This is a genomic window from uncultured Veillonella sp. (genome assembly GCF_900545795.1).
Taxonomy (GTDB): Bacteria; Bacillota; Negativicutes; order Veillonellales; family Veillonellaceae; genus Veillonella_A.
Genome location: NZ_URAR01000008.1, coordinates 1 through 57,671 on the forward strand (window position 1 = coordinate 1; position 57,671 = coordinate 57,671).

Sequence of the window (57,671 nt, forward strand, 5' to 3'; positions counted from 1 at the left end):
TTGGCACCTCGATGTCGGCTCATCACATCCTGGGGCTGAAGTAGGTCCCAAGGGTTCGGCTGTTCGCCGATTAAAGTGGTACGTGAGCTGGGTTCAGAACGTCGTGAGACAGTTCGGTCCCTATCCATCGCGGGCGCAAGAAACTTGAAGGGGGCTGCTCCTAGTACGAGAGGACCGGAGTGGACGAACCGCTGGTGTACCAATTATCCTGCCAAGGGTACAGTTGGGTAGCTACGTTCGGGACGGATAAACGCTGAAAGCATCTAAGCGTGAAACCAGCCTTGAGATGAGGTTTCTCATAACAAAAGTTAGTAAGATCCCATGTAGACGACATGGTTGATAGGCCAGGTGTGGAAGAGCCGTGAGGTTTGGAGCTGACTGGTACTAATAGATCGAGGGCTTTACTTAATAAAGTCCGTTAGTGAAAACTAACAGAACAAACTGAAAGCAACTTACTTGAAACAAAGAATTGCTAATGTGCAACAAACAATTAAAACATCTACACTTCTATGTGGTTTTCAGAGTACAAGCTCTGACGAATTCAGTGGCGATAGCTACGAGGCTCCACCTGTTCCCATCTCGAACACAGTAGTTAAGCTCGTAAACGCCGAAAGTACTTGGCTGGAAGCGGCCTGGGAGGATAGGAAGTCGCTGATTGACTAAAAGAAAAAGGTCATACCAAATGGTATGGCCTTTTTCTTTTATATATATGATACTTCGTATTGCACCAAGCTAGCTTCCAGCCAACATGGCAAAAGTATCTCTATGGACTAGGCACAATAGAAGCGGCGTGGTAAGCAGGGCACATGATTTAAAGGAGTGCAACGACGCTTAAATCATAGTGCATCGCTTAGTTCGGGACGTACGATTCTTCGAAGAAGAATAGACAGCATCCGAACAGGACGTATTTAAAATATACTAAGGCGCGGTAGCGACGAATAAATTAGAGTGAATCGCGTAGTTCGGGGCGTACGATTCTTCGGAGAAGAATAGCCAGCATCCGAACAGGAAGTCGCAAAGTAACCACCTACTTGCCGATTCCGGGCAAGGAAGTAGGCTTATCTCTATGTTCTAGGAACAATAGAAGCGGCGTTGGGATAAATAGTGAGGCTCATTTGAAGGAGCGATAGCGACAAATAAGAAAGTTTTCTAGTTTATTATGTGAATTTTTCTCTATTTAAAAAGCTTATATAGCGGTGATAAATAAAAAAGCCAGGCTTCAAATATTATGAAGCTTGGCTTTTTATTATTATAATGAATTGGGGGATGTGTGTTTTTGTTCAGCCATATAAGGTACTTACCAACCTCTACCAGCGCCACCGCCGCCGCCAGAGCCACCACCAAATCCGCCTCCGCCACGGCCTCCAAATCCACCGCCTCCGCGTCCTGATCCACCACCGCGACCAAATGATACGCGAGTGAGGATGAAGCGCGTTATAGCGCCGCTAAAGAAGAAAAAGTCTATAATGAGGAAGAGGATAATACCTCCGCCTATATACATGACTTCTTCGTCACTTAACTCATCTGAAGAAGTAGTCTGGCGTGGAACTGAATTGGCTAAATCTTTCTGATTCTTTATGTCTGGATATATTATACTAGTGGTTTGCCATACTGTATTGACTATGCCTTCACCATATTGTCCTTGACGAAAGCTAGGCAGTGCGTAGGTATCTAAAATTTGCCCAATTTTAGCATCATTTAAAACGCCTTCTAAGCCATAACCTACAGTGAGAAATACTTTCTTGTCTTCAATGGCTACGGCCAGGACGAAACCATCATCTTTGCCACTATGGCCTACACCCCACGTACGGAGTACATTTAAGGCATAGTCTGATGGAGCTACATCGCCGAATGTAGGAACGATAACCACTGCAAGCTGTCCTTTCCCAGATTTATTTAACTCTGTAGCAATGGCGTTAATATTTTGCTTTTCCTGGGAAGATAAGATTTGTGCCTGATCGACCACATATTGACCAGCAGGTGGCTTTGTTGGAATAGCTGCAAAGGATATAGAATGCAATGTGAGTAAGAGCATAAAGACGAGGCTGAGAAGGTGCCATACGCCCTTAGAAGGCATTCTTTGGCTTGTTCTACTACATCTACTATATAATTGAGTCATGCTCATCTCCTGCGTTAATTATTACAAATTAAAAGGATACTTTAGGTGCTGTTTGTGCATTGTCATCTGCTTGGAAATATGCTTTTTGATCAAACCCAAACATGCCAGCGTAAATAGAAGTAGGGAAGGTGCGAATTTTAGAATTATAGGCACGCACAGCTCCATTATAATCTTTACGAGCTACGGCAATACGATTTTCAGTACCTGCTAATTCATCTTGTAAAGCGCGGAAATTTTGGTCTGCTTTTAAATCAGGATAGTTTTCAGTAATCATAAGTAAACGACTTAAAGCATTAGATAATTCGCCATCAGCTTTAGACATATCCTCTACAGTTTGAGCACCACCTAGCTTAGCTCGTGCATCAGATACGGCTTGAATGGCAGCTTGCTCGTGAGACGCGTAACCCTTTACAGTACTCACTAGATTAGGAATTAAATCGCTTCGTCTCTGTAATTGAGTTTGTACTTGAGCTAGCTGATTATTAGTAGTCTCATCGAGTTGAACCAATCCATTATAACCGCTGACTAGCCAAATCGCTAAGCCAGCAACAACTGCAATAACAATTAACCATGTTTTTTTCATTTGAATCCTCCTAAATAACACAATATGTTTGAACTTATTCTATTTTATTCGATGAATATAATTATATTATACTATAAAATGGGGAGCCGTGAAGAATATATAGTTAACTTAGATGAGGAGTGAAGCTCTATAGCTTAATTATAAATGAGAATACACCGTAAAAAACTTCATTAAAAATTTTTACCTGTTGTCAAAATGTTGTTAAGGTGCACCAGATAAAATGTTGTCACGCCTAAAAATGTTATGAGCAAAAAAATATAGCCTAGCGAAAAACCGCTAGGCTATTAGTGTTTTGTCCGTAAAATAAAAATGGTGCGGGAGAAGGGACTTGAACCCCCACGCCCGAAGGCGCCAGATCCTAAGTCTGGTGCGTCTGCCAATTCCGCCACTCCCGCAACAACATAGTTATAATATCATACTGAACGGATTGAGTCAATACTAATTTTGTAAATTGTAGCAATTAATTTATTGTGTTAGAATTTGATTATATAGATTAAAATAAAATGAATATTTGTAAAAGAAAGAGCAAGTTAATATCTTGATAATATTGGCATATAAAATAGATTGTATCTTTATGTATTCTATAAGAATTTTTTGGTAGAAGGAATTAAGAGAGGTGGCAGTGTACGTGAAAAAGAAGATAAATATTGGGATTAGCTTTTTTTGGGGAGAATCCTATCAGCATATTTGGTCAAATGGGGCCGGTCAAAATATGTTCTTTTTAAAAGACTGTTTAGAGCAAATTGATTTCGTTAATGAAGTCTATTTTGTATATTGGGGCAATAAATTAGATAATTTGCCAGACCAGTTTAAAGAATTTAATGTTTCCTATTATGAAGTGAACGAAGTATTAGATAAGACTGATGTGTTAATTGAAGGGACTTTGGCTGTAGAGCCTGGGTTAGAGCAAGCGTTTAGAGCACATAATACTAAGATTGTATCCTATCGTATGGGCAATGATTTTATTATGGATATGGAAAAGTTTGTTCATGCGCAGACTAATGGCCGTGCTTTTAATGGCACGCGCTATGATGCAGTTTGGATTACGCCTCATTTGATGAAGACGAATAAACCCTATGTTGAAATTATCACAGGCGCTCCTGTCTCTGAAGTGCCACATTTGTGGGATCCTTTATTTATTGATAAGAAGGTGGAGGAGCTGGGCTTAAAACGTATATTTGGTTATAAACCTGTTCATCCTGTAAAGCGTCGTATAGCTGTTATGGAGCCTAATATTTCTGTTCTTAAGAACTGTATGACGCCTGTCCTCATTGTAGAAGAAACGTATAAGCGCAATAAAGAATTATTAGACCATGTGTATCTTTGTGGCACTATAGATAAAAAGGATGTGCATGTATTTTTTAACTTTATAGGATTTACTGAATTGGTGCGTCAAAATATTATGACAGTAGAAGCACGCTTTATGACGCCAGAATTTTTAGGAAAATATGCAGATATTGTTTTGGCATTCCAATGGGAATGTGGTTTGAACTATCTCTACTATGAAGCTCTATATGGTGGGTATCCATTAGTTCATAATTCAGAATATTTGAAAAAAGAAAATGTTGGTTACTATTATGACCAATTTGATGCATATGCTGGAGCTGATGCTTTAATGAATGCTATATACGCGTATGATAGAGAACGGGCGCATCACAATAAACACAATGAAGCATATTTAAAAACACTCTCTCCATTTAATTCGCAAAATATTGCAAGACATCAGTACTTATTGGAATCATTATTTTCGACTGAAGAGTAGTGTGGACCTTTTTGTAGACTTAGTTAGTATGCTAATTATGCAATTCGTTAAAGTAAATATTAAAAAAATTAACTAAAGTTATCAGAATTTATTAAAAGACTATAGCTTGGAAATGTAGATGGTATCTACAGGACTGAGACTATAGTCTTTTTTTGCACCGGTTTTTAGGTTTAATTTACATATATAAAAGTGATGAAATGATGATGAATAAGCATAAATGAATCTCTTGTATTTATTTTATGTGATATGTTATGATTTTTCTGTAATGTACTAATATAGGGATATTTTGCCTTGTTATCGTATTTTGTTTAAAATTATCTTTTAAAAACTTGTGATTTTAAAATGAAATATATATATTACGTGTAATGATTATATATTTTTATATAAATCTAAAGTGAATGAAGGGATACTCTTAGTCAATATAGGGTAATAGGGTGGAATAACTCCACAAAGTAATTGAATTGATGTAAATATGTTTTGGTATTTTGAGTGCTTGAGTGAAAAGTGCTTGCTTAAGGGACAGCTTAGAAATGCAATACATGGAATACAAAGTACGTATGAGACGTGACTTTAAAGCGGCATTAATAGGCTGTTTCATTAAGTGATGACACGAAGAAGGGATGGAATTGTGTGAATAAAATCTATAAGATTATTTGGAGTCGCACTAAAAATTGTTATGTAGTTGCCTCTGAGTTAGCTAAGGGCCATACAAAAGCAACAAGTACAGGTAAAGTTAAGGAAGGTAAATTATCCTCGGCTATTGGTCTTGCGATGGTGAATTCTTTAATTATACCGACTATTTTATTTGGTACGGCCTTTTTAGGTGGTGTAGGTTCTGTAGATGCAGTTGGAGCTATAGATACTAATCAAAAAGGTATAGCTATCAAAGTTGCTGGTACATCAAGTGCTACTACAACAGGTGGCTATTCAGATATTGCGATTGGATCTGGAGCTACGGCTGCAACAGCAGCTCCTCCAGCATCGGGTGGTGGTAATGGTACAGTAGCAATCGGTTATACTGCAGGTGCTACTGGAGCACAGGCGACAGCTATAGGTTATGAGGCGAAGGCATCTGGCACTTCATCAGAAGCTATTGGTCAAAATGCTAGCGCGGAGGGTGTTGATGCGATTGCTATTGGTCGAGCGGCTAGTACGGCTGCAGTGCAAGGCATTGTGTTAGGCGCTGATACAAAAGCTACTGGAACAGGTGCTGTGGCAGTCGGTGCTGGTAGCGTAGCTGGAACTAAAAATACTGATTATAATGGGGTTGCTATAGGTGGCTCGGCTGCAGGTACAATAAATATTGAAAATAAGAACTATGACTATACTATTAAAACTACCACAGGTGGTGGCTCGTTTGCTACTGCACTTGGTGTAGGGGCGACAGCGAATGGGCAAAGCTCATTATCTATTGGTTCAGGCTATGTAGCGCCAAATAGTGAAAATGGTTATACAGCGCCTTGAGTAACTAATGCTACTGGTTACAATGCAGTGGCCATTGGTACTGGAGCTACAGCGGATGGCACACATAATCTAGCTATTGGTATTGGTAGTGAGGCACAGACTACAAGTGATACAAAGTTTGATGGTAAAACTTTGTTTAGTGATGGTACTGCTGTAAAAAGTCACTATGCTACAGCAGTGGGTCCTTATGCAAAATCAAATGGACAATACACTATAGCTGTAGGCTATAAAGCGAGTGCCAATGAAATGGCAGCTGTAGCGATTGGTCGTAACACCGAAGCAAGTGGCTTCCAAAGTATAGCCATCGGTGGTGGCGAGCAAAATATGCATGGCACGACGCAGAAAACTATAGCCTCTGGACGTGGTGCTACAGCACTTGGTACAGGCGCACAGAGTATGAGCCGTGGTACGATTGCCATCGGTGCTGGTTATTTAGATTTTGATGATACAAGCAAAGTACGTGTAGCACAAGCTAGTGGTCAAGGGGCTGTTTCCATTGGCACTAGTTCCTATACGAGCGGCTTTGGTAATACTGCATTAGGCTTATATAGCTTTGCTGGTAATACTGACACATCTGTAAAAGACTCTGATGGTAAAATTGGCGATGTAGAAGCAGATGCAGCTAAATATAAGCGATTTGCTACAGCTGTTGGTAGTTATACAACTGCTACTGAAACTGGAACTTTTGCTGGTGGTTATAGATCCAATGCAAGTGCAGAATATGCAACTGCTATTGGTACAAAAGCTACGGCGTCAGGTAAAAATAGTGTATCGATTGGTTTATCTACAGTAGCATCAAAGGATGATGCCGTAGCCATAGGGAGCCAGGCGGCTGCTAGTGAATCTAGTAGTGTTGCATTAGGGAGTCTTGCTAATGCTTCAGCTAACTCGGCAGTAGCTATAGGTAAGCGTGCTCAAGCACAATCTCTCAGATCTATTGCAGTGGGGGTTAGTGCCTCTACCACTGGTGAGGATTCATTAGCGCTTGGTTCTAATGCGCAGGCAAGTAAGAATCGTGCCATTGCTTTGGGGGCTGTAGCTCAAGCAACCGGTGAATCGGCGATTAGTATTGGGGATACGTCGACTGCATCAAATAAATATTCTGTTGCTTTAGGCCTTTTAGCAAAAGCTACTAATGAATTTAGTGTAGCCTTGGGGTCGCATTCAGTGACAGCGGATCCACAGGAGACAAGAAGTTATACAGTTGATGGTAAAACGTATAATTTTGCTGGAAGTCCTTTTGGAACTGTTAGTATAGGTGGTCCAAATAGTGATGGAAATACATATTATAGGACAATCACCAATGTAGCAGCGGGGCGAATTAGCGAAACCTCTACTGATGCTATTAATGGTTCTCAATTATTTGCAGCAATGGAAGCAATTGAATCGACGGCTAACATTGCGAAAACTAATGTGAGTGCAGCTCAAGCTAGCAAGGTAGCAGCTGGTAAGAATGTGACTGTAACAAGCACAGCAGCTACAGCTACGGCACCATTGACTTATACCGTTAATGCTGATGCAGCTAAAGTGGCAGGCGAAGGTTCAGTTTCGGTTGTGTCTTCTGCAAAAGATGCTGACGGTGTAACTACATATACAGTAAAATTATCTGATACTGCACAAACAGCCATTACTAATTCAGGCAATGCTGCTAATAAAGATTTAAGCAATATCACTCCAGCAGGCCAAAGCACAGTAAAAGCATTGGCTAATGATGCTGTTAAAGTAGAAAAAGCAGAGGGCAGTGGCATTACTGTTCAAGCTGATTCTACAACAAAGCCAGGCACTACTACATATAAAGTTGGCTTAGATGCTGATACTCAAGCACAATTAGCAAAAGCTAGTTTTGAAGAAACAGTAACGCAAGGATCTAATGTGACTGTTAAGAAAACAGATTCCACAGCAACAAAAGGTGCCGAGTATACAGTATCACTTAACAACAACTTAAACCTTGGTAATGCAGCTAAAGCAGCAAGTACGAAAGTAGCGGCTGGTAATAACACAGCTGTAACTAGTACGGCTGATGGCGCAACTGGTGCTGTTACGTATACAGTCAATGCTGATGCAGCTAAAGTGGCAGGCGAAGGTTCAGTTTCTGTTGTGTCTTCTGCAAAAGATGCTGATGGTGTAACTACGTATACAGTAAAATTAGCTGAAGATGCTCAAACAGCGATTAACAATGCTGGCAATGCAGCGAATAAAGATTTAAGCAATATTACTCCAGCAGGCCAGAGCACAGTAAAAGCACTGGCTAATGATGCTGTTAAAGTAGCCAAAGCAGAAAACAGTGGCATTACTGTTGAGGCTGATTCCAGTACAGTACAAGGTACAACGACTTACAAAGTTGGTTTAGATGCTGATACTAAAGAAAAACTAGCAAAAGCGAGCTTAGAAGAATCAGTAGCAGCAGGTGCTAATATTTCTGTTACTAAAAAAGAGGCGACTGAGATAGCTGGTGCCGAGTATACAGTATCACTTAATAATACTTTAAATCTTGGTAATGCAGGATCTGTAACTATTGGCGATACTAAAGTAGAAGCTGGTGGTTTAACTATCACTGATGGTCCATCTGTAACTAAAGAGGGTGGCATTAATGCTGGTGGTAAGGCTATTACTAATGTAGCAGCTGGTACAAATGCAGGTGATGCAGTAAATTATGGTCAATTAACGTCTACGAAAGCTGATTTAGAAAAAGCTATTTCTGATGTTAAGACAGTAGTGTCCGCAGGTAAAACTGTAGTAGCTGATGGTATTAATACAGCAGTTACAACTGAACCATCTGAAAGTACAGGTGTTACTACTTATAAAGTAAATGCAGATAAAACAACTGTAAGTACACCAACTGCTGCTGAAGGGGCCACAGCATATCTAACGGTAACAGCAAGTGCAAGTACAGCTGAAAATCGTACTACAGATTATGCTATTGATTTATCTGAAAGTGCTAAGGCATCTCTTGCTAATGCAGATAATGCAGCCAATAAAGATTTAGGCAACTTATCTGATGCTGGTACTAACAAGATCAAAGAAGTAGCACAAACGGCTGTTAAAGTAGAAAAAGCAGAAAACAGTGGTATTACTGTACAAGCTGACTCTACAACAGTGCCAGGCACTACTACTTATAAAGTTGGTTTAGATGCTGCTACTCAAGCACAATTAGAAAAAGCTGGTTTAGAAGAATCAGTAACAGCAGGCTCTAATGTGACTGTTACGAAAACAGAGGCTACAGCAGAAGCTGGTACAGATTACAAAGTATCCCTTAACAATAACTTAGACCTTGGTACTACAGGTTCTGTACAATTTGGTCCAAGTGCTGAAGGGGCTACACCAAGTAAGTTAGATGCGTCTGGATTAACTCTATCTGGTGGCAACAAGCTTACCAATGATGGTTTAACTGTAGGTGGTACTACTATTACCAATGCTGATGGCGTAACAACGAATAAAGTATCTGTAACTGGTGGTCCGACCATTTCCAATACAGGTATTGCTATGGGGGCTGGTCAGAAGATTACTGGTCTTGCTGCTGGTAGTGAAGATGCCGATGCAGTTAACTACAAACAGTTAAAAGACTTGACTGGACGTGTAGATACATTAACTCAAAATAGTACTTTAGGATCATTAGGCTTCCGAGGCGATAAAGCTGGTGAAGGTGCTACAAGCGACACCTTAACACGCAATAATGGTGCTGTTGTTGATATCGTTGGTGGCAGTGGTGATAAGGCATTAAGTGATGGTAATATTGGGGTTGTAGTAGAAAATGACAAGCTCAATGTGAAATTAGCTAATGACATTACACTAGATAAAGGCAGCGTTACAACTACTGATGATAAGGGCAATACTACCGTTGTTAAAGGCGATAGCATTTCCTCTTCTAATAGCACTATAGGACAAGGTACAACTTTGACTTCTACAGGCGTTACAGCGAGCGATGAAAAAGCTGGTACCACTACTAACATGACATCTGGTGGTTTGACTGCTTCTAAAGCAGACGGTCCTACAACTTCTGTAACTAATACTGGTATTACAATTACGCCAGCTAATCCAAGTGATGGCTCTGCAGTACCAGCAGAAAAGGTTGTAACATTAACCGATGCTGGCTTAAATAATGGCGGCAATAGAATTACTAATATTGCAGCTGGTAAAGACGCTGGCGATGCTGTCAACATGGGTCAAGTAGAAGGCTTGATTAAAGGATCCATTGATAAAGCAGGTTTAGCTACCACTGATGAGCTTAATAAAGCAAAAGCAAGTGGCTTAAACTTTGTCGGCAATGACGGTCAAGTGATTCATAAAGACCTTGGTGCTACACTTTCCGTTGTAGGTGATTACAATGCTGCTGATACTCAACTTGTATCTGGCAATGTGGGCGTAGTAAACCAAGATGGCAAATTAGTTGTTCAAACAGCTAAAGATATTAATCTTACAGAAGCTGGTAGTATCTCTGTTGGTGGTATGACTATTAGTAATGAAGGCATTAATAATGGTGGTCGCGCGGTTACTATGAATGATGGCTTCGCTGTTGAAGGGGCTTTAGTAGTTCGTCCTGAAACCGTGGATGCTAATGGCAATACATATGCACCTATCATTGATGCACAGGGCAACCAAATTACCTCTGTAGCTCCTGGCTATATTGGTGAAGGGTCTACTGATGCAGTGAATGGTGGTCAGTTGTACGAAACTAACAAAGCGGTTAACGCTATTGGCGGTTCTGTAGCTAAATTAGGAAACCGTATTAATCGTGTAGGTGCTGCATCAGCTGCACTGGCGGCATTACATCCATTAGATTTCAATCCAGATGATAAATGGGATTTTGCAGCAGGCTACGGTAACTACCGTGGTGCAAATGCAGCGGCTGTAGGTGCTTACTATCGCCCTAATGAAGACACTATGTTTAGCGTAGGCGGTACCTTTGGCGGTGGCGAAAATATGGTTAATGCTGGTGTAAGCTTTAAGTTAGGTCAAAGCAGTGGCGTTAATAACTCTAAAGTAGCCTTGGCTAAAGATGTACAGGCACTCAAAGAAATTGTTAAAGCACAAAGCGAACAAATTCAAGCACAAAGTGCAGAAATTGAACAGCTTAAACGCGGTGGTAATATGGGTGTGGCTGTACCTAGTGCAGGCACTGAAGCAAACTTCTCTGATTTACCTCAAAACCATTGGGCATATAGCTATGTGAAATCTTTAGCTGATAAAGGTTTATTAACAGGTTATCCTGATGGAGAATTTAAAGGTGATCGCACATTAACTCGTTATGAATTTGCAGCGGCTTTATACCGTGCAATTCAAAATGGGGCTCCTATGGATCGTGATATGCTTAAAGGCATTCAAGAGTTTAACTCTGAAATTACCTTATTAAGCAATTTAGACCATAGTCGTGTAGATCGTGTATCAGGCGAAGATGGAGATCGTCATAAAGTAGAACGTGTACGCATTAACAATGAAGATGATAAAGTTAATGAAGTATTCCGTGATGTTTATGGTGGTAAAATCCAAAAAGAACAATAATTTAAATAGATTATTGTAAAAAAGACCCCCTAATGTTAGAGTAATCTAGCATTAGGGGGTTTTTAATTTGCATATAATATTTAAAGTGTAAATAAATCTAAAGTGTAAATAAATCTAAAGTGTAGACAAATTGTTAATAGCCAGTAACTACAGCTGTAGTTACTGGCTATTTTATAATTGGTTATTCTAAAGATGATATTCTTATTTAAAGAATTTACCTGCCATATCAGAAAGCCCACCCATAAGACCTTGAGCCGCTTCTGTATCGCCAAAAGCATTAGTTAAGCTTTCTACTAGTGTAGTAAGTTGAGCTTGGTCGAGATTTTTAATATCTTCAATGCTCTTTACATCAAGGCTTTCAATATTATTTACAACATTTAAAAATTTTTCTTCATCTACTTTAAAATAAGAGCTTGCCATTTCTACTAATTTTTCTTTAATCATAATGACCTCCATAAAAAATAATCTAAATATAGTGTCTTAGCTTTACTCAATTTAAGCATTGGTGCAAGTAGTTTAGCACTAGTGAAAATCTAACAAACACCTAACCTTAGAGTAAACCCTAATCCTAAACTTAGAGTAAAATAAAATTAGAGTAAACAAATTAGAGTAAACTAAGATGTATATATTATATCATGACAGTAGGAGATATTGCATGCTTCTAGGGAGTATGGTACACTTAATTCATACGTACATCGGGGCTTTGGCATTGCTAAAGCCCGTTTTGTCGTTCCCTAAGCTTGGTAAGAAAAATGGAGTTATTCATGGAATCATTACAAGATTTGTTATATAAATATCCTGCCTATGAAGAAGCAGAGCAGGTCTTTGAGACGAAGGGCAAACATATTGTATATGGCCTGGGCGGTTCTCAAAAATCGTTTATTTTTAGTCAGGCTCTACGGCGCATTGGGGCAAAGCCGACGATCATTATAGTGCACGATAAAGAGCATAAGGAGCGCTGGGAGCGTGATTTAGCTTTTTTATTGCCTCAAGTAGAGGTTGTGCCCTTTCCCATTACAGAAAAGGTAGCCTTTATAACAGCGGCACGCAGTTTAGAAAATCAAGCGCTTCAGATGGGGGCGTTAGGTAAATTACTTACTGGCAAGCCAGTGGTAGTGGTAGCCACAATTGAAGAGGCGACACAATATATTGTAAGTCCTGAAGTTCTTAAAGAATACATTATTAACTTTGACTTACATGCCGAAGTAAATCGTGAGATTTTATTAGAAAAATTAGTAGCTAGCGGCTATGAACGAACAGACCAGGTGGAACAACGTGGTCATTTTAGTGTGCGCGGCGATATTTTAGATATTTTCCCTGTCAACAGTGACAATCCTTATCGTATTGAATTCTTTGATGATGAAATTGACACAATACGTATTTTCTCGCGCGATACACAGCGTTCTATTGAAGTCGTGGAGGACTGTACGATTATGCCATTTAATATTCATGGCGACAATCAAATTAGCAGTGCCGAAAATAATGACGTTAATGAAACGGATTCGCTTCTTTCCTATGCCCATAAGGGGATTATCATCTATGATGAGCCAAACCGCCTACAAGAGGCTTTAAAGGGCTTTTTAAAGGAAGATGCAACGCATCGTGCGCAGCATATGACCTGGTCTGAGCTACTTAATACAGCAGAGGCGCATAGCGAAGTCGGTTTTAACTTCTTACAACAGCGCATTGCCTCTTTTGGCACAAGTCATACGGTAGGCCTTCAAGGCAAGTCGATGATATCCTTCGAACGGCAAATTCCCCTTTTAACTGATGAGATTAAAGCTTGGCAAGAACGTGGGCGACAGATTATTTTAGTCATGAATAATCGCCAGCGCTGTGAAGGCATTGAACGGGCCTTAACTGAGGCACATATAGACTATGTAAAGGGCTCTGAGCTAGCTTTAACACCTCAGCAGGTATTAATTGTAGAGGGCTTATTAACGGATGGCTTTGAATTGCCTCATTGTGATCTCGTTGTAGTAACTGAAGGTAATATTTTTGGACAGCAAAAGAAAAAGCTGCGTAAAAAAGCACCTAAAGGGCAGGAAATTACCTATTTTAGTGATTTAACTGTAGGCGATTATGTAGTTCATTCCATCCATGGTATTGGTAAGTATGTAGGCTTGAAGACGATTGAAACAGAAGGCATTCATAAGGATTATATTGAAATTGCGTATGCCGGGACTGATCGTCTATACTTGCCGGCTGATAATTTAGATCAATTGCAAAAGTATATTGGCAATGAAGGCGATGTACCTAAGATTCATAAAATGGGCGGCCGTGAATGGGGCAAGGTACGCCAGAAAGCACAGAAGTCTATTGATGATTTAGCTGAAAAGTTAGTACAACTTTATGCGGAACGCGAAGTTGTGCAGGGGTACGCTTTTTTACCAGACCAACCGTGGCAACAAGAGTTTGAGGAAGCCTTTCCCTATGAGGAGACGGAGGATCAATTACAAGCCACTCGTGAAATCAAAGAGTCCATGGAAAAACCAACTCCTATGGACCGTTTGCTTTGCGGTGATGTAGGTTTTGGTAAAACAGAAGTGGCTATGCGCGCTATTTTTAAGGCGGTAATGAGTGGCAAACAAGTGGCTGTCTTAGTGCCTACAACTGTACTGGCACAGCAACATTATCAAACTTTCTTAGACCGCATAGGCTCCTTTGGGGTGCGCGTGGACGTACTCAATCGTTTCCGCAGTGCTAAGGAAAAGAAGGAGATTATTAAGCGCGCCAGTGAAGGCGAATTAGACGTATTAATTGGTACCCACGCGTTATTAAATAAAAAAGTACAATTTAAAAATTTAGGCCTCTTAGTTGTAGACGAAGAGCAGCGCTTTGGGGTAGCACAAAAGGAAAAATGGAAGAGTTGGGCCAATTCTATCGATGTGCTTACCTTGAGTGCTACACCGATTCCACGAACCTTGCATATGAGCTTGGTGGGCGTGCGTGAAATGAGTGTAATCAATACGCCACCAGAGGACCGTTTGCCAGTGCAAACCTATGTAGTAGAGTATGATATGAAGTTAATTGTAGATGCCATTCGCCGTGAAATTCAGCGCGGTGGCCAGGTTTATTTTGTTTATAATCGCGTGGCATCGATTACTCATATGGCTGAATTGTTGGAGCAAGCTATGCCTGATTTACGCTTTGCCATCGCTCATGGGCAAATGACAGGTACGCAGATGGAAAGCATTATGGTGGACTTCTATGAAGGGCAATATGATTTATTGCTCTGTACGAGCATTATCGAAACAGGTCTTGATATTCCTAATGCTAATACTATCATTGTGTATGATGCGGATCACTTAGGCCTGTCTCAACTCTATCAGATGCGTGGTCGCGTCGGCCGTTCACGTCGTCGCGCCTATGCGTATTTTATGTACCGTCCAGATAAAATGCTCAGTGAAACAGCAGAAAAGCGTTTAAAAGCGATTGAGGAATTTACTGAGTTAGGTGCAGGCTTTAAATTGGCCATGCGCGATTTAGAAATTCGCGGTGCAGGTAATTTACTAGGTTCTCAGCAGCATGGCAATATTGCATCAGTGGGCTTTGCTTTATATTGCTCGATGTTAGAAGAAGCGATTGCTAAAGCACAACATAAGGAAGTAAAACCAAAAGAACTAGCCTCTCCAAGCATTGATTTAGGGGTTGATGCCTTTATTGATGATGCGTATATTAAGGATAGTGCAAGAAAGATTCAGATTTACCAACGCTTATTACAAATTCATAGTTTAGGTGATTTGCGCGATTTTACAGATGAGTTAATTGACCGATTTGGTACACCTACAGAACCAGTCAATCGCTTGTTGCAATTGGCCATGTTAAAAGAAAAGGCCAGAGAAATTGGCATTAAGAGCATCGCTGTGCGCAATCATATGATTACGGTGGTGTGGGCTGATGATTCTAAAATGAGTGAATGGGATATGGCATCTGTGCCAGCTAAAGAATGGGACCGCATGAGAGTGCTGGATACGAAGCCAGCTAGTCTTACCTATCAATTAGGAGGCTTAACGGCACCGATTATGGTGATTTGCGACAATTTACTCAATGAATTGAGTAAGCGCGATACCGCTGGTAGCTCAGAGTCTATTGTGTTGAGTAAACCGTTACCCACTGCAGGTTCTAGTAGTGGGACAGGTCAGACGAGTGATAAAGTAGGTCATTAAGGAGGAACCGATGAATCGATTTTTAAAGGGTGCCATGATTTTAACGATAGCAGGTATTATCGTTAAAATTATTGGAGCTTTTAGCAAAGTGCTCATCGCCCGCATTCTAGGGGGCGAGGGCATTGGCCTCTATCAAATGGCCTACTTGTTGTACCAAATTATTGTCAGTTTAGCTACAGCCGGTTTACCAGTAGCTATTTCGATTATGATTGCTGATAAATTAGCGCATAAGGACATGCGCGGAGCTCATAAGATTTTTAAAGTATCTGGCTTAGTTTTGTTCCTATTGGGCTCATTTTTTAGCTTAGCTCTATTTCTCAGCATCCCCTGGCTTATTGAAGAACAATGGTTAGCGGATCCGCGCAGTAGTTATGCTTTGATGACCTTGACGCCAGCCATCATTGTAGTGACCTTGTTGGGCGCATTACGAGGCTATTTTCAAGGCTTTCAAGACATGTTGCCAACCGGTGTATCACAAGTAGTAGAGCAAACTTTGCGCGTTACTTGTATGGTAGGTTTTGCCCTTTTCTTGCTCCCTCATGGTCTTCCCATGGCAGCAGCCGGCGCCACATTAGCTACTTTTCCAGGCGTTACTGGGGGCTTATTAGTACTCGTCTATTTTTATTATCGACAACGCCATCTGAGAGCCTCTTTAGTAGCTCTTCAAGATGAGTCACAAATTAGTGAATCTGCTTGGCAGATTATGAAGCGTTTATTTGTGTTAGCTATTCCTGTATCTATGGCCAATATTATGATGCCCATCGTATCAGGGATTGACTTAAAAGTAGTGCCAGGGCGCCTTATTGAAGTAGGGTATACTATGCGTGAGGCAACCACTTTATTTGGTTATTTAACGGGGATGGCCACTTCATTAGTGAATTTGCCTATCATTTTGACGACCTCTTTGGCAGCCAGCTTGGTACCAGCTATTTCAGAGGCCTATGCGAAAAAGGATATGCAGGAGATTCAAAATCGCAGCCATGTAGCATTAAAGATAACTAGTTTGATTACAGTCCCTGCCTTTGTAGGCCTTTGCGTGTTGGCGACGCCTATTTCTGATATGCTATACGCTACGCCTAATGCAGGGGGTCCTATTGCGGTGATGAGCTTAAGCATTTTCTTGTTGGGCATGCAACAGGTGACAACAGGGATTTTACAAGGGTTAGGGCATACGTCTATACCGATGTTGAATCTACTGATTAGTACGATTATTAAAATTCCGCTTAGCTGGTATCTTACTGGTCTTCCCGAATGGGGCATTAATGGTGCGGCTTGGTCTACGAATATTGACTTTGGCTTAGCTGCCTTATTGAATATGATTTTTGTAAAACGCTATATTCAGTATTCCATACCATGGGTAGAGACGATTAAAATATTCTTCTCTGCACTGGCCATGGGTGGTGCGACTGTGGTGACATATTATTTCTTAAGCTCCTTAACAGGCAATGCAGTAGGTGTTTTAGGCTCTATTATTATCGCTGTTATCGTGTATAGTGCAGGTCTTCTCATAACTAAGACCATAAAAGCCGATGAATGGGCTTCTATGCCTATTATAGGAAAGCGGATGGCGGCCTTACGAGCGAAGAAAGAACTAGATGATGAGTAAAGTTTAAATGAATGATAAATTGTTATAGAAGGTGAAAGAATGGATAAAAAAGACTTTGCGTCTTTAGAGCCGCTTCGCAAGGTAGTGGCCGCATTGCGCGATCCTCAGGACGGCTGCCCTTGGGACTTAATGCAAACCCATAGTAGCTTGCGACGGTATTTACTTGAAGAAGTATATGAAGTATTAGACGCCATTGATAATAAAGATGCCAATAATTTGCGTGAAGAATTAGGCGATGTATTATTACAAATTGTGTTTCATGCTCAGCTGGCTGAAGAAAATGGATTATTTTCTCTGCAAGATGTAATTGATGATATATCTAACAAAATGATTCGTCGTCATCCCCATGTGTTTGGCAAAGATAAAGAACAGGCTACATTGTCCTGGGATGAGCTTAAAGGGCAGGAAAAGGGCCATCAAAGGGATAGTATCCTAGACTCTGTGTCTCAGGGCTTACCGGCCTTATTAGGGGCTCAGAAACTACAAGAGAAAGCTGCTAAGGTAGGTTTTGACTGGGATACAGAGCCACCAGTTTGGGCAAAGTTTCAAGAAGAAATTGATGAATTTAAGGCCGCTGTAGGTGAAAAAGACAAAGAAAATATGGAATTAGAGGCCGGAGATGTACTTTTCTCCTTGATTAATCTTTTAAGATGGTATAAAATAGGCGGTGAAAATGCACTAAACCGCACTAACAACAAGTTTAGACGTCGCTTTTTATATGTTGAAAAATGTGTAAAAGAGAGTGGGAAGTCTTGGGACGATTTTTCACTGGATGAACTAGACGCGTTTTGGGACGCGGCGAAGGTGTTAGAAAAAGAGCATTCATTGTAATGGGGCATTGTGTCACATTGTATCTGAATGAAATACATTCTATTTTTTAAGGAGGTTCTGTCATGAATAAAACAGAATTAATCACAGTTGTTGCACAAAAAACTGAACTTAGTAAGAAAGACGCTGAAAAAGCAGTAAAAGCTGTATTTGAAACCGTTGCTGATGAATTAGCAAAAGGCGAAAAAGTACAAGTAATTGGCTTTGGTACTTTCGAAGTTCGCGAACGTGCAGCTCGTGAAGGCCGCAATCCATTATCTGGCGAAGTTATTAAGATTGCTGCTTCCAAATCCCCTGCTTTCAAAGCTGGTAAACAATTAAAAGAATTAGTTAACGCAGCTAAAAAAGAAGCAAAAGTTAAGCCTCGTAAAAAATAATTACGATGTGGCATTAAAAGAGACCATTAGGTATATGCAGACTTGACTTGCTCAAGTCTGGCCTAAGCGGTCTCTTTTTTCTTTTACAATAAACTAAAGTATCCTTTACTAAAGGGCACTAAAATTCCCTAGAAAATATGTTATAATACTCTCTAGGGAAGGAGACAGTGAATGGACGATCAAAAGCAAGAACGCATACTTATCGTATCCGCTTCGATTGGCACAGGCCATACGCAAGCAGCGCGAGCTATCGAAGAGTACTGGGCAGAAAAAAATCCACAAGCTCATATTACTCATGTCGATTTTTTAGATACAGATACCTTTTCTTTTGATAATTTATTAAAAGAAACTTACATAAAGATGATTGACGTATTTCCTATGCTATATGATGTAATATATCGTCTATCGCAAGGAGATCGCAAAGGCAGTGCTGTGCAGACCGCACTGGCATGGATGCTCAAACGGCGCATGTTAAAATTAATCAAACGGGAGCAGCCAGATGTAGTAATTTTCACTCATCCATTTCCCTGTGGAGCCGCTTGTATTTTAAAGCGTCAAAATTTAATTGACGTCCCTCTAGTGGCCGTGATTACTGATTTTGAAGTGCATCAATTTTGGGTGTATAAGCAAATTGATGCGTATTTTGTAGGCCATGAACGAATGGTGCAAGAGCTTTGTGAGGCAGGCATTTCAGCTCATAAAATAACTGTTACGGGGATTCCTGTACGACGCAGTTTTTTTGCACCTCGTGAAACAGCCTATGATACGAATGGCCTTGTAACGGTCCTCATTATGGGCGGCGGTTTAGGTTTAGGCTGCTTAGAAACGGCATTACGCCGTTTAGATGAAGTGAAAGGCATTGATCAACTCATTGTTGTAACAGGCCGCAATTCTGATTTATATGAAGGCTTAGTAGCTATGCAAAAGCATATGCATAAGCCTACTACTATTTATGGATATACCTTAGATATTGCTAAATTGATGCAGGACGCCACGTTACTCGTCACTAAGCCAGGTGGCTTAACCTGTATGGAGGCGATTACTGTAGGCCTTCCTATGGTGTTTTTCAGCGCTATTCCAGGACAGGAAGAGAGCAATGCAGCATTTTTAGAAAAACAAGGCTATGCTCGTTGGGCACGAGACATTCACAATTTAGAAGATGTAGTGACTGCACTCCTTAATAATCCAGAGCGCCTTCATAAGATGGCAGAGCTTGAAGCGCAGTGGAAGATTGATGGTGCTAGCAATATTGTAGTGGCAGCTCAAGAGCTCTTAACGCGTGAGAAGCCAAAGGAGCTTAAGTAATACCTAAGGAGTATTTGCATTACTTGAGATTTTTTTGTAAAATAAATGTAATTTAAGTATAAATAGTGTATAAGAGGAGGATTCATATGGACAGTGACACGTTAGAGTCATTTTATGAAAATTTAGGGTTTGAGCTAGTTGAAATTGATGATCGCGATACTTTGTTTTATCAAATTAGTGATGATGGTGAATATGCGACCATTACCGATGATAATGGCAATGTTCCAGGCAGTTTAGAAGAGCCAATTATTTTTACCCTTTATGATGAAAATGATTCATTTCAGTGGAGTGTAACTATTGAAGACTCTCATTATTTTGGCGAATTATTTACGCGCGTAGAAGATACTGACGAATTACTGTCCCATTTACAGGGCATTCGACAAGAAAATATTGCTCGTTACGATGAAGAAGTGTAAGGGGCTCAGGTAAGTGTATAAGAAAAGTCCACCTTTCCTAAGGCGGACTTTTTTTGACAATTAATCTCTTATCGCAGTGATAGTTGTTTTTAGTGATTAGAAAGGATGAATTTGTATGAGAAAGATTCGCGTATATTTTGATTTTTGTTGCCCTTATTGCTACAATGAGCACGAATTTTTAAAAGTTATTAAGAAAGAAACTAAGGAGCCTATTGAAGTTGAATATTTCAGTTGGGAAATTCATCCTGATACTGCATTGGAAGGCATTGATTTTAATCTAAGCGATCCTTATGAGCATCAAAAGAAACTCAATGATCTTGGCAAGCCAGTAGGGGCTACACCAGGGGATATGTTTAAGATTTACAATACTAAAAAGTCCTTGCAAATTTTAGAAGAAGCTATTAAACAAGGTGTTCAAGAAGCATATGTAGATCTTGTATTTCACGCTTATTTCGTAGAGCAAGTAAATATTGCTGATGATGCGGTTATTTTAAAGATTGCAGAAAAAGCAGGCGTTAACGGTGCTAAAGAAGTATTGGCTGAAGGTCGTTATTTAGATACGATTTTAGCCCATGATGATCACTGCATGAAGTTAGGCTTAGAATATGTGCCTACGATTGAAGAAGATGGCAAAATTATCTTAACTGGCGCCTTAACCTTTGATGATATGAAAAAGGAATTTTTGAAATAATCCATGAATATATTAACTTTACAAGATGTAGGCCATTCATATGGAACACGTCGTTTATTTGATGGCGCTAATATGACTTTTACAGATTCCAAGCGCATTGGTTTAATCGGTGTGAATGGAACGGGCAAGTCAAGCTTTTTGAAGCTCTTAGCGGGGCTTCAAGAGCCTGAGAAGGGCAGTATTTTACGCAATGGCAAAGCGTCTATTTATTATTTGCCTCAAGCGCCTGAATTCGATGAAGAGGCGTCTATTTTAGAGAATATTTTTTTAGCTCATCATCCTGTATTAGGTTTAGTTCGCCAATATGAAAAAGTGGCTAAAGAAGCACCTGGTAGTGAGGCTCACTTACGCCTTTTACAGCGCATGGATACAGATGGCGGCTGGGATGTAGAGCAACAGGGACAGACAATCTTGTCTAAACTCGGTTTTACTGATTTAACGCGGCCTGTTAAGCTCTTGTCTGGCGGACAGCGTCGTCGCCTCGCGTTGGGGCAGGCCCTCTTATATCCATCAGACCTATTGCTCTTAGATGAGCCTACCAATCATTTGGATGAGGCGAGCATTGATTGGCTAGAGAAATATTTGCTAGCTCGCAAAGGCGGTTTAGTAATTAGTACACATGACCGCTATTTTCTTGATGCCTTAAGTGATGAAATTTTAGAATTATCTAATCATCATTTTTATACTTATGAAGGTAATTATGAGAAGTTTTTAGCGCTAAAGGCAGACCGTGAAGAGCGTGAAGCAGCGTCGGCAGAGAAGCGGCGTCAATTTCTAAAGCGCGAGCTCGCATGGGTTCGCCGTGGCGCACAAGCACGCTCTACTAAGCAAAAGGCTCGTTTGCAGCGCTTTGAGAACTTAAAGAAACAAGACGTAGCTCGTCGCGCCGATACGATGGATCCTATAGCCTTAAAGAGTCGCTTAGGTAAAACTGTATTTGATATTGAAAACTTACATTTTGCCTTCGATGATCGAGTGATTGTGAAGGATTTTACATATCACATGGGGCGTCATGACCGCATCGGCATTGTAGGGCCTAATGGGATTGGTAAATCTTCTTTTATGGGTTTACTCGATGGCACCTATACGCCTATGGAGGGAACAGTTGGTCGCGGAGAAACTGTGCGCATAGCACATTTTAAGCAGGAATTACCTGCTTTTGATGAGGACCAACGGGTATTAGATTATATTCGTGAAGACTATCGCTATATTGTGCTTGCTGATGGCAGTCATTTGAGCGCTGGTCAGGCCTTAGAACGCTTTTTATTTACCCCAGAGCTACATGGTGTGCCTATTCGCAAGCTGTCTGGCGGGGAGAAGCGTCGTCTATACCTTTTAAAATTGCTTATGAGCGCTCCTAATGTGCTTCTTTTAGATGAGCCGACTAATGACTTAGATATACCGACTTTAGAGGTCTTAGAAGACTTTTTAGACACTTTTAGCGGCGTTGTTATTACAGTATGCCATGATCGCTACTTTTTAGACCGCGTTGTGGATAAAGTATTTATTTTCACGGGGCAGGGCGAGATAGAAGTTATTCATGGAGCCTACTCCGAGTATAAAGAGGCTATTGAAGCTGGTCGTATTACGTTGCATTTGGGCGATTTAGAGGGCCCTGGCAAGAGTGGACGCCATGATCGTCAGTCTAGCAAGGTAGCAGAAAGCAATACTCGCACGGACACTGTAGAGGAAGGAAATCCAGCAGGGCATCCAGTAGCACATCCAGCAGAAAATCCAATAGAGAATTTAAAGCCACCTGTTTCAACATCTAAACCATTGACTAAGGCTGAACAAGATGAGCTAGTTCAGTTAGAATCAGAGATAGCTGAACTAGAGGGTTTATTAAAGGCTTATGATGCTATGTTAAATCAAGCTAGTGGCGATTACGAAGCCTTGCAAACAACCATGAAAGAACGAGCAGACATTGAAGCAAAATGGGAAGCAAAAACGGAGCGTTGGATGGAATTATCTGACCGTTTATAACTGTTTTATTCAAGATGTGCATAAAAATATAAGCCCATGAGGGCTTAGGTAGTAAAAGTCAATATTAGGTGAATTTTACTTAAATCTAGCAAATTAATAGGAAATTAAGAAATTTTTATAGCAGTTCGTAATTGGTCATATGACTTTTTACTTACTGCTATAATTTTTTCTACTTTACTGTAGTAAAATCTTTATAAAATCTTGATAGATTATGTTTAAAAACAAGATAAATGTTGCAAAATTTTGAAAAATAAAGTAATTATACAAAAAAATGCAATTTTATTGCCGATTCTAGAAATAAAAAGTTGAATTTGCCTATTTATATAGTATATACTGTAGTTAGACCAAAGTAAGTGATTTTGTTTTAGAAAGACAGAGGTACTCTTTTCCCAAGATGGAGGGATGTTATGAAAAATAACAAATGGGGAGGAAAGCGTGTGGGAGCCGGCCGTAAGAAATCATTATTTGATAGAAAAGGACGGACCTTTCGTTTGACTGATGCAGAATTCTTAGAAGTAAAACCTCTTATTGATGCAATTCGTAAGAGAACTGAAGCTGCCGCTTTAGCAGCCAAGGAAAAAAGTAAGTGAATGTTAATCTTACTTAAAGGGATTAACTTGTGGTACAATGAAGTCGATAGTCTGATTAGACTATCGACTTTTTCCATTTTATAATTACTCATAGGCTTCATGCGTACCGAGTTTGTAGGTCTAAGCACTTATATACATAGTAAGTGTTACGGCACCAATACTATGACAGTGTTAGCACGTTTATAGAACTGTAAAGAGTACTCATGTTAGCCGCTAAATAATGTATTATATAAGGAGTTTATTATGAGCACAAATAAAGATGATATGTTAGTATCTAAGGTTTCCTTGGAAGATAATGTAAAAGACGCGGTTATGGATGTATCAGGCCGTTTACGAGATATTGAGTATAATCCAATGATTCTTCATGGAAAAGCAGCTCATACAGCACAATTTTTGAAAGAATTAGCTACTTATGAAGCAGATTTCACCGCTAATTGGAACATCATGGAAATTACAGGGGAACAATTAGCTAAGGATTACACAGATAGTGTTACATATGGACATGTAGCTGATTTCATGGAGCGCTTTGTAAAATTAGATCGCATCATCGTTACGAACTTTGATTTCGTATTAGAATCAGCTGATGAATTAGAGCAGCGTGCTATTGTACGCATTATTCAAGGCCTTAAAGGGCAAATGCGCCAAGTAGTGCTTACTATTGAAGCAGAAGTACTAGCGTATGAGGCCAATATTATACCAGAGATGGTAACACTGTTGGCAAATGCTAGTGAAGTGGGCATAAAATAATATAGAAAGTAGATATAAAAAGTAGATATAAAACAATCTATAAATATGCATACGATTATATATTAGGTAAAAAATAATATACAATATAAAACAACTCCCTCAAAGTATTCTGAGGGAGTTGTTTTTGTATTAGGTGTGTAGAGTGTAATATTAGTAAATAGAGCTTAATAAGCTGTTGATGCGTCTTTGTAATACATAGAGTGGAATTAAACTAGCCAATAAGCCTACCAGTATGATGAGTCCTAATAGTGGATATGGCAATAAGGTAATACTACTAGGCACATGGATAGCAGAAGTGCTAGTTACGTAATTAGCAATGGTAGCATAGACGCTAAAGCCTGCAATGGAGCCGAGTACTACGCCTAAAATAAGGATGGTCGTAGACTGGCAACATAAAATAGCATAAAGCTGTTTAGAGGATGCGCCTAAGGTCTTTAAAATAGCATAATCACGAATTCGACTCATGGTAGATAAATAAATGGTAACTATCATTACAAGCAAGGATAGACCAATGATTAAATAGCCAATAGGTTGCCAAATTTGTTCGCCTCGGCCCATTAAATTGAAGAGTTGTACGATAGTTTGGGCAGGGAAGACGATTTGCACATCTTTACGATTAGTATAGGAGCTAGCTAATTGATACGCTTGGCTATACCCCATAGGCTCTACTAGAATTGTAGTGACTGGACCTTTTACATTGGTTTCTGCTGAAGTCTTCATGCCATGTAAGTCCCAAATGCTTTGAATATCAGTTAATACAGCCTGGTCATAGGGGCCTTTAGTAGTATCTAAAATGCCTACGACTGTAAAGGGATGTTCTTCATGAGACTTGCCCTTAGCTAAATGGCCATGAGTGGAGTAGAATGTATCGCCTACTTTGAGACCTGTACGTGCAGCTACGTCAACACCGATAACAGCTTCAAATGGCTTTTTGAAGACATCGCCCTTGTCAATCCGAAGCCATTCGGGGGCTTTAGGCTTAGGACGGAGGGTGAAGATGTCTGCTTCTGTACCGATGAGTCTAAATCCTTCCACACTATCGCCCATGGCGATTGGCACAGCAGTTAAGACTAGTTTGGGTTGATTGCGAAGCTTTTCTACTTCACTATAGGGAATATTACTCAATGGTCGATCCTGTAAAAAGACTGTATTCATAACCATTTGTTGACTACTACCATTGGCGCCAATGAGTAAGGTAAAGGGCTCGGTGGCAGTTGTTAAGCCTTGTTGAAAGCCTAATCCTAAAGTCCCTACTAATACGCTAAGGCCAATAGACGTGGCCATGACTAGGAGGAGTAGAAGTGTTGTCAATGGTTTAGACCATAGTTGTTTCCAAGCAATGCGATAAATCATAGGTCACCTGACTTTCTAGCCTCTAGGGGGATGCCGGTAGATTTCTCTAGATGAAGCTGATTGGTAAAGGCTGTCATAATCGATGCATCGTGAGTAGCGATTATGAGGGTCGCTTCTTTAGTTTCACAATAGGATTTGAGCAAATTAAGCACAATTTCACTATTTTTGGCATCTAAATTGGCTGTTGGCTCATCGGCTAAGATAAGGCTAGGGCTTTTAATTAAGGCTCTAGCAATGGCTACGCGCTGTTGTTCCCCTTTACTGAGTTGGGCTGGCTTTTTGTGGGCAAATCCAATAATATCCATGGATACCATGAGTTGCTCTAGCTCATTCTTATACATCAATTTGTCAGTTAAGTGGCTAAAATAAGCACCGGTAGAAATATTATCTTGAGCAGATAAGAAGTTCAGGAGATTAAAGTCTTGGAAAATGTAGCCCACATGTTGCCGGCGCCAATTGGTAAGGCTAGCTAAGGGGCTATCAGTTATATTCATATCGTCAATTTGGATTGTACCTTCACTCGGCTTAAGGAGGCCTGCTAGGCAGTGTAGCAAGGTAGACTTGCCACTTCCGCTGACGCCGGTAAGACACCATTGGCTACCGGTCTCAGCTTTAAAGTGAGGTAGGCGAAGGGCTTCAATAAATTGCTCCCCATCCTTATAACGATGAACTAAATTGTTAATTTCAATCATAAAATCACTCCAGTATATAGCGGAGATTGTCTGTAGAGCAGGGCTATAAATATAGTTTATTCAACAGTAGCATTTTTTATGCGAACGAGGCTAACAAAGCCTGTTTCGCCATCTACATAACTACCTAATTCTAATTGGCCTGTTACAGTAATGTCCTGGTCATATGGCAAAGCAGTAACTGCATCATCTAAATAGACAACCACAATATTGCTTGGCCAGTCAGCATCAGTCGAACAGAAAGGGCAAATGGACATAGGCACTTCGGTGAGCACAAAGAAATTGATACTTGGCTTTAAAGGTGGTGCCATATAGCCTTGCATAGTCACGGTATTGCCGTTGAGGGACTGCAAGGTGTCCGATAAAATAAGCCCTTGAGAGGTGGCTCCAGCGTACATTTCACCAAAGGAAAGCCACTGGGCGCCTACAGTAGGAGTGGCCAAGGCCACTCCTTGTAGGACACAGAAGAGAAGTAAAAAACGAACGGCGGATTTGATTAATTTCATTTCTTATCCACACCCTTAGTAGCATCTACGCCTAAGGCACGCATAATACCAAAGAAGACTTCTGTATTATCCATAACGCCGTGGAAGTATTCAGAACCAGGACCTTGGGCCATGAGTACTACATCGTCAGCGGAGTGAACTTCGCTAGTTTCGCCAGTTGTAGTTGGCAATGAACCAGCTACAAGGCGAGCGCCTTGCGGTGCACGATTTGGGTTAGCGATGACTTGGCCATCTTTGCCAGCTCGTGCTGGATCATTTGGTGTTGGCTGGAAGCGGTAGTTTTCATAATGATCTGGGGAGTTAGCATATTGAACAGCTAAGGTCACATCGGCATCAGGATTGTCAGGGAATCCATCTTGGTTAGCATCTACGAAGGTTGGCCATTTAGCATCTGCATAGACACGTACGCCTTCACGACCTACTTTGCCATCATTTTCGCTGTATGTACCAGTAATGCTGATGCCATGTGCATGGTCAGCTACTACGATAATTAATGTATTATCGCCATGAGCTTTAGAGTAGTCTTGAGCGTATTTGATAGCTTGGTCAAATTCGATAGTGTCATAGGCAGCACGTTGCCAATCCATAGTGTGTAATTGCTTGTCGATAGAACCAGCTTCAGACATGAGGAAGAAACCATTTGGATTCTTTTCTAATACTTCAATAGCTTTTTTAGTCATATCAACTAGACCTGGTTGGTCAGTGAAACCTTTTAATACTTTTTCATTTGGTGCTAAGAAGGCGCGATCCATGTAAACATTCATAGTGTTTAAGGTAAAGAGACCTAAGATTGGTTTGTCACTGCCTAGGGCATTGAGTTCTGTTTTAGTGCCTGCAAACTCATAGCCTTTATCTTTAAACTCTTGAATTACATTTACATTGTCTTTACGTTTGGAACCTGGTACATCTAGAGGTAAGAAGAATTGGGAACCGCCACCAAGCACAACTGCTGGAGGATGTTTGCGGTTAATGAAATCGCTGGCAATGAAGTTTTGCTCGCCCCGGCGACGCGTATGGGCCGTTACGGCGGCAGGCGTAGCGTCCGTAACAGCGGCAGTGGAGACCATGCCATAAGACATGCCTTTTGAACGGGACACAATTTCAGCAATCGTTTCAACTTTTGGATCATCTAGTGGGTCAGGTGTGCTGTTTTCATAGACACCCATGGCATTTACTACAGATTTATGGCCTGTATTATAGGCTGAGGCACTATTGGCAGAGTCCGTTACAATGGAGTCATAGCCAGAAGTAGTAATTAAGGCTAGATTAGGCATTTTCTCCATGTTTAATACATCATTGTATTTACCTTCGGAGAGGCCTTTAGATAAAATGCGCGCCACTTCTTTAGCTTGCATGCTCATGCCGTCACCTACGAAGAGAATAACATTTTTAGCTTTTTTCTTAGCTTGTTCGTTCACTACTTCATAATTAGCTGTTTTAGTTACGCTACTAGCACCATTGGATGCTACAACTTTTACAACTTGAGCACCTGTATTGGTGAAATGAACTTGATTTAAGCGATAAGAAAGATGTGTGCTTTGGTCCGTAATTTCGGCTGTTTGATTTAGCACTTTCGCTGCATCTTCGCCATTAATAGTGACCGCCACCTCTTTAGTATTAGCTGGTAATTCGACTTCAAAATCAAATTGTTGGCCTTTTAAAAGTTTCGCGCGATTAATAGGTAAAATTTTAATATCGTCGCTTAATTGTGGCATTTGATTAGCGGTTAAGTCTTGAGTAGCAACAACTTTTACTGGTGCTGCTTGTGCACTAGCTTCAGTAGCAGCTTCACCAATCATAGGGGAGAAAGCTAAGGTACTAGCTAAACTTAACATAATAGTCATACGAAGACGCTGTTTTTGATTCATAATGAAATCCTCCTGTAAAATAATAGAATCTTCTTGCCCTAATCCTAACAAAGATACCCTAAAAGATACAGAAAAAAGACTGTAAAGTGTTTGTAATGGTTTTGTAATCTCTTAATCGAAAAAATTAAATCTATTATTACTTATACTCAAAATTAATAATCAATATACAAAATTGTAATAATTGTATCTATACGAAGTTTTATCTGCTATAATGAGAATACAAACTATACTATAGAATGTTAATTTACAATTAATAGATAGTGTAGTGCTAAATGGACTCCTAGAGTCCGTATTAGGGATTGTTGTAACAACATGGTAAAACTAGGTACAGAAACTATATGTAGCCGAACTGTTTATCGACCAAGAAGACCCAAAGAATGCCGTTGTTATAGCTGAATACGCAGAGCGTAAAGAGATCTTAAGTAAGAATGAAAATGATTAGTAAGAAGGAATCTTAAAGGGGGATACGTGTATGCAAGTACCAATGTTATTGAAACCTATCGAAACAACAGCGGCAGCGATTTTGATTGGGGCTAGGAGAACGCAGTTGCCGATTGGACGAATGTTGATTCTCAGTTTTTTAGCCGGTGCGTATATAGCGTTTGCGGCGCAGGCATCTAATATGGGGGCTTATAATTTACTATCTATGCCAGAGACCTTTGGCCTAGGGCGTACAGTGGCAGGACTTATTTTTGGTAGCGGGCTCGTATTCGTTGTTCTTACTGGCTGTGAATTATTTACAGGAAATGTGCTTATCACAGCAAGTTTGGCAGCTAATGAAGTAACGGCAGCGCGTATGTTGCGCAATTGGTTCTGGGTGTATTTAGGGAACTTTTTAGGCTCTGTATTTATTGCTTGGAGTCTCTGTCAATCAGGACTTTGGGGAAGTAGTGGACATTTATTAGGCGCTATGACCCTAAAAATAGCCTTAGGAAAGATTAGTTTATCTTTTGGTTCCGCTTTAGTGCTTGGCATCCTTTGTAACTGGTTGGTATGTTTAGCTGTATGGCTTAGTTTTTCCACCATGTCCATGCCGGCTAAGGTGATGGGGATTTTCTTGCCAATCTTTATGTTCGTGCTATCTGGTTTTGAACATAGTATTGCCAATATGTACTATATTCCAGCTGGTATTATGACGGCTCAAGACCCAGCTATTGCAGCAAAGGCTATGGCTATTGGTGTAAGTCCAGAAGGGATTGCCTCCTTGACTTGGGGCAATTTCGTTTTGAAAAATCTAATCCCAGTTACTTTGGGAAATATGATTGGTGGCATTCTCTTTATCGCGATGGCGTATTTCTATGGTCATGGCAAACCTAGCAAAGAAATTTTAGAGTCCGTAAAAGAGGGGATTTTTAAATAAAAATATAGTACTACAGAAGTAAAGTACAGCGCAGTAAATGCGAAGTAGAACAAAGTAAAATGCAGTAAAATCAAAGTGCAGTGCAATAAAAGCGAAGTACAACAAAAGCAAAGTTCAGTGCAATAAAAGCGAAGTAGAATAAAAGTCCAGTGAAGTAAGGGCTGGGAAGGCTGTAGAAAATAAGATTTTTCTAGATAATTAAAACAATTTGGAATATATACAAAATTATATTGTAATACATAATGAGGTCGCGTTCTTGGGGACGTCTTGATATTTAAGTAGAAGTATTAAATTTGCTATGCTAATGGCATAAAATTAAGCGCTACTTGATGTATTGAAGGCGTACAGCGAACGTGACCTTTGTTATTCGCCCTTTTCAATATCGATAAAATTCGGTATACTAGAAACAAAGAGAGATACATATCATACGTATTAAGTTTACGGAAGGAATTAAATTCCGCAGATTAGAAATGGAGTTATTAATGGACTATACTAATATTTTGTATTCAGTAGAAAATAAAATTGCCACAATTACCTTTAATCGCCCAGAAGTACAAAATGGGTTTAATATTCCTATGTGTAATGAGATTTTAGATGCTATTGAGCGCACAGAAGCAAATCCAGAAGCGCGCGTACTCTTATTTAATGCCGTGGGTAAAGTTTTTTCCGTAGGTGGCGACTTATCTGAAATGAAACGTGCCGTTGAAGAGGATGATCAACAATCTTTAGTGGCTATAGCAGAATTAGTTATGCAAATTTCTTTTGCTATGAAAAAGATGAGTAAGCCTGTTGTTATGAGTACTGATGGTGCTGTAGCTGGGGCGGCTTTTAACATGGTATTAGCCGCTGATATGTGTATTGCCTCTACGAATAGCCGTTTTATTCAAGCCTTTGTAAATGTAGGTTTGGCGCCTGATGCGGGTGGTATGTTCTTGTTAACTCGCGCGATTGGTATGAATCGTGCTATGCATCTTGCTATGACTGGTGAAGCTGTAACTGCTGAAAAAGCAAAAGAATATGGCTTTGTATATAAAATCTGTGAACCAGAATTACTCGTTAAAACTACTGATCGCCTTTGTACACGATTAGCTAAAGGACCTGAACTTTCCTTTAAAGCTATGAAAGAACAAATGTGGGCGGCCTTCTTCAGTGGTTGGGATGAATATGCTAAACTTGAAGTAGAATTACAAACGTATTTAGGCTTCTCAGAAGATTTTAAAGAAGGCGTAAGAGCCTTTGCTGAACGACGGAGACCGAACTTCCAAGGGAAGTAAGGTGTATCTGTATCCAAACAATTAAATAAAGCCCCCTATATATGCTCGCTCCCGTCGAGACAAGCTCGAATGGTCGCTGCACATATATAGGGGGCTTTTATATTGTCCGCCGTACAGATACGGAGGTAGAGAAGCTGTCATATGTACGGCTTGAGTCAAGCTAAATGTTCGCTCCGTATATGTGACATCTTTTTTATTATGAATGTAGTGTATATGTTTTTTACAAAGTTATAGCCCATCGCCCATACAATGCCTAGGGGGAAGGGCTCGAATGGTTGATACACATATATAGGGGGCTTTTTATATTGTCCGGCGTACAACTGTTTATCATTTTATTTTTATGAAGTTTTGTATATGTTAAAGACTATGGAAATACAGCGATAAAATTAGGGATAAGGAATGTAGTTCTAAGTAATTGTGAGTAATAATCATTTGACATTTTATTTAAATTTATTATAATTTTATATAAATGATATAATTATAATTTGTGTGTTGTGTTATGTGTATGTAAAGAGGTGTTAGTATGAAATCTTGGAAAAAGTATGTAGCTGTTTTAGGTCTAGTTGGTGCTTTAGGTGTAGGTTTTAATGCTGTTGATGCAGCTGACTGGTATTATGTTGGGGAAAGCTCAGTGGGGGATCAAATTTCGATTGATAATAGTTCGGTGCAAAAGAATTCTGAATGGGCTGTTCTCTGGGTTCGTATTAATGAGCCAAGTGGAGAATATTACTATGAGCGTATGCGCTTAGACCGTGAAAATTACACAATTCAAACCTTAGAATTGCAGCCATATTATTCTGATGGCACGCCGTATGCTGAGGATGAGTATGAATACGATACAACTGTAGACACAATTGTGCCAGATAGTGTTGGGGAAGAAGTATACAATTTAGTGTGGGGTTCTCGCTAGGTTTAAAGCGTTATTATATCACTAGATTAAATCATTATAATAGAAAAAGAGGCATCCTGAGGATGCCTCTTTTTTGTATCACATTTTATAATAAAATATAAAGAATGCGAAGATTTTTATTAGTTAATTAGTCAGTTTGTTACTTTTTAGTAAACGCTGTTTACGTAAAAATTAACGATCACCATTGAAAATGGAGTTTTTAACGATTACATAGTCAACTTTGCGAATGGAGTTTAGATTGTTGCCACCAGCGTAAGAGATGGAAGATTGAAGGTCTTGCTCCATTTCAGTTAATGTATCAAATAGGCTGCCTTTAGAAGGAATATACATTTTCTTACCTTCTACATTTTTCTTTTCGCCTTTTTGAGATTCAGATGCACTGCCGAAGTATTCTTTATATGGCTTGCCTTCGATTTCTACAGTTTTACCAGGAGATTCAACATGACCAGCAAATAAAGAACCAATCATAACCATAGTAGCGCCAAAGCGAATAGATTTGGCAATATCGCCATGGTCGCGGATACCGCCATCAGCAATAACAGGTTTAGTAGCGGCTTTGCTGCACCAACGAACAGCGGATAGTTGCCAGCCACCTGTACCAAAGCCAGTTTTTAATTTAGTAATACAAACTTTACCAGGTCCAATACCAACTTTAGTTGCATCAGCACCAGCATTTTCAAGTTCACGAACAGCTTCAGGAGTACCAACATTACCAGCAATAACAAAGCTTTCAGGTAATACTTTTTTAATGTGCTGGATCATTTTAATAACAGAGTTAGAATGACCATGAGCAATGTCGATAGTAATGAATTCTGGGCAAAGACCAGCTGCTTTGATTTCATCTACAAAAGCAAATTCTTCATCTTTAACACCAATACTGATGGAAGCATAAAGACCTTGTTCTTTCATGCGTTTAATGAAATCTAAACGAGTATGTGGTGCAAAGCGGTGCATAATATAGAAATAGTTTTCACGAGCTAATTTTTCAGCCAATTCTTCATCAATAATAGTTTGCATATTAGCTGGTACAACTGGTAAGCGGAAGGTATGAGAACCTAATTTTACAGTTGTATCGCATTCACTACGGCTGTTAACGATACATTTATTTGGAATCAATTGAATATCTTCATAATCAAAAATGTTTGTTGTATTAATCATGGAAATCCTCCTATTCTCATGGTTATCACATAATAATCCATTAAATATTATATAGAAAATTATACGAATAAGCAAGATGTAGTTGAATAAATTAGCTGAACTATACTATATATTGTAAAATTTATTTTCTACTCATTTTGTCTACTTAGATACTACATTTGTTTAATAAATATGCTATAATGAAGTTACTATTACTAGTATTAATTACTAGATAGTATTGGGTAAATAGTGCATAAGGAAGTGAATAGTGGATTAGCATTGATTGCGTTGAATTGAGGAGGCTTTATTTATGAAACAGACACAGCGCACACGGATGTTAGTGGAAGCTGGATTGTGCATCGCTATTGCTTATGTACTTCATTTTATTGTTTTATTTCAAATGCCACAAGGTGGGTCAGTAAATGCGGCCAATTTAGTGCCTTTAGTTATTTTCTCTATGCGCTGGGGCGGCAAGAATGGTGTTTTTGCTTGTACTATGTATGGAGTTATTGCCTTTTTATTAGGTGCTAAATTTTCATTACATTATTTAAGTATTTTACTAGATTATTTGGTGGCCTATGGCGTAATTGGCATTACTGGCTTTTTCCGAGATAGTCGTGCTGGTGTAAGTATAGGCTTTGTTATTAGCGCTATATTTCGTTGGATGGCATCTGTCATCTCGGGAGCTGTTGTATTTGCTGCTTATGCGCCACCGGGACAAAATCCTGTGGCCTACTCTGTGATTTACAATGCCACATATATGGTGCCAGAGTTTTGCATTAATTTAATTGTTATTTTGTTGTTTTATGAGCGAATTATGCGAGGTATTAAGACGTCCACTCGTTAAGTGACGGTGCTTGCATAAGCTGGTATACTCATATTAATTATATAAGACGTAAGAAGGTGATGCTGTGAAACGACTCGTTCTAGAGAGAACTGATAGTCATCACGCATATAGACGTGGGGTATTGATTTTAAGTGGTGGTAAGAGCTCACGCATGGGACAAAGCAAGGCTGATTTACCTTGGAAACAAGGCACTATGCTAACGGATTTGTTAGAGCGTGCTCGCTTGGCTGAGCCATCCGATATAGTTGTTTCCACCAATACACCATTAGATTTAAGAACTTTGCAAGGTGATTTATTTGAGTCACATCCCTTAAGTGATCGCAAAGGCCATAAAAAGCTTTGTGAACGTGAGCTAGCCTCTATAGAGCCGGATACGACGCATTGCTTGCAGTGGGTGCCACCTGAAGGAGAGGCTGTTACTATCTTTGTGGTTACTGATAAAGGTGGCAGTCATGGTCCTTTAAGTGGCATAGTTAGTGGCTTAGAAGAAGGACGCAGTGAAGTATATCTAGCCGTATCGATTGATATGCCATTTTTCGAGAATTTTGATTTTGCCACGACTAGCCATATGCTTGCTCGCTTAGGTGAAGCTCCTTTTGATTGTGTAGTGCCTACCTTGCATGGTCGGATTGAACCTATGGGGGCTTTGTATAGCAAGCGTTGTATTGAGCCTATAAAAGCCTTGCTTAAGGCAGAAGAATACCACGTGAGAGCTTTATTTGAGAGAGTAAAGACTGAATATATAGCTGTTGATGAACTCGCTCTAGATTATAAGAATATAAATACTCCCTTAGATTATAAAGTAGCACAAGCTAAAGAGTTGAATAGAGGGCGGAAAGTTCCGTTGATTTCAGTGTGTGCTAAAGAATCTAAGACAGGGAAAACAACCATTTCGGCAGCTCTTATCAAAGCATTGACTGATAAAGGCTTTGAAATGGGCTATGTGAAAAGTGATGGCCATGGATTTACCATGGACAGGGAAGGAAGTGATACCTTTCAAGCTAGCCAGGCTGGCGCAAAGGCTGTTGCAATTAGTGGGCCACATAGTTATGCTATGATTGTAAAGCATAATAAAAAGAAGGATATTGCAAGCTTGGCGGAGAATTTATCAGTAGACCTGGTTGTATTAGAAACACGCAGTCGAGGTGTATTGCCTATTATTGAGGTGGTTCCTAATTTTAAAACCATTACAAATAGTACTGCTGGTAAGGGGGAAAGCCCTATAGCAGCTGAAAAAATTACCGTATCTGAAAGCGCTATTACATCCGAGAGACATGTAGTTTCCGAAAGTCCTATCAATGAGCATGACGTTATCGCTGTTATATCTATGAGCGATGAGCCTTTGCCAGTAGAGAAAGGCTTGCGGACAACGCGCTACTTTACAAAGTCTCAAGTCACCGAGTTAGCGAATTGGCTTTGTGAGGACGTGTTGTAAAAGCTGTACTAAAGTTTTTTCGTAGCTAATAACATTTAGTAGGCTATGTGTAATGATTTTTCGGTGCTTTATGCAAGATAAGCTTGTGAAAGGGAATAGACAAGCTATCTCTGTTTTGGCGTAGACGAATAATAAATGAGAGAACCCGCATAATAGGATTAGGTATATAGTGAAAGCGATTCAAGTGAATGAGAGGATGCCATATGCAAACTAACTATGAGAAAATTGTGTCTGTTTGTTCGTACTGTGGTTCAGGTTGTCAGATAGAGTTTACTGTCGACAAAAAAGCCAATCGCATTATTGAAGCGAAGGGAGCTCCTGGGCGAACAAATGAAGGCCGCTTATGTTTAAAAGGTTTTTATGGTTGGGATTATTTAAATGATCCTAAGATTTTAACTCGTCGTATTACACAGCCAATGATTCGCAAGGTCGGTAAGGGTAGTGAATTAGAACCAGTAAGCTGGGATGAAGCAATTAAGTATACAGCGGATCGACTCAAAGCAGTTATTAAAGAGTATGGTCCAGATTGTGTTATGGCAGCTGGTTCTGCTCGAGGTCCTGGTAATGAAGCAGGTTATATTACTCAAAAGTTTATGCGTGCTGTAGTGGGCACTAATAATGTGGACCACTGTGCCCGCATTTGTCATGCTGCATCTGTGGCAGGTTTGAAACAGACTATTGGGGAAGGGGCCATGTCTGTTAGTGTGCCAGAAATTGAAGATGCGGAAGTAATTTTGAATATTGGTTACAATGGTGCTACATCACATCCAATCGTAGCGCGCCGTATTGTAAAAGCTAAGGCTAAAGGGGCTAAGATTATTTGTGCAGACCCTCAGATTTCAGAAACAGCCCGTATTGCCGATATTCATTTACAACAAAAGGGTGGTACTAATTTATTATTGTTAAATGCACTAGCATATACAATTATTGATGAACATTTATATGACGAAGAGTTTATCAAAGAACATGTAAATGGTTTTGAAGAATATGTACCTAAGTTAAAAGGCTATGCACCGGAAGAGGTAGCTCATTTAGTGGGCGTTACAGCACAGCAAATTCGCGAAGCAGCTCGAATCTATGCCTCCTCTAAGCATTCTATTATTCTTTGGGGCATGGGCATTACCCAGTTCTTCCAAGGTGTAGATAGCGTAGCCGCTTGTTCTAATTTAGCTATGCTAACTGGTAACTATGGTCATTATGCAACTGGCGTAGGTCCTGTACGTGGTCAGAATAACGTACAAGGCACTTGTGATATGGGCATTTTACCTGATGTATATCCTGGTTATCAATCTGTAACTGATGATGCAGTACGTGAAAAATTTGAAGAAGCTTGGGGCGTTAAACTATCACCTAATGTAGGGATGAAATTAACTCAAGTGCCAGAATATGTATTGGAAGAAACAGACCCTAAGAAACAGATTCATGCATACTATATTATTGGTGAAGACCCTGCGCAATCAGATCCTAACTTAGACGAAATACGTGAGGCTTTACAGAAAATAGACTTTGTTATTGTACAAGATATTTTCATGAACCGTACTGCTGAATATGCAGATGTAATTTTACCAGCCACTGCTTGGGGTGAACATGATGCTATCTTCACTTGTTGTGACCGTGGTTTCCAACGAGTGCGCAAAGTAATTGAACCACCGGAAGGCGTAAAAACTGACTGGGAAATTCTCTGTCTTATTGCTACAGCTATGGGCTATCCAATGCACTACAATAATACAGAAGAAATTTGGGATGAAATGCGTAAATTAGCACCTAAATTTACTGGTGCCACCTATGCTAAAATTGAGGCGCTTGGTGGGGTACAATGGCCTTGCTATGATGAAAGTATGGAGGATAAAGGGACTATGTTCCTCCATGAAGGTGGCCAATTTGCCACTAAAGATGGGCGTGGTAATTTAGTCTTTACTGATTATCAACCAGTTAAGGAAGATGTAGATGAAGAATATCCATTGTCCTTCTGTACAGTACGTGAAGTAGGTCACTACTCAGCTCGTACTATGACTGGTAACTGTCGCATGCTTCGCCAATTAGAAGATGAGCCTGGCTGGATTGCTATGAATCCAAAAGATTGTGAAGCTTTAGGCGTTGAACAAGGTGATTTGGTTCGCGTTCGCTCTCGTCGTGGCAGCTTAATTACCCGTTGCTTACCAACTGAGCGCGCTAAAGAAGGGGCTACTTACATGACCTATCAATGGTGGATTGGTGCATGTAATGAACTAACTTTAGGCGAGCTTGACCCTAAGAGTAAGACACCAGAATATAAATACTGTGCATGCCGTGTTGAAAAATTAGAAGATCAAGCGGAAGCAGAAGAATATGTGAAGTCACAATATGCTTTAATTAGAGCGAAAAATGGTATAGTAAAGGCAGGTGCCGGTGCATGAATCGATTTGTAAAAGGAAATCCCCTACTTTGTATTGGCTGCCGTACATGTATGGTAGCTTGTGTGGTAGCTCATCGCGGTAATGGTATTTTTACCACAGACCCAGATAGTGAAGACTTTTTCCCACGCATTCACGTTATTAAAACTAAAACTAAGACTATGACAGTGCAATGTCATCATTGTGAAAACGCACCTTGTGTTACAGTATGCCCTGTAGGCGCTCTAGAAAAAGGGGCAGATAGCATTTTACTTCATGAAGAGCGCTGCATTGGTTGCCAACAATGTACTATGGCTTGCCCATTTGGTGCTATTCAAATGAAAACTGTAGACGAAGCAGAGGGCGTTCGCGTAGTAGCTAATAAATGCGACCTTTGTGCTCATACAGAAGAAGGCACACCAGCTTGTGTATCTCATTGTCCAACAGAAGCCTTGACCTATTATGTTGATGATGCGATTCAAAACATTGTAAGTCAGAAGAACCTTCAAACGGCTCGTAAAGCTTGGGCTGCAAAGGAGGGACAAGTATGAACCAATTTGTATTTTGTGACGTAGACCTCTGCATTGGTTGTGGTATGTGTGAACGACAATGTATTATGGCTCATCATGGTCTGAAAATGACAGAAGTTAAATTAGATGATCCATTACAACGAGCTCGCTGTAAAGCATATCGCTTGCCTGATATGAAGATTGCTGTACATTGTCGCCATTGTGAAAATGCACCTTGTATGAAAGCTTGTCCAGTAAATGCTATTTCTAAGCGCAATGACAATATGATTTTTGTAGACGAAGATGTTTGCATTGGTTGCCGTGAATGTGTATTAGCTTGTCCTTTTGGGGCCGTGCGCATGGCGCCACTTGAAAATGGGCGCACTGTAGCAACTAAATGTGACCTTTGCATTGATACAGAAGCGGGTACGCCAGCTTGCATTACTGGTTGTCCTAAAAAAGCATTAACCTTAGTTACTGAAGATACTATAAAAGCATTGATTCAACATAAGCGAGAAACCTTTGCCTAAGAGTTTCAAATAATTAGATTTTTGATTAACTTTTGTTACAATGGCAACGATTGAGTCAAATGGAGTATGGTATATTGTAAATAACATTGTACTTAGTGGCGTAGTGCTATGGCGCTACGCCACTCTGATTTGTAAGGATGGAGACTATATGAAGGCCATAACAGTAGATGAATGCCAACAGATTTGGCGCGAAAAACTAAGTCATAGACAATTACAAGCTGTGGAGTATATTCCTATAAGTGAGGCCTTAGGTCGCGTACTAGGGGAAGATATTGTTGCAAAAACTGATATGCCACCTTTTAGAAAGTCTCCTTATGATGGTTATGTGATTGCCTATAGTGAAGGTCAACAGCGATTTAAGGTAGTAGGGCTTATCGGTGCTGGTGAAACGTATGATGCACCAGTAAAATCTGATGAAGCTGTACGCATTATGACCGGCGCTCCCATTCCGGAGGGCTGTGACACCATGATTATGCAGGAACGCTGTGACGTAGAGGGGGGCTACATAGTCGTTCGTGGTGAAATTAAGCAGGGTGATAATATCGTGCCACAAGGCGAAGAATGTGCCACCGGAGATGTGATTATAAAAGCGGGAGCACCATTGGATGCAGGTGCTATAGCTGTAGCGGCAGGACTGGGATATGCCACCATTGCAGTGTATAAGCCATTGACTGTATTAGTACTCACTTCAGGACGTGAAGTGGTAGCACTTGATAAACCACTAGGGGCTGGTCAAATTTATAATTCGAATCAGTTTATGCTGACTAATTTATTGGCCTCCTATGGTTTTTCCATAGTAAAGACCTACCATGTGAGTGATGATCCGGCGCTCTTAGATTCTGAAATTGAAACCGTTCGCTCTCTTAGTGAAGATGTGGATGTCATCATGAGTACTGGAGGAGTATCGGTAGGTTTATTTGACTCCATGCCGGCTATTTACAAAGCCTTAGGGGCCGAAGAGTTATATACAAGAATGTTGATGCGGCCAGGAGCGGCTTCTTTTGGAGGACTTATTCAAAAGGATACCCATTATACTTTGTGTTTTGGTTTGTCTGGAAATCCAACTGCTGCTTATAATGGATTTCACCTGTTAGCTTTGCCTATATTAAAGCTGTGCCAAGGCTATAGTGTATGTGACACTCTTATTGTGCCGATTCGCTTGGGGAGTACTATACATAAGAAAAATCCTTTTGATCGCTATGTGCAAGGTGTGATAACCTATGATGAAAAGGGGGCGCAGTTTACGCCTAATAGAGTGTTTACTTCCAGTGCTTTGTTAGGTTTGGCACAGGCTAATGGCTTGGCTAAACTTGATCAAGGAAAACACAGCTATGAGGCGGGGGAAACTGTACCTGTGATGATTTTAAAAAATAAATAAAACAAAGGCTCTATGTTACTGCCAATCTCTTAGGAGAGAGGCAAGTAGTACATAGAGCCTTCGTTTTTATTTGATGTATTTTTTCTTGTTTTTTATTTAATGAGTTTTTGCTTGTTTTTAATTTAATGTGTTTTGCCTTATTTGCTATTGAATACATTTAGTTTTACAGACCATGACTATGCTTTTAGTGTCATACAATATATGCTTTTAATATCATATAATATATGTGTTTAGTGTCATAGATATATGTTTTTAGTGTTATGTTATTAGTATCTTATAAGCCGGTAATGCGTTCTTTGTGAGTCATGCATTTAAATGAATCAGGGCGGAGCACATTGACTAAGGTAATATTGTACTTTTCTGCTAAACTGATGCCTAGCGCTGTAGGCATAGCACGGGAGCACATAATAGGAACACCGATGCGATTCACTTTGTAAATTACCGATTGTGGCACGCGGCCGCTGAAAATTAAAATCTTATCCGATGTATCAATATTTTGTGTTACGACAATGCCAAGGAGACGATCGAGCACATTGTGACGACCTACATCTTCTGCATAGGCAATAACTTTACCATCTTTTACAATGGCGCCTTCATGGACGCCATGAGATGTATGATGAGCTTTAGTAATGGAGTCTAAGAGACCACCATAACTACAGATTTCATCAGCGCTGACTTTAAAATCCATGTTTTTAGGGGCTCTAGGTTTAGGTGCCGCATCTTGGTAATAACTTACATCATGAGTGAGGCTTACATCGATACGATGGGTGTCTCTATCCATGACAATATTGGCAATATCCTCAGGGCCCTCAACATGGCCTTCGACGATACAATAGCCAATGATTAAATCTTTGAAATCATGAGGAGAAGCAATGAGTGTACTAATCGATTTATTTTCAATATATAGCTTGTAAGCTACTTCTTGTGAAATATCAAGGACTTGCTCTTCTGGGCCATTTTGCTTAGAGTACGAGGTGCAGGTGTAATGATTGATGTCCGATAAAGAATACATAGCAATACCTCCTTAGGTAAAAGTTATAGACATAACTTCATATCCTACGGTTTAATCGTAGGGGTATCCTAGCATTTTAAAATGTATGAATATGTGACTTTTTTTATGCTAGTCATTGACACGATGTAAATCTACTAAATTTATAGGATATAATAATATATATAAATAATATCATGTTTCGTGGATACAAACAATTGTTAAAAACTCATACTTGAAAAGACGCAAAAGTAAGCAATAAATGGTGATTGAGAAGGTGTATAAAAATTGTAAAAAAATGAATATAAAAATTTAATCTTGCGGAAAAATTATAATTATCATGTATTATTTATACATAAAATTTTCTATAGATTGTTTGTCAGGAGCATTAAATTTTGATAAAATAAATCATAAAATTTTTGCAAGAAGTTTGAGAAAGAAGTGAGTTAATTGGCAATTTTTAAGAAACTGAGTTTAGCTGCTTGGATTGGCATTGGTTTGGTCCTAGGTGTTGTTGTGGGGACAGTGGCACCAGATATAGCAGTTCAACTTAAGCCATTAGGGGACGTTTTTATTCGCATGATTAAAATGATCGTAGTGCCCTTGATTTTTAGCTCCCTTGTCATGGGGATTGCAGGCACTGGTGATTTTAAGAAATTAGGCCGCCTAGGGGGCAAATCCATTTTATGGTTTGAAGTGGCTACTACCTTAGCTTTAATCGTCGGTTTAGTAGCTGTTAATCTAATGGAGCCCGGTGTAGGCGTTACGATGACTCATGTAGGGAGTAATGAGGCGGTTACTAAAGCGGCATCCAGTCATGGATTAGATCATGTGCAGATGTTAGTCAATATTGTGCCAACTAATATTATTGATGCCATGGGGCGTGGCGATATGCTGCAGATTATATTCTTTAGTTGCTTGTTCGCCATTGCTGCTGCAGGAAGTGGTAAAGAAGGTCTTCACATTATTGACCTCTCTAAAAGTGTCGCACATATTATGTTTAAAGTAACACATTATGTTATGTATGTGTCTCCTATCGGTATTTTTGGTGCCATTGCATATACAATTGGTGAATATGGCATTGAGATGCTCATGCCACTTATTAAATTAGTCGTTTGCCTTTATATTGCAGTCGCTGTATTCCTAGTGTTGACTGTGGCATTGGCGTCAGCGGTGACGAAGACTAATTTGTTTCCTTTGCTAAAAACACTAAAAGAGCCTATGGTCTTAGCTTTTTCCACAGCAGCTAGCGAAGCGGCCTTGCCGATTGCTATGGAGCGCTTAGAAAAAGCGCGGATTCCAAGTCATATAGTCAGCTTTGTGTTGCCATTAGGCTATACCTTTAATTTAGATGGCTCTACTTTATACAGTGCTATCGCAGTTGTATTTTTATCGCAAGTATATGGCATCCCCTTCCCACTAGAGCTACAAGTAGTTATGCTCTTGACTTTAATGGTATCTACTAAGGGGATTGCTGGTGTACCAGGTGCAGCCCTCATAGTAATTGCTGGTACAGCGGCAGCTTTTGGCTTACCAGTAGAAGGCATTGCTATTTTGCTCGGCGTGGACCGCGTGCTCGATATGGCTCGCACTATGTGTAATGTTACCGGCAATTGTATTGCAGCAGTAGTTGTGGCGCGCTGGGAAAATGATGTAACAGCAGATGATTTGAAAGAGCATATTCGCGAAGAAAATGCGGAGTTAAGTTCCCTGTAAAACATGTTCTTAGTCTCGGTTACATGTATTCTTAGTCTCTATAAAGCGTTTTTTTATCCTTGGATATTGGGCACTTAGTCTCTGTAAATCGTGCGTTTAGTGCCTGTAAATTTTGTCCTAAGTAATACGTAATAGTCCCCTATTATAGGGGGCTTATTTTTTTACGTCATTTTAGTTCTATATATTATATAAATTAGGCATATGAAAGTACAAATGTATAGTAGAGGAATATAGAATAATGTAGTATGATAAGTATATAGACTTTTGTATATATACTAGGAGGTATATTCATGTACAGCGATATTGAAATTGCACAAGCCAACCAGATGGAACCGATTACGAAGATTGCTGATAAATGCGGCATTTTACCAGAAGAATTGGAACAATATGGTCATTACAAAGCCAAAGTATCCTTAGATATTTTAAAACGCTTGAAAGATAGACCAGATGGCAAACTTGTACTCGTAACGGCGATTACACCTACACCAGCAGGGGAAGGTAAATCTACTACGTCCATTGGCCTAGCACAAGCTCTTAATAAAATTGGTAAGAATACAGTTGTTGCTCTACGTGAACCATCCTTAGGCCCTGTATTTGGTATTAAAGGCGGTGCTGCTGGCGGCGGTTATGCTCAAGTAGTTCCTATGGATGATATTAATCTTCATTTCACTGGCGATATGCATGCGATTACAGCGGCTAATAATTTATTGTCTGCTATGATTGATAATCATGTGCACCAAGGCAATGAATTAAATATTGATGTGCGTCAAATCTCTTGGCGCCGCGTTATGGACATGAATGACCGTGCGCTTCGTCAAGTCGTTGTTGGCTTAGGCGGCAAAGTATGTGGCTTCCCTCGTGAAGATGGCTTTATGATTACTGTAGCCTCTGAAATTATGGCAGCTCTTTGTCTCGCAACAAGTCTGGAAGACTTAAAAGAACGCTTTGGCCGCATTGTTATTGGTTCTAATCTCAGTGGTGATCCTGTATATGTACATCAATTAGGTTGTGAAGGGGCTATGGCACTTCTTATGAAAGATGCAATTAAGCCAAATCTTGTGCAAACCTTAGAACATACACCAGCGGTTGTACATGGCGGTCCATTTGCTAATATTGCTCATGGCTGTAACTCCATTTTAGCGACTAAATTAGCTTTAAAATTAGGTGACATTGTAGTTACAGAAGCAGGCTTTGGTGCTGATCTTGGAGCTGAAAAATTCCTAGATATTAAATGTCATTATGGTGATATTTTCCCTAATGCAGTAGTAGTGGTAGCTACTATTCGTGCCCTTAAAATGCATGGTGGCGTAAAGAAACAAGATCTTAATGAAGAAAATGTAGCCGCTGTTGATGCAGGCTTTGTAAATCTTGCTAAACAAGTAGAAAATATCCGTGGTTATGGTTTACCTGTTCTTGTCGCTATCAACAAATTCTCTTCTGATACGCAAGCTGAAGTCGACTTACTCCTTAAAAAATGTAACGAATACGGCGTTGATGTAAGTCTCAACGAATGTTGGGAAAAAGGCGGCGACGGTGGTATCGACATGGCTAAACAAGTAGCGGCTATTATTGAAAAATCTGACGTGCCTGCTAAGATGATGTATGATGTGAATGAAACAATTCCAGCAAAAATCACTCATATTGTTCAAAAAATTTATGGTGGTGATGGTGTAGAATTCACGGCTAATGCGAAAAAACAGATTGCTCAGTTAGAAGCTTGGGGCTTAGATAAATTGCCAGTATGTATTGCAAAAACACAATACTCCTTGAGTGATAATCCAGATTTATTAGGTGCTCCATCCAATTTCACTATTAATGTACAAGATGTGCGTGTAGCGAATGGTGCAGGCTTTATTGTATGCCGCACTAGCAATATTATGGTAATGCCAGGCCTACCTAAAGCGCCAGCAGCTCTTAAAATGGACATCGACACTGATGGCAAAATTACAGGTTTATTCTAAGCATTGAAAAAAGCTTGAAAAATTCTGATAGAGTGAAGGATAGAGTGAACTAAAACATATATGGAAGCCCTATGCTAGGTGCGAGTTAGCCATGGCATAGGGCTTTTTATAAATAGGGCTATATAAATAGTAAAAAGGAGTTAAAACCATGGCAATTAAAGACTTAACAGTACATACATTTATCGAAAATACAGGCTCTAGCGAACCCACCCCAGGTGGTGGCAGTGTGGCAGCTTTAACGGCATCCTCTGCAGCTGCGTTGATTGAAATGGTAGCAAACTTAACTTTGGGGAAAGAGAAATTTAAGGCAGTCGAAGCAGAAATGCAAGCAATTCAAAAGGAAACGAGTCAACTAAAACAGGACTTTTTAGATATGATCGATGAAGATTGCGCCGCTTTTAATGAAATTATGGCAGCCTATAAATTGCCAAAAAATACTGATGAAGAAAAGACAGCTCGCCAAGCGGCCATTCAAGGGGCTAGTAAAGGGGCGGCATTGGCTCCTTTTAAAATTGGAGAAACTGCGTTGTCATTGTTTGATTTAGCAGAAGCCGTTATTAAACGAGGTAATCCTATGCTTGTAACCGATGGTGCTGTAGCTGTTATTAATGCTAGAGCAGCCGTAAAAGCAGCATTTTATAATGTAAAGATTAACTTAGGCAGCATTAAGGATGAAGAATTTGTAGCATCTTTAAAGGTTAAGATGGAGCAAATGGAACAGACTGCTGATATGCGCGAGCAGGAATTACTAGGACTGGTAGCATTATAAGTGGATAGTGCTGTGAGGGAAATAGTTTAAGCATAATAGTTTAAGCATAATATTTTAGATATTAAATTAGATACCATATAGCTAAAGAGTGATAAAAAATAATAAAAAGTACTAACGAAAGTTAGTACTTTTTTTGTGCTTATGAGGGGGAGATAGCAAATATAGTATTATCGATCTCAACTTAGTTTAGTTGTTAAAAAATATAGAGAGAATGATGAAAATAATATTCAATTAATAAAATGTGCGATTTTACATAAAATTTACTGTGTATATATATTTACTTTACAATGATTAAAAAATCATTAAATCAGAAAAATAAGATATATTTATTTTGGTTGCAAAATACAAATAATCGATAGTTAATATAGGGATTTACCTGTAATGATAATTTTTTGTCTAATTTTGGTATAGATGTGACGAGTTTTAATACTGATAATAAAGATTCGTAATGTAAAACTTGAAAAATTAAATAAAAAAACATAAAAGTTTAAAAATTAAAATTTATAAACAAGATTAATATTGCATGAAAATACTAATTTATGGTAATCTAAATTCATGAAAACTATATTGATAAAAATAAATAAGTTAAACGTTAATTAATTAAATAAAATAATTAATGAATGATGAATTAACGTTGGACAGTAAAATTTCTTTATTAATAAAACAAATGGATGAGAATTAAGTTAGGAGGATGTTTAATGAGTACTGAATTAAACAAAAAACAAATGAAACGTTTTGCAGCTTTAGCCGTGGCAGCAGGTTTATTGGGAAGTAGCAATGTAATCGCTGCAGATCCAGATAATGTATTGAAGGGCACAGGCACTGGGCTGGCTGTAGGTGCTACGGCGGATACAGGCGATAATTCTAATGCTACAGCAGTCGGTGATAAAGCGAAAGCTACTGCAGGGGCGACAGTAGCTATCGGTAGTGGTGCACAAGCTACTTCTGGTTTTGCTGTAGCTATTGGTGGTAGTAGTACTAAAGCATTAGGAAGCCAGTCGATTGCAATTGGCTCTACAGCAAATACTAATGCTTCAGCTACACAGTCCGTAGCGCTTGGGCAGCGCGCAAGAGCATGGAATGTAGGCGCTGTTTCTTTAGGTAGCTATGCTACAGCTTCAGGTTTACATGCTACAAGTGTTGGTTATTATTCTCAAGCAACTGGCAGTCAATCAGTTGCTATGGGGATATCTTCTGTTGCTCAAAATGCTCATGATACAGCTGTTGGTGCAGGGGCTAGAGCTATTGGTGGTGTTACTGTCGCATTAGGGGGCGGCAGCTTGGCGGCTCAAAATCAGGCTATTGCTGTAGGGGGCAATGCTAATGTAAGTGCTACATCTCATAGTGGCATTGCTATTGGTAGCCAAGCATATGTGGGAAAACCTGATGAGAAACATCCAACAGTGGTACAACCAGAAGCTGAACCAGAAGATAAAGACTATACTGTAGATTACACGATTGGTGAAAAATATGATGTACAACCAATTGATGATACTGTATCTACTACACCAGGTTTAGAAACTAAGAACTCTATTGCTATTGGTTTACAAGCTAAATCCTTTGGCCTTCAAACTTTGGCTATGGGTGCTGGTTCTGAAGCTCATGATTCTAATTCCGTTGCCGTAGGGCCAGCAGCAATTGCTAAAGGCAATTATGCCATTGCTATTGGTCAACAATCACGTACAGCTTTTGACAATACCGTGGCGATTGGTCACTATACGGAAGCTCGTGGTGAACAATCTACAGCACTTGGTTACTATTCTCGCGTAAGTGGTAAGAATAATACGGCATTAGGTGATTATTCTCGTCTAGAAGGCGTATCTGACTCTGTGGCCGTAGGTTCTCATTCTCGTTCGTTATTAAATAATTCTGTTGCCTTAGGTAAAGATTCTTTGGCAGCACCTAGTACAGACTTTAACAATAAAGCGTATTTAAGTGATGAAGATTTCAATGTATCACAAGGTGTTGTATCTGTAGGTAATGTGGCTTATTCTGTAGGTTCTGGTGATGATAAAAAAGATATTGCCGTAAATAATCGCCGCATCATCAATGTAGCAGGTGGTTTTGCTGATACAGATGCTGTTAACGTTGCGCAATTACGTACCTTAGCAGACCGTGTAGTGCCAATTTATTCTGGTGGCTCTACTTCAGGTGATACTTACAAATCTGGTAATACAATCAACAGTACAGGTACATTAAATACATTAGCCTTTGATTTTGGTGAAGGCCTTAAAGCACAAGAAGTAGGCGCTGATAATGATAAACGCGTATTAGTGACTCTAGATAAAGAATATATTGACCAAAATCCTGATCTTAAAGGAGAAAAGGGTGAAAAAGGTGACACCGGCGCACAAGGCCCTCAAGGTCCACAAGGAGATGCTGGCCCTAAAGGTGATACTGGTGAAACTGGTCCTAAAGGTGACACCGGCGCACAAGGCCCACAAGGAGAAGCTGGTCCTAAAGGCGATAATGGTGAAACTGGCCCTAAAGGTGATAAAGGTGAAACTGGTGCACAAGGTCCTAAGGGCGATACAGGGGCACCAGGACAAGATGCTCCAACTAATGCGCCAAACACTAGTGGATTAACAATCTCGGGTGGCCCAACAATTACTAAGGATTTAGTCGATGTAAATGGTCAACAAATCCATGGTGTGGCCGATGGTACTGCTTGGAATGATGCCGTTAATGTAGGTCAATTACGTGGCGTTGAGTCCAAATTAAATAAGAAAATTGAAAAGACTGGTGCAATGAGTGCGGCTTTAGCAGCTCTTAATGGCACTTATGATTTAGATTATAAGAAAACAGCAATTAATGCAGGTCTTGGCTATTATAAAGGTGAATCTGCTATTGCTTTAGGTGTAGCACATCGCTTGAATGAAGATGTACGTTTAAGTGCAGGCTTAGCGTATAGCGGTAATAGCGACACTATGGTAAATGCTGGTATTTCTTGGGCTGTTGGCAGTGCGCCTAATGCAAGTGTTAACATCCGCGAAGAAAATAAAGAGCTTCGTGGTCGTTTAGAAACGTATGAAGCACGTTTAGAAGCACAACAGGCTGAAATTAATGAATTAAGAGCTTTAGTACAACAAAGCTTACAAAAATAAAAAGAAGAGAGAACATATAAAAAATGCTGTAGTTCTATTTAAGAACTACAGCATTTTGACTATAAGGCGACTTGATATTCATTTTATCAAGCCGCCTTATTTTTATAGAGTGTCTATTTTTAAATTTTAAACTTTTTATTTCTTTTCAGGTTGTGGATGATTTAACGCATAGGTATCATTTTGAGCAATAATATCCAAGAATACAAGTGGCTCTTCCTTTTCATTGCGCAATGCATGACCTTGACCAGGGCGTGCAATAGTAATGTCACCGGCTTTTACAACAGTTTCTTTGCCTGTGCCATCCATGAAGATACCTTCGCCAGAAACGATGATATAGGTGTCTTCATTTACACCATGTGTGTGGAGACCAATGGATGCACCTTTTTCTAACGTCATCCAGCCGATTTCTTTGATGGCCGCTTCTTTAGAAGCTTGGTCACGTGTAAAGGAGAACTTACCAAATAAAGTCCCTTCACCTTTAGCTACATTTTGCTTATCAAGAGTGATGAGCTGATCTTTTGGATAATATTGCTCATCTGGAGCAAATTGAGTTTGCTCAGCAGCTAGTGCTGTACCTGTAGCGAGAACACCAGCCAATGCTAATACAGCTGTTAATTTTCTTAATTTCATACAATTCCTCCTTACAAACCTAATCATTAATTGCCTTACTAGGCAAGTCAGCGTTTGTCATATTTACTCATTGTTTTAGAAAGTGATTGCACTATTCACAAAATGAACTATGCCTTGAATTAATAGTAAATATGCAAATTGTTAATGTAAGTATAATCCTATTTAATGCAGATGACAAGAGTTTAATGAACATTAGTAGTTCTTAGCATATTTATAAAAAGATGTTTCAACATATTTATAAAAGCTGTTTAAGCAAGTTTATAAAAATATGCTCAAGCTAATTTATAAAAATATGTTTAAACAAGCATATGTGCTCTGTTGAGCATACTCATCTTATTAAGCCGCTTTTATAGGGGAAATTTTAGTTTTAACGAATCCTGTAAGCAGAGGCTACTATTGAAAAAGTCTAGTACGATAAAGTCTAATGTGACGGAGTTGGTGCGATAGAATGCTGACTATAGGTTGATTATAGTATGAAGCGTTATAGTATGAAAATCATAGTTATACAAAAAGTAGCCATACATTAAGTTAGTACAGGGGGATTTTGATGTTTCAAGTGGAATTTGAGTTAGATCGGATTATTAAGGAGGCTATAGAATTAAAAGCTAGCGATATTCATTTTGATGCAGCACCTGCGGCCTTACTTATTCGCCTAAGAATACATGGAAGTCTTCAAATTAAAGAGGAAATACCGCGAGGCCGAGCTGAGCAATTAATTAATCGTATTAAAATTCTCAGTGGCATGGATATAGGCGAAAAGCGATTGCCTCAAGATGGTCGCTGGTCGTGGACCGATAAGGGGGATTCTCCCTCTTATATGCTTCGCGTGTCATCGTTGCCCTCTGTATATGGGGAGACGATTGTTTGCCGCATAGTGGGCAATGAAAATTGCTATAAAAATTTACGTCAATTAGGCATGAGCGAAGCGCTTTATGCATTGGTCAGTGATACCTTAAAACGGCCTCATGGTCTATTGTTAGTCAGTGGTCCTACAGGTTCAGGGAAAACCTCTACTTTATATGCCTTATTGCGTTTATTACATGTAGTGGAAGAGAATGTAATTTCCCTAGAAAATCCTGTTGAAGCCGATATTCCAGGGGCCATACAGGTACAGATTAATTCGAAAATTGGCTATACCTTTCCTTATGCTTTGCGTGCAGTTCTTAGACAAGACCCAGATACTATTATGGTGGGAGAGATTCGTGATGTAGAAACTGCTGAACTAGCAGTTCAAGCTGCCTTGACGGGGCATCGCGTGTTGGCCACGATACATACTAATGATGCGGTAGGCGTAAGAGAACGTTTATTAGATATGGGTATTCCCGACTATTTAGTACGTGCCACTTTATTGGGCGCTTTAGCCCAGCGATTAGTACGGATTAAGACTGAAGAAGGCCATAGTCGTAAGGCAATTTATGAATTTCTTAAAATTCCGAGCAAAAATGTTAATTGGCAGGCATTAGACCAGTATGTAAAACCTACCTTACAGGAATCTGGTGAAGACTTGCTGCGACAAGGGCTTACTACGAAAGACGAATTGCAGCGAGTAGGTTTAACATGAATTAGTGCGAGTGAGGGACGGTAACATGAGTTAGAGCGGAGAACGAGGCATATGTATGTTATATCCTATGTTAGATTGGGCTATTAAATATAGAGCTACAGATATTCATTTAGAATACGGCGGAGAGCCACGATTTCGGTTAGGTGCAGATTTAGTGAAATTAGAGGAGTTAAGTGCGCAGCATACTTACAAAGAAAATGGTCCCGAAATGCCATCTCGTACTTCTACGATACAAGTTGATGAATGCATATTTTCTCAGCTTATTGAGGTTTGTCATGGGGACTTACATATGGTAGATGGTGCATTTTCTTATGGGGATATACGAGTTCGTGTACATCTCTTTAAGGCGCAAGAGATACAATGTGGCACATTGCGCCTTTTATATAATGGAGATTTACAATTACCAGACGATGAGGAAGGTGAACTATTAAAGAAATTAGCGCTATTAAAAGAGGGCTTAGTCATTATTAGTGGACCCACTGGTTCAGGTAAATCCTTTGCGCTGGCGAGCTGTATTCAGCACATTAACTTGTGTGAATCAAGGCATATTGTGACCTTGGAGGATCCTATTGAGTTTGTCTTCTCCAACCAGAAGAGTTTGATACATCAGCGCCAATTAGGGCAAGATGTGAGCTCTATGGCTTTAGGAATAAAAGAAGCGTTACGGCAAGATCCTGATGTAATTATGATTGGTGAATTGCGTGATCGTCCTACTTTAGAGGCCGCCTTACATGCGGCAGAAACAGGGCATTTAGTATTTGCCACCTTGCATACACAACGAGCTGTAATGGCGATTAACCGTATAATTTCTATTTTTCCAGGGGAACAACAAGAAGAGGTGCGGTCTCAATTATCTCAAGTGCTGAGAGCCGTTATATGTCAACGGTTGGTAAGAAAAAATAATCAATTTATAACAGTAAGGGATATTTTATTAAATAATTCGGCAGTAGCTAATTTAATCCGTCAACGAAAAGAACCGCAAATTGTATCTATCCAAGAAATGCAGCGCCCCATGCAAACTATGGAAATGGCTGTAGCTAAGTTGCAATATAATTGGGGGCACTGTGAAGAGTTAGAGGCAGTTCTAGAGGATATATAGAGTTGGCATATTCGAGGAGGTGAGGTACAAGGTATGAAGCAATTTACTTATGTTGTATATGATGAGAAAGGGGGGATGCAAGAGGACTCATTATGGGCTGAATCGGTAGAAGAGGTAAAGTTGAAGCTAGTGTATCGCGGTTGGAAGATTATTCGCATTGAATCAGCCAAGCAAAGTAATCACAAAAGGCGCCACTGGTCCTATAAGGATGTGGTGGAGTTTTCCTATCGCATGAATTTACTCTTAGAAGCGGGGATTTCAATTCGTCGTGTTATGCAGTTTTTAAGCACGAGGCCAAGTAAACATATACCCTATGCTTTGATAAATGAGTCAATTCAACAGGGCCATCAGTTATCAGTGGTGCTAGAGGGAACGGGATTTCCACTTATCGGACAGGCTTTAATTTGTGCCGGGGAAGCGGCAGGTACTGTAGGGCAAAGCTTTAAACAAGTTAAATCGTACTATGAAAAGCAATTAGCTTGGCGACGGCAATTGTGGGGTGCAGCTACTTATCCATTATTTTTATTTGCTTTAATGATGGTTTTTCTAGCGGTGGCTATTGGTTTTATTATTCCATCGTTTAAAAAAGTATTGCTCAGTATGAATGTGCCTTTACCTTGGATAACTAAAGTGCTCTTTCAGCTGGGGGACTTTATTTCGGCACATTTACTTTTGTGTCTATTAGGGCCTTTGCTAGTGCTGTTATTAAGTAGTATGATCTTTAGACGGCCTGCTATGAAATCTAGGTTAGCAAAAATGTTTTGGCAATGGGGTGCGCATCATGAATGGTTTGATGCATTCTTTTTAGCTCGCATGACAGAAATTTGGGCCATTTTATTGGAATCTGGTGTGAGTATGACGGAGCTATTACGATTGTCAGAGAATTTGTGGGGCAATAGCTATGCTACTAGTTTACAAAAAAAGGTAGCACAGCAGGTGAAAGAAGGTGCTAGCTTTAGTAATGCGTTAAAGCTAGTCGGCTTAGGAAATGAGTTCTTATGGGAGTTGTTACTTATGGGGGAAGAGTCTGGCAGTATGGTAGATATGTTACTCCACTGTAGCCAATATTATGAGCAAATTACGAAGCGCTACATGCATAAAGCACAGCAATTAATGGAGCCGCTCATGATTTCACTTATGGGGATAGGCGTAGCAATTCTAGTTCTGGCGGTGATGCTTCCTATGTTTAATTCAGTTACAGCCATTCAAGGTATGTAACGATTGTTGTAAGGGATTGAATATAAAGTGATTTTTTGAAAGGGGTATTATATGACAATAGAAAGTATGGGGCGGATTTGTAAAGAGTGGTGTAATTTTAGTTCTAGTAAGAGCCATTGGCAAAAACGAATGAGAGCTAGACGTAAAGCTCAGGGCGGTTTTACATTAGTTGAATTAATGGTTGTAGTGGCAATTATTGCTATTTTAGCAGCCGTAGCGATGCCACAATTTTTAAATGCTGGCGATAAAGCCCGTGATGCAAAGATTCAGGCAGACCAGCAGACCATAAGTAATGCGGCACAATTATATATGATTGATAAATCTACTGATTCTGTGCCAACTGTATCTGATTTGTATAAAGAAGGATATTTATCTGAAGAAGTAAAGACACCTAAAGGTGGTGAATATACCATTTCGGCTGAAGCAAATGCTGGTGGAAAGGGTCAGCATATTGTAGTTAAGGCAAGTGATGAAGCAGAATAGTAAATTTAGAGAACACTAGTTAGTTTATTTGTTACTAAAGGTCATAAGGTAGTTACATGTGGTATATGCATTGGATCATAAATGCTTTAGTAGGCATGGCAGTGGCTAGAGGTGGACTCTACATATGCAATATATGGCAGCTAGGACGAGAACGGCGTTCTACTTCCTTCTATCTCTTCTCGATAAGTGTAGGTTTGAGTTTTGGCATATGTTGTGGCTTCCTAGAGCCTCATACAGACTTAGCTATATTGACAATTTTCTTCGGATTCGTTTTATTTATGGGCGCTACCATCGATTGGCAGTACCTTATCTTACCAGATGAGGGCGCTATATTTTTACTCATAAGTGGAATAGTTAGATTGTGGTTAATTGGCGAGTCTATTATGAATGCTGTAACTTCTATCTTTATAGTATTTTTTCTGGGCTGGTGTATGTACCGCCTGTGTCATCACTCTATAGGTTTAGGTGATGTGAAATGGCTAGCAGTTAGTATTGCTTGGATTCCCTGGGAACTACTGTGGCTGGTCCTTTATATAGCCTTTGTTAGTGGCAGTCTATATGTAGTCATCAGGCTAATCTATGAGCGAATTAAAACACCAGAACATCGGCAGTGTATAAAGGGCAAACGACTACCTTTTGGACCTTTTTTATGTAGTTCAATTTTTATTGTGTATATATGGGGAGACGCTATCAGTGCTTGGTACTATAACTGCTTTTGGTAAGAAAGTTCATTCAACTACAAGCTTTGGTAAGAAGCAACATTCGTCTAGAGCGAGCGGTTTTGTGTTAGCAGAGGTGTTGATTTATACCACTATCATAGCTGTGTTTGCTGCAGTAGCTTTAGTGTCAATTCACAGCGTAACTAATGAAGCACGTGTATTTGATCATATGACGCGGCTATTTTATTACAATTTAAAGCGCACACAGCTAATATCCTTACAGGGGCGTACTGGCGATGTGGCCAGTGAATATAACACAATGACAGTTTTTGACGAACAGTATGTGACAAATATGTATGAACCTTTATGGGGCAAAGAAACTATGGAGCTTCCTGAAACGATGATATTAAAAATTAATGTGCGTCGAAGTAATACGATTGATGCTAGTGGCTACGAAGGGCAAGATAATGCATCGACCTTAGAGTTGTATGATAAAGAATTACGTCGTGGAAGGCAGTATATTTTCTCACAACAGACTGCTCGCATTCGGTGGATTGATGTTACTTATTGAAGGGATTGTTTATGGAAAAATGAAAGTATGTTCAAGCTAGGAGCTAGTACATAATGAAGAATAGTAGTTTGTTCAAAAAGAATGAGGCTGGCTTTTTGTATTTAGATGCTTTAGGTGGCACTACTATAGTGGCTATAGTTATTTTAGCGGTTGCTACTATATTGGGAAGCTTGACCTTGCAGTATAGAATGGCTCGTATTGAATCAGAAGCCTTACAAATTGCTATCTCCGAGATGGAATTAGGGAAGTATGAAGCTCAGGCCGGTATGCTTAGTACCTCAATAAATAAGGATATTAGTAGTGGGGCTGGCTTGTGGTCAGATGCTTTTAAAGTAGAGCGACGTATGACCATTGAATCTGTAGGGCCAAAGCCACTGAAAAGATTGCAGGTGAAAGTGTATTATGACGATCAAGAGTGCATTACCCTTTGGACATATATTTGGGAAGGGTTTTCTTAGAAGATGTTTATCTATAAGAGTAAAGAAGCAAAAACAGTTGCAAGTGAAGAACATGCGACTGTATGTAAGCAATGCGCAAAATGGAGTTGAATCAGGGGCTCTATTGGTAGAGGCTGTAGTAGGCATGACTATTATTTTATTTGCTATGGGGAGCTTTTTAACACTTATGGCTCAGAGTTTTAGTTGGGCTCAACATTTACAGATTCGAAATGAACTGATGTATGAAAATATGACCGGGCGCCAGGTTTTGCGATATGCTTTGTTGAATACAGAAGCGCCGATTACCGTCAATTATAATTCGCGGTATTTAATTTGGGATGGGAAGCGGCGTTATGGCATTGAATATGGAGAGCTGCGGCGCCTGTTAGAAAATGGGCAAAAGCAGGCTTTATCATCGCCCACAATCAGCCCCAATTGGGGGAGCCTAGAAGTTACATCGGTGGCTAGCAGGTCTCATTTTACGCAGCTCACTTATGAAAGTAGGAAAGACGGCATAGGACCTATTCAGATGGAATGGCAAATGCTTCTAAAACCTTCGGCACCACTGACAATACCGATTCCACCGGAAACCACTCGAATGACTATATATCCTATGCATACATATTTTATGAGACCTTTTGATTTTATCACTGAAGGCATTGGGGACACTTAGGATGAAAGGACGAAATTATTACCAATCTAGGAGCTCATCAAGGGGCTTTTTCACTTATATGGCTTTATTTTTAGGAACTATTTTATTGTTATTTTGGAGCCAGCTTATGGCTGAAATGAAGATTGTTATACAAATTATGCATGACGAAGTGAAGCTGACTGAGGTGAATTACGAGGCTGAAGCTATGTTAGTAGTGCTTTTACAAGAATATAAACACCGAGGGTATATGATGACTGATGAGGTGATGACAGTGTATTCCGAGAAGGATGAACGGGTTACCTCGTATCGTTTATTAAGACCTTTGAGGAAAGGGGCTACAGGCCATCTCATAGTAAGAGTAAAGCATGAAAAGACCGGGTTACAAGCTCAGTATGTGGCGGAATTTCAGCAGGTGGAAGAACAGATTATTTTAAAATCAGTAAGACGTATGTAGTTTGCAGAGAGCTAGTTGTGGATATCGCATAATTTTGTGTATACGGTATAGTTGAGCCTATATCGTGTTTGAATATATACAGTGCGGTTGAGTATACGGTGTAGTTGAGTCTATACCATGTAGTTGAATATATATAGTACAGTTGAGTATACCGTGCAGTGAAGTACATAGTGAGGTTATGTATACAGTTAGAGGAGTTATATTTATGAAACATAGATTTACAGGCATTGCAATTAGTGATACGAACATGATTGGCATAGATCTTGCATATAAAAAAGGGGAATTTTTAGTTCAAGATGTGTTTCAATTACGGCGACAAGGCCAGCTAGTAGATGACTGTCAACGTTTTATAAAACACTTCTCTATTGAAGGGCAGCGTATGGCTGCAGCTGTTATTTCTGAGCGGCAAGACTTTTTGTTAGTAACACCTTCTTTAAGCCGCTTTGAAACGGCTGATTTATTAAAATGGCAAATCGGAGATTATGTAGATTGGCCAGAGGATTATTACTATTATGACTTTGTCATTGAAGACACACCGCCAGATTTTATTTCCTCAGGAGATGTGGAGCAACAGTTTGTTTATGTCGTTGCTTTGCCTCAGGCTTTAGTAAAAGATGTAGCAACAGGCCTATTAAAGGGGCATGGGAATCTTGAGATTATAGACTTTTTCCCTGGCGCTTTAACTAGGCGTTTTGTCGAGCATAATGGCAGTGTTATTGCTTTATTTAAGGCCCGTTCTGTAGAGCTTACAGGCTGGTATCGCCATATGTGTATTACAAAATGTGAATTGCCTTTAGATTTAGAGGCCGTGAAAACTGGTGTAGAGCAGTTAGAGACTGACCTCTATGCTCATTGCGTGCCAGGTATTGCCGGCATTGCTTGCTTTGAAGTAGAATTGGCAGATAATTCCGAACAGACTTTAGAGATTAAGGAATTATTGAAAATCTATGGTGAGTTAACGCCTATAAACAATATTGCGCAAGTGTCAGTGTGTAATGAAGTTGCTGAGGCAGAACCGCTTTTATGGCATATGGCCTTGGGGCTTGCTATTCGAGGTCTATA

The 57,671-nt window shown here is 39.7% G+C and carries 46 protein-coding genes, 1 tRNA gene, 2 rRNA genes and 1 pseudogene (1 of these 50 running past the window's edge); 39 read left to right on the forward strand and 11 right to left on the reverse strand.

The window, feature by feature from the left end:
* A 23S ribosomal RNA gene (locus tag QZR90_RS05065) occupies positions 1 to 408 on the forward strand; the annotation flags it as partial.
* Between the two features lie 132 nt (positions 409 to 540).
* A 5S ribosomal RNA gene (gene rrf / locus QZR90_RS05070) occupies positions 541 to 657 on the forward strand.
* Between the two features lie 640 nt (positions 658 to 1,297).
* Here the strand turns inward: rrf and QZR90_RS05075 are convergent.
* The 3 genes from QZR90_RS05075 to QZR90_RS05085 form a co-directional block, all read right to left on the reverse strand.
* Entirely contained in the window at positions 1,298 to 2,119 is an 822-nt protein-coding gene (locus tag QZR90_RS05075) for a YgcG family protein (protein ID WP_295789484.1), read from the reverse strand.
* Between the two features lie 28 nt (positions 2,120 to 2,147).
* Positions 2,148 to 2,702 carry a LemA family protein gene (locus tag QZR90_RS05080; protein WP_295789486.1) on the reverse strand — a complete coding sequence of 185 codons (555 nt, stop codon included), beginning with the start codon at positions 2,700 to 2,702 and terminating at the stop codon, positions 2,148 to 2,150.
* Positions 2,703 to 3,012: 310 nt separating this feature from the next.
* Positions 3,013 to 3,097: transfer RNA gene (locus QZR90_RS05085), tRNA-Leu, on the reverse strand.
* Positions 3,098 to 3,330: 233 nt separating this feature from the next.
* Between QZR90_RS05085 and QZR90_RS05090 the strand changes: the two genes are divergently transcribed.
* From QZR90_RS05090 to QZR90_RS05100, 4 genes and pseudogenes are all read left to right on the forward strand, one after another.
* A complete protein-coding gene (locus QZR90_RS05090) occupies positions 3,331 to 4,464 on the forward strand; it encodes a DUF2827 family protein (RefSeq protein ID WP_295789488.1) in 1,134 nt (377 codons plus the stop codon).
* Positions 4,465 to 5,094: 630 nt separating this feature from the next.
* Positions 5,095 to 5,928: an ESPR-type extended signal peptide-containing protein gene (locus tag QZR90_RS05095; RefSeq protein ID WP_295789491.1), complete on the forward strand. Its 834-nt coding sequence runs from the start codon at positions 5,095 to 5,097 to the stop codon at positions 5,926 to 5,928.
* 18 nt (positions 5,929 to 5,946) lie between these two features.
* Positions 5,947 to 6,156: pseudogene (locus QZR90_RS09395) on the forward strand (hypothetical protein); the annotation flags it as partial.
* 168 nt (positions 6,157 to 6,324) lie between these two features.
* Entirely contained in the window at positions 6,325 to 11,427 is a 5,103-nt protein-coding gene (locus tag QZR90_RS05100; protein WP_366208659.1) for a YadA-like family protein, read from the forward strand.
* Between the two features lie 201 nt (positions 11,428 to 11,628).
* Here the strand turns inward: QZR90_RS05100 and QZR90_RS05105 are convergent, their stop codons facing one another.
* Positions 11,629 to 11,871, reverse strand: a complete 243-nt coding sequence (locus tag QZR90_RS05105; protein ID WP_295789494.1) for a hypothetical protein — start codon at positions 11,869 to 11,871, stop codon at positions 11,629 to 11,631.
* Positions 11,872 to 12,191: 320 nt separating this feature from the next.
* Here QZR90_RS05105 and mfd point away from each other — a divergent pair, with 320 nt between their 5' ends.
* The 10 genes from mfd to QZR90_RS05155 all read left to right on the forward strand — a co-directional run bounded on the left by mfd (position 12,192) and on the right by QZR90_RS05155 (position 24,139).
* The gene (gene mfd / locus QZR90_RS05110; protein ID WP_295789496.1) at positions 12,192 to 15,596 is read left to right on the forward strand and encodes a transcription-repair coupling factor; all 3,405 of its coding nucleotides are present in this window, start codon (positions 12,192 to 12,194) and stop codon (positions 15,594 to 15,596) included.
* Between the two features lie 10 nt (positions 15,597 to 15,606).
* Entirely contained in the window at positions 15,607 to 17,202 is a 1,596-nt protein-coding gene (locus QZR90_RS05115; protein WP_295789498.1) for a polysaccharide biosynthesis protein, read from the forward strand.
* Positions 17,203 to 17,241: 39 nt separating this feature from the next.
* Positions 17,242 to 18,033, forward strand: coding sequence for a nucleoside triphosphate pyrophosphohydrolase (mazG, locus tag QZR90_RS05120; RefSeq protein ID WP_295789500.1), 792 nt, complete (start codon positions 17,242 to 17,244; stop codon positions 18,031 to 18,033).
* 62 nt (positions 18,034 to 18,095) lie between these two features.
* Positions 18,096 to 18,407: an HU family DNA-binding protein gene (locus QZR90_RS05125; RefSeq protein WP_295789503.1), complete on the forward strand. Its 312-nt coding sequence runs from the start codon at positions 18,096 to 18,098 to the stop codon at positions 18,405 to 18,407.
* A gap of 171 nt (positions 18,408 to 18,578) precedes the next feature.
* Entirely contained in the window at positions 18,579 to 19,712 is a 1,134-nt protein-coding gene (locus QZR90_RS05130; protein ID WP_295789505.1) for an MGDG synthase family glycosyltransferase, read from the forward strand.
* An 86-nt stretch (positions 19,713 to 19,798) separates the two neighbouring features.
* Complete coding sequence (locus QZR90_RS05135) at positions 19,799 to 20,128, forward strand: hypothetical protein (protein ID WP_295789507.1); 330 nt, start codon at positions 19,799 to 19,801, stop codon at positions 20,126 to 20,128.
* Positions 20,129 to 20,243: 115 nt separating this feature from the next.
* The gene (locus tag QZR90_RS05140; RefSeq protein ID WP_295789509.1) at positions 20,244 to 20,819 is read left to right on the forward strand and encodes a DsbA family protein; all 576 of its coding nucleotides are present in this window, start codon (positions 20,244 to 20,246) and stop codon (positions 20,817 to 20,819) included.
* 3 nt (positions 20,820 to 20,822) lie between these two features.
* The gene (locus QZR90_RS05145; RefSeq protein WP_295789511.1) at positions 20,823 to 22,802 is read left to right on the forward strand and encodes an ABC-F family ATP-binding cassette domain-containing protein; all 1,980 of its coding nucleotides are present in this window, start codon (positions 20,823 to 20,825) and stop codon (positions 22,800 to 22,802) included.
* A 407-nt stretch (positions 22,803 to 23,209) separates the two neighbouring features.
* A complete protein-coding gene (locus QZR90_RS05150; protein ID WP_295789513.1) occupies positions 23,210 to 23,392 on the forward strand; it encodes a hypothetical protein in 183 nt (60 codons plus the stop codon).
* Between the two features lie 243 nt (positions 23,393 to 23,635).
* A complete protein-coding gene (locus QZR90_RS05155) occupies positions 23,636 to 24,139 on the forward strand; it encodes a DnaA ATPase domain-containing protein (protein ID WP_295789515.1) in 504 nt (167 codons plus the stop codon).
* A gap of 150 nt (positions 24,140 to 24,289) precedes the next feature.
* Here the strand turns inward: QZR90_RS05155 and QZR90_RS05160 are convergent, their stop codons facing one another.
* From QZR90_RS05160 to QZR90_RS05175, 4 genes are read right to left on the reverse strand one after another with little or no spacing between them, the layout of a single operon-like run.
* Entirely contained in the window at positions 24,290 to 25,492 is a 1,203-nt protein-coding gene (locus QZR90_RS05160) for an ABC transporter permease (RefSeq protein WP_295789517.1), read from the reverse strand.
* Complete coding sequence (locus QZR90_RS05165) at positions 25,489 to 26,184, reverse strand: ABC transporter ATP-binding protein (protein WP_295789520.1); 696 nt, start codon at positions 26,182 to 26,184, stop codon at positions 25,489 to 25,491. Before QZR90_RS05165 ends, QZR90_RS05160 begins: the two co-directional genes overlap by 4 nt.
* A gap of 56 nt (positions 26,185 to 26,240) precedes the next feature.
* Positions 26,241 to 26,687, reverse strand: a complete 447-nt coding sequence (locus tag QZR90_RS05170) for a hypothetical protein (protein WP_295789522.1) — start codon at positions 26,685 to 26,687, stop codon at positions 26,241 to 26,243.
* Positions 26,684 to 28,555 carry an alkaline phosphatase gene (locus QZR90_RS05175; RefSeq protein ID WP_295789524.1) on the reverse strand — a complete coding sequence of 624 codons (1,872 nt, stop codon included), beginning with the start codon at positions 28,553 to 28,555 and terminating at the stop codon, positions 26,684 to 26,686. Before QZR90_RS05175 ends, QZR90_RS05170 begins: the two co-directional genes overlap by 4 nt.
* Before the next feature lie 472 nt (positions 28,556 to 29,027).
* Here QZR90_RS05175 and QZR90_RS05180 point away from each other — a divergent pair, with 472 nt between their 5' ends.
* From QZR90_RS05180 to QZR90_RS05190, 3 genes are all read left to right on the forward strand, one after another.
* On the forward strand, positions 29,028 to 29,915 hold the full coding sequence (locus tag QZR90_RS05180; RefSeq protein WP_295789526.1) for a formate/nitrite transporter family protein: 888 nt from the start codon (positions 29,028 to 29,030) through the stop codon (positions 29,913 to 29,915).
* A gap of 482 nt (positions 29,916 to 30,397) precedes the next feature.
* Positions 30,398 to 31,189, forward strand: a complete 792-nt coding sequence (locus tag QZR90_RS05185) for an enoyl-CoA hydratase (protein ID WP_307984888.1) — start codon at positions 30,398 to 30,400, stop codon at positions 31,187 to 31,189.
* 523 nt (positions 31,190 to 31,712) lie between these two features.
* Positions 31,713 to 32,099, forward strand: coding sequence for a hypothetical protein (locus QZR90_RS05190; protein ID WP_295789530.1), 387 nt, complete (start codon positions 31,713 to 31,715; stop codon positions 32,097 to 32,099).
* 171 nt (positions 32,100 to 32,270) lie between these two features.
* Here QZR90_RS05190 and guaC read toward each other — a convergent pair whose 3' ends face one another.
* Complete coding sequence (gene guaC, locus QZR90_RS05195; RefSeq protein WP_295789532.1) at positions 32,271 to 33,257, reverse strand: GMP reductase; 987 nt, start codon at positions 33,255 to 33,257, stop codon at positions 32,271 to 32,273.
* A 289-nt stretch (positions 33,258 to 33,546) separates the two neighbouring features.
* Here guaC and thiT point away from each other — a divergent pair, with 289 nt between their 5' ends.
* From thiT to QZR90_RS05225, 6 genes are all read left to right on the forward strand, one after another.
* Positions 33,547 to 34,083 (forward strand): energy-coupled thiamine transporter ThiT, encoded by a 537-nt coding sequence (thiT, locus tag QZR90_RS05200; RefSeq protein WP_295789534.1) that lies wholly within the window; start codon positions 33,547 to 33,549, stop codon positions 34,081 to 34,083.
* A gap of 64 nt (positions 34,084 to 34,147) precedes the next feature.
* Positions 34,148 to 35,518 (forward strand): molybdopterin-guanine dinucleotide biosynthesis protein MobB, encoded by a 1,371-nt coding sequence (locus QZR90_RS05205; protein ID WP_295789536.1) that lies wholly within the window; start codon positions 34,148 to 34,150, stop codon positions 35,516 to 35,518.
* Positions 35,519 to 35,721: 203 nt separating this feature from the next.
* Positions 35,722 to 37,914, forward strand: coding sequence for a formate dehydrogenase subunit alpha (fdhF, locus tag QZR90_RS05210; RefSeq protein ID WP_295789537.1), 2,193 nt, complete (start codon positions 35,722 to 35,724; stop codon positions 37,912 to 37,914).
* Positions 37,911 to 38,441: a 4Fe-4S dicluster domain-containing protein gene (locus QZR90_RS05215; RefSeq protein ID WP_295789539.1), complete on the forward strand. Its 531-nt coding sequence runs from the start codon at positions 37,911 to 37,913 to the stop codon at positions 38,439 to 38,441. The genes fdhF and QZR90_RS05215 overlap by 4 nt, the downstream gene beginning before the upstream one ends.
* Positions 38,438 to 38,929 (forward strand): 4Fe-4S dicluster domain-containing protein, encoded by a 492-nt coding sequence (locus tag QZR90_RS05220; RefSeq protein WP_295789541.1) that lies wholly within the window; start codon positions 38,438 to 38,440, stop codon positions 38,927 to 38,929. The genes QZR90_RS05215 and QZR90_RS05220 overlap by 4 nt, the downstream gene beginning before the upstream one ends.
* A 40-nt stretch (positions 38,930 to 38,969) precedes the next feature.
* The gene (locus tag QZR90_RS05225) at positions 38,970 to 40,307 is read left to right on the forward strand and encodes a molybdopterin molybdotransferase MoeA (protein ID WP_295789544.1); all 1,338 of its coding nucleotides are present in this window, start codon (positions 38,970 to 38,972) and stop codon (positions 40,305 to 40,307) included.
* A gap of 274 nt (positions 40,308 to 40,581) precedes the next feature.
* Here the strand turns inward: QZR90_RS05225 and QZR90_RS05230 are convergent, their stop codons facing one another.
* Positions 40,582 to 41,319, reverse strand: a complete 738-nt coding sequence (locus tag QZR90_RS05230; protein WP_295789547.1) for a formate dehydrogenase accessory sulfurtransferase FdhD — start codon at positions 41,317 to 41,319, stop codon at positions 40,582 to 40,584.
* Positions 41,320 to 41,745: 426 nt separating this feature from the next.
* Here QZR90_RS05230 and QZR90_RS05235 point away from each other — a divergent pair, with 426 nt between their 5' ends.
* The 4 genes from QZR90_RS05235 to QZR90_RS05250 all read left to right on the forward strand — a co-directional run bounded on the left by QZR90_RS05235 (position 41,746) and on the right by QZR90_RS05250 (position 48,845).
* Complete coding sequence (locus QZR90_RS05235; protein ID WP_295789549.1) at positions 41,746 to 43,011, forward strand: dicarboxylate/amino acid:cation symporter; 1,266 nt, start codon at positions 41,746 to 41,748, stop codon at positions 43,009 to 43,011.
* A gap of 290 nt (positions 43,012 to 43,301) precedes the next feature.
* Entirely contained in the window at positions 43,302 to 44,972 is a 1,671-nt protein-coding gene (locus QZR90_RS05240; protein ID WP_295789552.1) for a formate--tetrahydrofolate ligase, read from the forward strand.
* A gap of 148 nt (positions 44,973 to 45,120) precedes the next feature.
* A complete protein-coding gene (locus QZR90_RS05245; protein WP_295789554.1) occupies positions 45,121 to 45,741 on the forward strand; it encodes a cyclodeaminase/cyclohydrolase family protein in 621 nt (206 codons plus the stop codon).
* A gap of 698 nt (positions 45,742 to 46,439) precedes the next feature.
* Complete coding sequence (locus tag QZR90_RS05250; RefSeq protein WP_295789557.1) at positions 46,440 to 48,845, forward strand: YadA-like family protein; 2,406 nt, start codon at positions 46,440 to 46,442, stop codon at positions 48,843 to 48,845.
* A 135-nt stretch (positions 48,846 to 48,980) separates the two neighbouring features.
* Here QZR90_RS05250 and QZR90_RS05255 read toward each other — a convergent pair whose 3' ends face one another.
* A complete protein-coding gene (locus QZR90_RS05255) occupies positions 48,981 to 49,475 on the reverse strand; it encodes a cupin domain-containing protein (RefSeq protein ID WP_295789560.1) in 495 nt (164 codons plus the stop codon).
* 547 nt (positions 49,476 to 50,022) lie between these two features.
* Here QZR90_RS05255 and QZR90_RS05260 point away from each other — a divergent pair.
* The 10 genes from QZR90_RS05260 to QZR90_RS05305 form a co-directional block, all read left to right on the forward strand.
* Positions 50,023 to 51,036 carry a GspE/PulE family protein gene (locus QZR90_RS05260; protein WP_295789563.1) on the forward strand — a complete coding sequence of 338 codons (1,014 nt, stop codon included), beginning with the start codon at positions 50,023 to 50,025 and terminating at the stop codon, positions 51,034 to 51,036.
* 55 nt (positions 51,037 to 51,091) lie between these two features.
* The gene (locus QZR90_RS05265) at positions 51,092 to 52,135 is read left to right on the forward strand and encodes a type IV pilus twitching motility protein PilT (RefSeq protein ID WP_295789566.1); all 1,044 of its coding nucleotides are present in this window, start codon (positions 51,092 to 51,094) and stop codon (positions 52,133 to 52,135) included.
* A 33-nt stretch (positions 52,136 to 52,168) separates the two neighbouring features.
* On the forward strand, positions 52,169 to 53,353 hold the full coding sequence (locus QZR90_RS05270; protein WP_295789569.1) for a type II secretion system F family protein: 1,185 nt from the start codon (positions 52,169 to 52,171) through the stop codon (positions 53,351 to 53,353).
* A gap of 129 nt (positions 53,354 to 53,482) precedes the next feature.
* Positions 53,483 to 53,836, forward strand: coding sequence for a competence type IV pilus major pilin ComGC (locus QZR90_RS05275; protein ID WP_295789626.1), 354 nt, complete (start codon positions 53,483 to 53,485; stop codon positions 53,834 to 53,836).
* A 65-nt stretch (positions 53,837 to 53,901) separates the two neighbouring features.
* Positions 53,902 to 54,558, forward strand: coding sequence for an A24 family peptidase (locus tag QZR90_RS05280; RefSeq protein ID WP_295789572.1), 657 nt, complete (start codon positions 53,902 to 53,904; stop codon positions 54,556 to 54,558).
* Positions 54,530 to 55,066: a type II secretion system protein gene (locus tag QZR90_RS05285; RefSeq protein ID WP_295789575.1), complete on the forward strand. Its 537-nt coding sequence runs from the start codon at positions 54,530 to 54,532 to the stop codon at positions 55,064 to 55,066. The genes QZR90_RS05280 and QZR90_RS05285 overlap by 29 nt, the downstream gene beginning before the upstream one ends.
* Positions 55,067 to 55,119: 53 nt before the next feature.
* On the forward strand, positions 55,120 to 55,524 hold the full coding sequence (locus tag QZR90_RS05290; RefSeq protein WP_295789578.1) for a hypothetical protein: 405 nt from the start codon (positions 55,120 to 55,122) through the stop codon (positions 55,522 to 55,524).
* Between the two features lie 52 nt (positions 55,525 to 55,576).
* A complete protein-coding gene (locus QZR90_RS05295) occupies positions 55,577 to 56,176 on the forward strand; it encodes a hypothetical protein (RefSeq protein ID WP_295789581.1) in 600 nt (199 codons plus the stop codon).
* A gap of 106 nt (positions 56,177 to 56,282) precedes the next feature.
* Positions 56,283 to 56,609, forward strand: coding sequence for a hypothetical protein (locus tag QZR90_RS05300; RefSeq protein ID WP_295789583.1), 327 nt, complete (start codon positions 56,283 to 56,285; stop codon positions 56,607 to 56,609).
* Between the two features lie 205 nt (positions 56,610 to 56,814).
* Positions 56,815 to 57,671: the 5' portion of a hypothetical protein gene (locus tag QZR90_RS05305; RefSeq protein ID WP_295789584.1), read on the forward strand. 16 nt of this gene lie beyond the right edge of the window; the window shows 857 of its 873 coding nt (coding positions 1-857); it begins with the start codon at positions 56,815 to 56,817; its stop codon lies beyond the right edge, outside the window.

Excerpts from the sequence above, each read along its gene's own strand:
- QZR90_RS05075 (WP_295789484.1), bottom strand. The coding sequence starts at position 2,119 with ATGACTCAATTATATAGTAGATGTAGTAGAACAAGCCAAAGAATGCCT.
- QZR90_RS05080 (WP_295789486.1), bottom strand. The coding sequence starts at position 2,702 with ATGAAAAAAACATGGTTAATTGTTATTGCAGTTGTTGCTGGCTTAGCG.
- QZR90_RS05100 (WP_366208659.1), top strand. The coding sequence starts at position 6,325 with ATGAGCCGTGGTACGATTGCCATCGGTGCTGGTTATTTAGATTTTGAT.
- QZR90_RS05105 (WP_295789494.1), bottom strand. The coding sequence starts at position 11,871 with ATGATTAAAGAAAAATTAGTAGAAATGGCAAGCTCTTATTTTAAAGTA.
- mfd (WP_295789496.1), top strand. The coding sequence starts at position 12,192 with ATGGAATCATTACAAGATTTGTTATATAAATATCCTGCCTATGAAGAA.
- QZR90_RS05115 (WP_295789498.1), top strand. The coding sequence starts at position 15,607 with ATGAATCGATTTTTAAAGGGTGCCATGATTTTAACGATAGCAGGTATT.
- mazG (WP_295789500.1), top strand. The coding sequence starts at position 17,242 with ATGGATAAAAAAGACTTTGCGTCTTTAGAGCCGCTTCGCAAGGTAGTG.
- QZR90_RS05125 (WP_295789503.1), top strand. The coding sequence starts at position 18,096 with ATGAATAAAACAGAATTAATCACAGTTGTTGCACAAAAAACTGAACTT.
- QZR90_RS05130 (WP_295789505.1), top strand. The coding sequence starts at position 18,579 with ATGGACGATCAAAAGCAAGAACGCATACTTATCGTATCCGCTTCGATT.
- QZR90_RS05135 (WP_295789507.1), top strand. The coding sequence starts at position 19,799 with ATGGACAGTGACACGTTAGAGTCATTTTATGAAAATTTAGGGTTTGAG.
- QZR90_RS05140 (WP_295789509.1), top strand. The coding sequence starts at position 20,244 with ATGAGAAAGATTCGCGTATATTTTGATTTTTGTTGCCCTTATTGCTAC.
- QZR90_RS05145 (WP_295789511.1), top strand. The coding sequence starts at position 20,823 with ATGAATATATTAACTTTACAAGATGTAGGCCATTCATATGGAACACGT.
- QZR90_RS05150 (WP_295789513.1), top strand. The coding sequence starts at position 23,210 with ATGAAAAATAACAAATGGGGAGGAAAGCGTGTGGGAGCCGGCCGTAAG.
- QZR90_RS05155 (WP_295789515.1), top strand. The coding sequence starts at position 23,636 with ATGAGCACAAATAAAGATGATATGTTAGTATCTAAGGTTTCCTTGGAA.
- QZR90_RS05160 (WP_295789517.1), bottom strand. The coding sequence starts at position 25,492 with ATGATTTATCGCATTGCTTGGAAACAACTATGGTCTAAACCATTGACA.
- QZR90_RS05165 (WP_295789520.1), bottom strand. The coding sequence starts at position 26,184 with ATGATTGAAATTAACAATTTAGTTCATCGTTATAAGGATGGGGAGCAA.
- QZR90_RS05170 (WP_295789522.1), bottom strand. The coding sequence starts at position 26,687 with ATGAAATTAATCAAATCCGCCGTTCGTTTTTTACTTCTCTTCTGTGTC.
- QZR90_RS05175 (WP_295789524.1), bottom strand. The coding sequence starts at position 28,555 with ATGAATCAAAAACAGCGTCTTCGTATGACTATTATGTTAAGTTTAGCT.
- QZR90_RS05180 (WP_295789526.1), top strand. The coding sequence starts at position 29,028 with ATGCAAGTACCAATGTTATTGAAACCTATCGAAACAACAGCGGCAGCG.
- QZR90_RS05185 (WP_307984888.1), top strand. The coding sequence starts at position 30,398 with ATGGACTATACTAATATTTTGTATTCAGTAGAAAATAAAATTGCCACA.
- QZR90_RS05190 (WP_295789530.1), top strand. The coding sequence starts at position 31,713 with ATGAAATCTTGGAAAAAGTATGTAGCTGTTTTAGGTCTAGTTGGTGCT.
- guaC (WP_295789532.1), bottom strand. The coding sequence starts at position 33,257 with ATGATTAATACAACAAACATTTTTGATTATGAAGATATTCAATTGATT.
- thiT (WP_295789534.1), top strand. The coding sequence starts at position 33,547 with ATGAAACAGACACAGCGCACACGGATGTTAGTGGAAGCTGGATTGTGC.
- fdhF (WP_295789537.1), top strand. The coding sequence starts at position 35,722 with ATGCAAACTAACTATGAGAAAATTGTGTCTGTTTGTTCGTACTGTGGT.
- QZR90_RS05215 (WP_295789539.1), top strand. The coding sequence starts at position 37,911 with ATGAATCGATTTGTAAAAGGAAATCCCCTACTTTGTATTGGCTGCCGT.
- QZR90_RS05220 (WP_295789541.1), top strand. The coding sequence starts at position 38,438 with ATGAACCAATTTGTATTTTGTGACGTAGACCTCTGCATTGGTTGTGGT.
- QZR90_RS05225 (WP_295789544.1), top strand. The coding sequence starts at position 38,970 with ATGGCAACGATTGAGTCAAATGGAGTATGGTATATTGTAAATAACATT.
- QZR90_RS05230 (WP_295789547.1), bottom strand. The coding sequence starts at position 41,319 with ATGTATTCTTTATCGGACATCAATCATTACACCTGCACCTCGTACTCT.
- QZR90_RS05240 (WP_295789552.1), top strand. The coding sequence starts at position 43,302 with ATGTACAGCGATATTGAAATTGCACAAGCCAACCAGATGGAACCGATT.
- QZR90_RS05245 (WP_295789554.1), top strand. The coding sequence starts at position 45,121 with ATGGCAATTAAAGACTTAACAGTACATACATTTATCGAAAATACAGGC.
- QZR90_RS05250 (WP_295789557.1), top strand. The coding sequence starts at position 46,440 with ATGAGTACTGAATTAAACAAAAAACAAATGAAACGTTTTGCAGCTTTA.
- QZR90_RS05255 (WP_295789560.1), bottom strand. The coding sequence starts at position 49,475 with ATGAAATTAAGAAAATTAACAGCTGTATTAGCATTGGCTGGTGTTCTC.
- QZR90_RS05260 (WP_295789563.1), top strand. The coding sequence starts at position 50,023 with ATGTTTCAAGTGGAATTTGAGTTAGATCGGATTATTAAGGAGGCTATA.
- QZR90_RS05265 (WP_295789566.1), top strand. The coding sequence starts at position 51,092 with ATGTTATATCCTATGTTAGATTGGGCTATTAAATATAGAGCTACAGAT.
- QZR90_RS05270 (WP_295789569.1), top strand. The coding sequence starts at position 52,169 with ATGAAGCAATTTACTTATGTTGTATATGATGAGAAAGGGGGGATGCAA.
- QZR90_RS05275 (WP_295789626.1), top strand. The coding sequence starts at position 53,483 with ATGAGAGCTAGACGTAAAGCTCAGGGCGGTTTTACATTAGTTGAATTA.
- QZR90_RS05280 (WP_295789572.1), top strand. The coding sequence starts at position 53,902 with ATGCATTGGATCATAAATGCTTTAGTAGGCATGGCAGTGGCTAGAGGT.
- QZR90_RS05290 (WP_295789578.1), top strand. The coding sequence starts at position 55,120 with ATGAAGAATAGTAGTTTGTTCAAAAAGAATGAGGCTGGCTTTTTGTAT.
- QZR90_RS05295 (WP_295789581.1), top strand. The coding sequence starts at position 55,577 with ATGCGACTGTATGTAAGCAATGCGCAAAATGGAGTTGAATCAGGGGCT.
- QZR90_RS05300 (WP_295789583.1), top strand. The coding sequence starts at position 56,283 with ATGGCTGAAATGAAGATTGTTATACAAATTATGCATGACGAAGTGAAG.